The organism is Arthrobacter psychrolactophilus, assembly GCF_003219795.1.
GTDB classification, from domain to species: domain Bacteria; phylum Actinomycetota; class Actinomycetes; order Actinomycetales; family Micrococcaceae; genus Specibacter; species Specibacter psychrolactophilus.
Genome location: NZ_QJVC01000012.1, coordinates 1 through 56,545, shown reverse-complemented (window position 1 = coordinate 56,545; position 56,545 = coordinate 1). Strand labels below are relative to the sequence as shown.

General features: G+C 61.9%; 54 protein-coding genes, 1 tRNA gene, 1 other RNA gene and 1 pseudogene (1 of these 57 cut by a window edge). 34 read left to right on the top strand and 23 right to left on the bottom strand.

From position 1 onward, the window contains the following. On the bottom strand, positions 1-736 hold the 5' portion of the coding sequence (locus CVS30_RS12080; RefSeq protein ID WP_110485578.1) for a YaaA family protein. It extends 29 nt beyond the left edge of the window; 736 of the gene's 765 nt are visible here — the first part of the coding sequence; its start codon is at positions 734-736; its stop codon lies off the left edge, out of view. A 243-nt stretch (positions 737-979) separates the two neighbouring features. Here CVS30_RS12080 and CVS30_RS12075 point away from each other — a divergent pair, with 243 nt between their 5' ends. From CVS30_RS12075 to CVS30_RS12065, 3 genes are all read left to right on the top strand, one after another. Then, positions 980-2,464 (top strand): glyceraldehyde-3-phosphate dehydrogenase, encoded by a 1,485-nt coding sequence (locus tag CVS30_RS12075; protein WP_370800967.1) that lies wholly within the window; start codon positions 980-982, stop codon positions 2,462-2,464. A gap of 269 nt (positions 2,465-2,733) precedes the next feature. After that, an RNA gene (rnpB, locus tag CVS30_RS12070) (RNase P RNA component class A) lies at positions 2,734-3,114 on the top strand. 139 nt (positions 3,115-3,253) lie between these two features. Continuing rightward, positions 3,254-4,099: an HNH endonuclease family protein gene (locus CVS30_RS12065; RefSeq protein WP_245934577.1), complete on the top strand. Its 846-nt coding sequence runs from the start codon at positions 3,254-3,256 to the stop codon at positions 4,097-4,099. Positions 4,100-4,127: 28 nt separating this feature from the next. Here CVS30_RS12065 and CVS30_RS12060 read toward each other — a convergent pair whose 3' ends face one another. The 6 genes from CVS30_RS12060 to orn all read right to left on the bottom strand — a co-directional run bounded on the left by CVS30_RS12060 (position 4,128) and on the right by orn (position 9,970). Next, complete coding sequence (locus CVS30_RS12060; protein WP_110485577.1) at positions 4,128-5,732, bottom strand: peptide chain release factor 3; 1,605 nt, start codon at positions 5,730-5,732, stop codon at positions 4,128-4,130. 79 nt (positions 5,733-5,811) lie between these two features. Next, a complete protein-coding gene (locus tag CVS30_RS12055; RefSeq protein WP_110485576.1) occupies positions 5,812-6,672 on the bottom strand; it encodes an acyltransferase domain-containing protein in 861 nt (286 codons plus the stop codon). A gap of 150 nt (positions 6,673-6,822) precedes the next feature. Beyond that, positions 6,823-8,268 carry a sugar porter family MFS transporter gene (locus tag CVS30_RS12050; protein ID WP_110485575.1) on the bottom strand — a complete coding sequence of 482 codons (1,446 nt, stop codon included), beginning with the start codon at positions 8,266-8,268 and terminating at the stop codon, positions 6,823-6,825. 172 nt (positions 8,269-8,440) lie between these two features. After that, positions 8,441-9,013: a peptide deformylase gene (gene def / locus CVS30_RS12045; protein WP_110485574.1), complete on the bottom strand. Its 573-nt coding sequence runs from the start codon at positions 9,011-9,013 to the stop codon at positions 8,441-8,443. Between the two features lie 117 nt (positions 9,014-9,130). Then, a tRNA-His gene (locus CVS30_RS12040) sits at positions 9,131-9,206 on the bottom strand. Between the two features lie 167 nt (positions 9,207-9,373). Beyond that, a complete protein-coding gene (gene orn, locus CVS30_RS12035) occupies positions 9,374-9,970 on the bottom strand; it encodes an oligoribonuclease (RefSeq protein ID WP_110485573.1) in 597 nt (198 codons plus the stop codon). A gap of 117 nt (positions 9,971-10,087) precedes the next feature. Here orn and mptB (CVS30_RS12030) point away from each other — a divergent pair, with 117 nt between their 5' ends. Further along, positions 10,088-11,611, top strand: coding sequence for a polyprenol phosphomannose-dependent alpha 1,6 mannosyltransferase MptB (gene mptB, locus CVS30_RS12030; RefSeq protein WP_110485572.1), 1,524 nt, complete (start codon positions 10,088-10,090; stop codon positions 11,609-11,611). Here the strand turns inward: mptB (CVS30_RS12030) and CVS30_RS12025 are convergent. Together CVS30_RS12025 and CVS30_RS12020 are read right to left on the bottom strand one after the other, a co-directional pair. After that, on the bottom strand, positions 11,601-12,824 hold the full coding sequence (locus CVS30_RS12025; RefSeq protein ID WP_110485571.1) for a glycosyltransferase family protein: 1,224 nt from the start codon (positions 12,822-12,824) through the stop codon (positions 11,601-11,603). The two genes, mptB (CVS30_RS12030) and CVS30_RS12025, sit on opposite strands and share 11 nt — an antisense overlap. A gap of 76 nt (positions 12,825-12,900) precedes the next feature. Continuing rightward, entirely contained in the window at positions 12,901-14,253 is a 1,353-nt protein-coding gene (locus CVS30_RS12020; protein WP_245934580.1) for a glycosyltransferase 87 family protein, read from the bottom strand. 232 nt (positions 14,254-14,485) lie between these two features. Between CVS30_RS12020 and mptB (CVS30_RS12015) the strand changes: the two genes are divergently transcribed. Continuing rightward, positions 14,486-16,081 (top strand): polyprenol phosphomannose-dependent alpha 1,6 mannosyltransferase MptB, encoded by a 1,596-nt coding sequence (gene mptB, locus CVS30_RS12015; RefSeq protein ID WP_110485570.1) that lies wholly within the window; start codon positions 14,486-14,488, stop codon positions 16,079-16,081. 1 nt (position 16,082) lies between these two features. On the opposite strand, the gene CVS30_RS12010 is transcribed toward mptB (CVS30_RS12015), so the two are convergent. Continuing rightward, positions 16,083-16,799, bottom strand: coding sequence for a DNA alkylation repair protein (locus tag CVS30_RS12010; protein WP_110485611.1), 717 nt, complete (start codon positions 16,797-16,799; stop codon positions 16,083-16,085). Positions 16,800-16,936: 137 nt separating this feature from the next. Between CVS30_RS12010 and CVS30_RS12005 the strand changes: the two genes are divergently transcribed. Beyond that, a complete protein-coding gene (locus CVS30_RS12005) occupies positions 16,937-17,437 on the top strand; it encodes a universal stress protein (protein WP_110485569.1) in 501 nt (166 codons plus the stop codon). A 9-nt stretch (positions 17,438-17,446) separates the two neighbouring features. On the opposite strand, the gene CVS30_RS12000 is transcribed toward CVS30_RS12005, so the two are convergent. Both CVS30_RS12000 and CVS30_RS18005 read right to left on the bottom strand, forming a co-directional pair. Beyond that, on the bottom strand, positions 17,447-17,911 hold the full coding sequence (locus CVS30_RS12000) for an SRPBCC family protein (RefSeq protein WP_110485610.1): 465 nt from the start codon (positions 17,909-17,911) through the stop codon (positions 17,447-17,449). A 56-nt stretch (positions 17,912-17,967) separates the two neighbouring features. Then, positions 17,968-18,135, bottom strand: coding sequence for a hypothetical protein (locus tag CVS30_RS18005; protein WP_181419790.1), 168 nt, complete (start codon positions 18,133-18,135; stop codon positions 17,968-17,970). Between the two features lie 149 nt (positions 18,136-18,284). Here CVS30_RS18005 and CVS30_RS11995 point away from each other — a divergent pair, with 149 nt between their 5' ends. Continuing rightward, on the top strand, positions 18,285-19,208 hold the full coding sequence (locus tag CVS30_RS11995) for an oxygenase MpaB family protein (RefSeq protein WP_110485568.1): 924 nt from the start codon (positions 18,285-18,287) through the stop codon (positions 19,206-19,208). 63 nt (positions 19,209-19,271) lie between these two features. After that, complete coding sequence (locus CVS30_RS11990; protein WP_110485567.1) at positions 19,272-19,733, top strand: DUF3817 domain-containing protein; 462 nt, start codon at positions 19,272-19,274, stop codon at positions 19,731-19,733. Positions 19,734-19,766: 33 nt separating this feature from the next. Here the strand turns inward: CVS30_RS11990 and CVS30_RS11985 are convergent, their stop codons facing one another. Together CVS30_RS11985 and CVS30_RS11980 are read right to left on the bottom strand one after the other, a co-directional pair. Beyond that, on the bottom strand, positions 19,767-20,687 hold the full coding sequence (locus CVS30_RS11985; protein ID WP_110485566.1) for a hypothetical protein: 921 nt from the start codon (positions 20,685-20,687) through the stop codon (positions 19,767-19,769). Positions 20,688-20,697: 10 nt separating this feature from the next. After that, a complete protein-coding gene (locus CVS30_RS11980) occupies positions 20,698-21,285 on the bottom strand; it encodes a TetR/AcrR family transcriptional regulator C-terminal domain-containing protein (RefSeq protein WP_181419788.1) in 588 nt (195 codons plus the stop codon). Positions 21,286-21,451: 166 nt separating this feature from the next. Here CVS30_RS11980 and bioB point away from each other — a divergent pair, with 166 nt between their 5' ends. The 8 genes from bioB (at position 21,452) to CVS30_RS11945 (ending at position 29,545) form a co-directional block, all read left to right on the top strand. Further along, positions 21,452-22,558 carry a biotin synthase BioB gene (bioB, locus tag CVS30_RS11975; protein ID WP_110485564.1) on the top strand — a complete coding sequence of 369 codons (1,107 nt, stop codon included), beginning with the start codon at positions 21,452-21,454 and terminating at the stop codon, positions 22,556-22,558. Next, entirely contained in the window at positions 22,551-23,885 is a 1,335-nt protein-coding gene (locus CVS30_RS11970) for an adenosylmethionine--8-amino-7-oxononanoate transaminase (protein WP_110485563.1), read from the top strand. The genes bioB and CVS30_RS11970 overlap by 8 nt, the downstream gene beginning before the upstream one ends. Further along, a complete protein-coding gene (locus tag CVS30_RS11965) occupies positions 23,885-25,102 on the top strand; it encodes an 8-amino-7-oxononanoate synthase (protein WP_245934576.1) in 1,218 nt (405 codons plus the stop codon). Before CVS30_RS11970 ends, CVS30_RS11965 begins: the two co-directional genes overlap by 1 nt. Beyond that, the gene (locus CVS30_RS11960) at positions 25,099-26,166 is read left to right on the top strand and encodes a cytochrome P450 (protein ID WP_110485562.1); all 1,068 of its coding nucleotides are present in this window, start codon (positions 25,099-25,101) and stop codon (positions 26,164-26,166) included. Before CVS30_RS11965 ends, CVS30_RS11960 begins: the two co-directional genes overlap by 4 nt. Continuing rightward, positions 26,166-26,933, top strand: a complete 768-nt coding sequence (gene bioD / locus CVS30_RS11955) for a dethiobiotin synthase (RefSeq protein WP_306418777.1) — start codon at positions 26,166-26,168, stop codon at positions 26,931-26,933. Before CVS30_RS11960 ends, bioD begins: the two co-directional genes overlap by 1 nt. Positions 26,934-27,452: 519 nt before the next feature. Continuing rightward, positions 27,453-27,584, top strand: coding sequence for a hypothetical protein (locus tag CVS30_RS18430; RefSeq protein ID WP_281268085.1), 132 nt, complete (start codon positions 27,453-27,455; stop codon positions 27,582-27,584). Between the two features lie 276 nt (positions 27,585-27,860). Next, complete coding sequence (locus tag CVS30_RS11950; protein WP_181419787.1) at positions 27,861-28,511, top strand: alpha/beta hydrolase; 651 nt, start codon at positions 27,861-27,863, stop codon at positions 28,509-28,511. Continuing rightward, entirely contained in the window at positions 28,508-29,545 is a 1,038-nt protein-coding gene (locus tag CVS30_RS11945) for an LLM class flavin-dependent oxidoreductase (protein ID WP_110485560.1), read from the top strand. The genes CVS30_RS11950 and CVS30_RS11945 overlap by 4 nt, the downstream gene beginning before the upstream one ends. Here CVS30_RS11945 and CVS30_RS11940 read toward each other — a convergent pair. Further along, complete coding sequence (locus tag CVS30_RS11940) at positions 29,542-30,765, bottom strand: MFS transporter (protein WP_110485559.1); 1,224 nt, start codon at positions 30,763-30,765, stop codon at positions 29,542-29,544. The genes CVS30_RS11945 and CVS30_RS11940 overlap by 4 nt on opposite strands. 52 nt (positions 30,766-30,817) lie before the next feature. Here CVS30_RS11940 and CVS30_RS11935 point away from each other — a divergent pair, with 52 nt between their 5' ends. Beyond that, positions 30,818-31,801, top strand: a complete 984-nt coding sequence (locus CVS30_RS11935) for a GlxA family transcriptional regulator (RefSeq protein WP_110485558.1) — start codon at positions 30,818-30,820, stop codon at positions 31,799-31,801. Between the two features lie 25 nt (positions 31,802-31,826). Next, entirely contained in the window at positions 31,827-32,342 is a 516-nt protein-coding gene (locus CVS30_RS11930) for a GNAT family N-acetyltransferase (protein WP_110485557.1), read from the top strand. Between the two features lie 24 nt (positions 32,343-32,366). On the opposite strand, the gene CVS30_RS11925 is transcribed toward CVS30_RS11930, so the two are convergent. Then, positions 32,367-33,332: an acyl-CoA thioesterase gene (locus CVS30_RS11925; RefSeq protein WP_110485556.1), complete on the bottom strand. Its 966-nt coding sequence runs from the start codon at positions 33,330-33,332 to the stop codon at positions 32,367-32,369. A gap of 150 nt (positions 33,333-33,482) precedes the next feature. Between CVS30_RS11925 and CVS30_RS11920 the strand changes: the two genes are divergently transcribed. Next, positions 33,483-35,069 carry an alkaline phosphatase D family protein gene (locus CVS30_RS11920; RefSeq protein ID WP_110485555.1) on the top strand — a complete coding sequence of 529 codons (1,587 nt, stop codon included), beginning with the start codon at positions 33,483-33,485 and terminating at the stop codon, positions 35,067-35,069. Between the two features lie 66 nt (positions 35,070-35,135). Here the strand turns inward: CVS30_RS11920 and CVS30_RS11915 are convergent, their stop codons facing one another. Next, positions 35,136-36,557: a LamG domain-containing protein gene (locus CVS30_RS11915; protein WP_110485554.1), complete on the bottom strand. Its 1,422-nt coding sequence runs from the start codon at positions 36,555-36,557 to the stop codon at positions 35,136-35,138. A 258-nt stretch (positions 36,558-36,815) separates the two neighbouring features. Between CVS30_RS11915 and CVS30_RS11910 the strand changes: the two genes are divergently transcribed. The 5 genes from CVS30_RS11910 (at position 36,816) to CVS30_RS11890 (ending at position 40,602) form a co-directional block, all read left to right on the top strand. Beyond that, on the top strand, positions 36,816-37,613 hold the full coding sequence (locus CVS30_RS11910) for a dioxygenase family protein (RefSeq protein ID WP_110485553.1): 798 nt from the start codon (positions 36,816-36,818) through the stop codon (positions 37,611-37,613). A gap of 482 nt (positions 37,614-38,095) precedes the next feature. Continuing rightward, a complete protein-coding gene (locus CVS30_RS11905; RefSeq protein ID WP_110485552.1) occupies positions 38,096-38,524 on the top strand; it encodes a hypothetical protein in 429 nt (142 codons plus the stop codon). 37 nt (positions 38,525-38,561) lie between these two features. Beyond that, positions 38,562-39,002, top strand: coding sequence for a VOC family protein (locus CVS30_RS11900; RefSeq protein WP_110485551.1), 441 nt, complete (start codon positions 38,562-38,564; stop codon positions 39,000-39,002). Continuing rightward, positions 39,003-39,548, top strand: a complete 546-nt coding sequence (locus CVS30_RS11895) for a YdeI/OmpD-associated family protein (RefSeq protein ID WP_110485550.1) — start codon at positions 39,003-39,005, stop codon at positions 39,546-39,548. A 145-nt stretch (positions 39,549-39,693) separates the two neighbouring features. Continuing rightward, on the top strand, positions 39,694-40,602 hold the full coding sequence (locus CVS30_RS11890; protein WP_110485549.1) for an MSMEG_6728 family protein: 909 nt from the start codon (positions 39,694-39,696) through the stop codon (positions 40,600-40,602). A gap of 32 nt (positions 40,603-40,634) precedes the next feature. On the opposite strand, the gene CVS30_RS11885 is transcribed toward CVS30_RS11890, so the two are convergent. Then, on the bottom strand, positions 40,635-40,967 hold the full coding sequence (locus CVS30_RS11885; RefSeq protein WP_110485548.1) for a YciI family protein: 333 nt from the start codon (positions 40,965-40,967) through the stop codon (positions 40,635-40,637). Positions 40,968-41,181: 214 nt separating this feature from the next. On the opposite strand from CVS30_RS11885, the gene CVS30_RS11880 reads away from it, so the two are divergent. After that, positions 41,182-41,751, top strand: coding sequence for a dihydrofolate reductase family protein (locus tag CVS30_RS11880; RefSeq protein WP_110485547.1), 570 nt, complete (start codon positions 41,182-41,184; stop codon positions 41,749-41,751). Between the two features lie 118 nt (positions 41,752-41,869). Here CVS30_RS11880 and CVS30_RS11875 read toward each other — a convergent pair whose 3' ends face one another. After that, positions 41,870-43,384, bottom strand: a complete 1,515-nt coding sequence (locus tag CVS30_RS11875) for a mycothione reductase (protein WP_306418776.1) — start codon at positions 43,382-43,384, stop codon at positions 41,870-41,872. A gap of 186 nt (positions 43,385-43,570) precedes the next feature. On the opposite strand from CVS30_RS11875, the gene betT reads away from it, so the two are divergent. Together betT and CVS30_RS11860 are read left to right on the top strand one after the other, a co-directional pair. Continuing rightward, complete coding sequence (gene betT, locus CVS30_RS11870) at positions 43,571-45,778, top strand: choline BCCT transporter BetT (protein WP_110485607.1); 2,208 nt, start codon at positions 43,571-43,573, stop codon at positions 45,776-45,778. A 695-nt stretch (positions 45,779-46,473) separates the two neighbouring features. Then, a complete protein-coding gene (locus CVS30_RS11860; protein WP_110485544.1) occupies positions 46,474-47,076 on the top strand; it encodes an NADPH-dependent FMN reductase in 603 nt (200 codons plus the stop codon). Positions 47,077-47,700: 624 nt separating this feature from the next. On the opposite strand, the pseudogene CVS30_RS11855 reads toward CVS30_RS11860, so the two are convergent. Both CVS30_RS11855 and CVS30_RS11850 read right to left on the bottom strand, forming a co-directional pair. Beyond that, positions 47,701-48,337, bottom strand: a pseudogene (locus CVS30_RS11855) (LysE family translocator). A 134-nt stretch (positions 48,338-48,471) separates the two neighbouring features. After that, positions 48,472-49,023 carry a helix-turn-helix domain-containing protein gene (locus CVS30_RS11850; RefSeq protein WP_110485543.1) on the bottom strand — a complete coding sequence of 184 codons (552 nt, stop codon included), beginning with the start codon at positions 49,021-49,023 and terminating at the stop codon, positions 48,472-48,474. A 128-nt stretch (positions 49,024-49,151) separates the two neighbouring features. Here CVS30_RS11850 and CVS30_RS11845 point away from each other — a divergent pair, with 128 nt between their 5' ends. Genes CVS30_RS11845 through CVS30_RS11835 form a run of 3 tightly spaced genes read left to right on the top strand, consistent with a single transcriptional unit; the run spans position 49,152 to position 51,022 of the window. Further along, positions 49,152-49,775, top strand: a complete 624-nt coding sequence (locus CVS30_RS11845; protein WP_181419786.1) for an AzlC family ABC transporter permease — start codon at positions 49,152-49,154, stop codon at positions 49,773-49,775. After that, on the top strand, positions 49,772-50,092 hold the full coding sequence (locus tag CVS30_RS11840) for an AzlD domain-containing protein (protein ID WP_110485541.1): 321 nt from the start codon (positions 49,772-49,774) through the stop codon (positions 50,090-50,092). The genes CVS30_RS11845 and CVS30_RS11840 overlap by 4 nt, the downstream gene beginning before the upstream one ends. A gap of 39 nt (positions 50,093-50,131) precedes the next feature. Continuing rightward, positions 50,132-51,022 (top strand): ketopantoate reductase family protein, encoded by an 891-nt coding sequence (locus CVS30_RS11835; protein ID WP_110485540.1) that lies wholly within the window; start codon positions 50,132-50,134, stop codon positions 51,020-51,022. A 184-nt stretch (positions 51,023-51,206) separates the two neighbouring features. On the opposite strand, the gene CVS30_RS18155 is transcribed toward CVS30_RS11835, so the two are convergent. Beyond that, a complete protein-coding gene (locus CVS30_RS18155) occupies positions 51,207-51,710 on the bottom strand; it encodes a beta C-S lyase family protein (RefSeq protein ID WP_220033916.1) in 504 nt (167 codons plus the stop codon). Then, a complete protein-coding gene (locus CVS30_RS18150; protein ID WP_220033915.1) occupies positions 51,647-52,396 on the bottom strand; it encodes an aminotransferase class I/II-fold pyridoxal phosphate-dependent enzyme in 750 nt (249 codons plus the stop codon). The genes CVS30_RS18155 and CVS30_RS18150 overlap by 64 nt, the downstream gene beginning before the upstream one ends. Before the next feature lie 165 nt (positions 52,397-52,561). Between CVS30_RS18150 and CVS30_RS11825 the strand changes: the two genes are divergently transcribed. From CVS30_RS11825 to CVS30_RS11810, 4 genes are all read left to right on the top strand, one after another. Next, on the top strand, positions 52,562-52,939 hold the full coding sequence (locus tag CVS30_RS11825; RefSeq protein WP_110485539.1) for a Rid family detoxifying hydrolase: 378 nt from the start codon (positions 52,562-52,564) through the stop codon (positions 52,937-52,939). Between the two features lie 928 nt (positions 52,940-53,867). Next, complete coding sequence (locus CVS30_RS11820) at positions 53,868-54,920, top strand: GlxA family transcriptional regulator (protein WP_220033914.1); 1,053 nt, start codon at positions 53,868-53,870, stop codon at positions 54,918-54,920. A 92-nt stretch (positions 54,921-55,012) separates the two neighbouring features. Further along, on the top strand, positions 55,013-55,651 hold the full coding sequence (locus CVS30_RS11815; protein WP_110485538.1) for an HD domain-containing protein: 639 nt from the start codon (positions 55,013-55,015) through the stop codon (positions 55,649-55,651). Positions 55,652-55,793: 142 nt separating this feature from the next. Continuing rightward, positions 55,794-56,545 (top strand): asparagine synthetase B family protein (locus CVS30_RS11810; RefSeq protein WP_370800940.1); only part of this gene is annotated, 752 nt, incomplete at its 3' end.

Genomic DNA, 56,545 nt, shown 5'->3' with positions numbered 1-56,545 from the left:
GCGCCTTGCGGGCCGTGCCGGCCACGAGCTCCACGGTCCACTTCTCCCCGGCAGCCTTGGCCAGCTGTGCGGGAGTCTCGGGCGCCTTGCCGCGACGGGTCAGCAAATGCCGGGCCAGCTCGCCGCGGGTGTGTTTGGCGAAATGCGAGACAACCTTGCGCGTGCCATCCCGCTCCGTGAAAACATTCACGGCCACGGTACGCTCCGGCGCGGGCACCCAGGCCGCGGCGTAGGTGCTGGAGCGGCAATCGACCAGCAGCTGGCCCTGTGCCGCGTCCTCCATGGCCGAGGCCAACTTCGGCTTCCAGAAGCTCGCGAGCTTGCCCAGGCCCGGCAGACCCACCGACATCGACAAGCGGTAGGCCGGAATGCGATCGGCAAAACGTACGGCCCCCCAGAGTCCCGAGACAACCACAACGGCTGCATCAGCCTTGATCTTCTGGGGTGTAGTCAGGCTCTGGTAACCCAGGGCGTCAAAGAGCACGCCGCTGTAAATACTGTGTGCCGGAGCGGCAGGCTCGTGGGCGAGGCGGGTATTGCGGCTGACCTCGTGCACCAGGGAAGCGCCGACGCCGAGCTGACTGAGAGCATCATCCTGCGCCGAGATGGCAGCCAAGGCCACGGCAACGTCCTGCCTGGCAGTGGTCAGCTCGGGAAAGCTGAGCTCGGCAAGGTCAACGGGGGAGCCGTCAGCGGCGGGAGTCTTACCCTCAGAGGGTGGCAGCAAAATTAGCACCGTTCGAGCTTATCGGTTCGCGAGCTAGCCCAGAGTCACCAGGGGAAAGGGCTCAGCTGTCCCAGCGTTTCTCAAAAAGGCCTCGCTGACGGCGAGGGCGTTACGACGCAGTGGGCCTTTAGAACCATCAGTCTAGACCGGTATAGTGAGTCGGCTCACGGAAATTGCTGCCGACTCGTGCCCACTGCCACACTAAAGATGGCTTGAACCAAGGGTGTTTCAAGCTGGAAAAGGGTAACTACTGTGGTGCAACAACTTGTGGCAAATAACTCCGACGCCGTCCTAGACTCCTGGATCGGCCGCGAGACCATGGCGGAGGCAATGATCCCGCTCATCGGCAAGCTTTACCGTGAGAACAACGTACTGACGAATATTCACGGCCGCTCACTCATCAACCAGTCGGTCATCAGTCTTTTGAAGGCTCACCGCTTTGCCCGTCAGATCGACGAGGTTGAGCTCCCCGTGGAAGAAACCCTGCCGCTCTTGCAGGCCCTGGTAACCCTGCAGCTCGGCGCCGCCTCACTGGACTTGGCCCGCCTCAATGCCAGCTTCAAGGCCTCAGGAAGCGAGGACCTCGAAGCCTTCCTGCGCGCCGAACTGGCCGAGGTCGTCGATCAATTTGGTGCCGACGAGCGCAGCAGCACCGACGTGGTCCTGTACGGATTTGGCCGCATCGGCCGCCTGCTGGCCCGCATCTTGATCGAACACTCCGGCGGTGGCCACGGCCTGCGCCTGCGTGCCATCGTGGTGCGCAAGGGTGGCGACATGGACCTGACCAAGCGTGCCAGCCTGCTGCGTCGCGACTCCGTCCATGGCCCCTTCAATGGCACCATCACGGTCGATCACGAGCGCAACATCCTCCTCGCCAACGGCACCGCCATCCAGGTCATCTACTCCGATAGCCCCGCCACGATCGATTACACCAGCTACGGCATCAGCAACGCCCTCGTCGTGGACAACACGGGCCGCTGGCGCGACGAGGAAGGTCTCTCGCAGCACCTGCAGAGCACCGGCGTTGCGAGGGTGCTGCTGACCGCTCCGGGCAAGGGCCCGTTGAAGAACGTCGTTCACGGCATCAACCACGGAACCATCACGCCCGAGGATAAGATCGTCACGGCCGCATCCTGCACCACGAACGCCATCACCCCCGTGCTGAAGGTGCTCAACGACAAGTTCGGCATCATCCACGGCCACGTCGAGACCGTCCACTCCTTCACGAATGACCAAAACCTGACGGACAACTTCCATAAGGGTGACCGCCGTGGACGTTCCGCCGCGCTGAACATGGTCTTGACCGAAACCGGTGCCGCCAGGGCCGTTGCGAAGGCCCTGCCCGAGCTCGAGGGCAAGCTGACCGGCAACTCGATCCGCGTCCCAACCCCCAACGTCTCCATGGCCATCCTGAACCTGACGTTGGAAAACGGCACCACCAAGGACGAGGTCAACAGCTACCTCCGAGAGGTCTCCCTCCACTCGGGCCTGCGCAAGCAGATCGACTTCATCGATTCCCCCGAAGTGGTCTCGAGCGACTTCGTCGGATCGCGCCGCGCCGGCATTGTGGACGGCCTCGCCACGATCAGCACCGACAAGAACCTCGTCCTCTACGTCTGGTACGACAACGAATTTGGCTACAGCTGCCAGGTCGTGCGTGTCATGGAGGAGATGGCCGGGGTGCACCCGCGCCAGTTCCCGAACATCGACGCCTCCGCTGTCCCGGCCACAGCGTAAGGGACGTTCTCGCACCTAAGGGGCGGATCCGCCGTCGGACTTTTTAAAGTTCGACGCCGGGCCCGCCCCTTCTGCTTTCTCGTCACCACCTTCACCCCCACACGTTGACTCGGCAGATGACGCCCTTTAGATCGGGGCGATTCGGGCATTACATGACAGGTCAACATGGGGTCCGCCCAGTACGACGACGGACACGCGCCTTGTGCGGCCCAGCTCACCCTCGCGGCGTCATCAGTGAGGTGTCAAAGCGACTAGACTTAGTAGCTGGATAGGGCAGCTAGGCAACCGCGCGTCACGCAAGTGGCTCGAGGAACGTCCGGGCTCCACAGAACAGGGTGGTGGGTAACGCCCACTCGGGGTAACCCGCAGGACAGTGCCACAGAGAATAGACCGCCCGCACGGTTTCGTACCGGAGCGGGTAAGGGTGAAACGGTGGTGTAAGAGACCACCAGTTCCCTAGGTGACTAGGGAAGCTAGGTAAACCCCACCCGGAGCAAGGCCAGACAGGGCATGATTGAGGGCTGTTCGCCCGAGTGCCTGGGTAGGCTGCTAGAGGGCGTCGGCAACGGCGTTCGTAGATGGATGGTTGCCTCTCCGCCGCGGGTAACTTCGGCGGATGACAAAACCCGGCGTATCGGCTGCCCTATCCAATTAACTCGTGAATTCCTGCGCAAATCCGCGGATTCTGGCCCCTGTGGATAACCCGGGGCAAGGATCACACATTCTCCTTAGACTTAACTCACCACGATGAGCGTGCGGCCGCAACGGCACAGTAGTCAGGGGTTTCTCATGGCACGGCATGCGCAGGAGATCCAGCGCAGCATGCCCACGCCCACCTCACGCCCGCCACCTCGCGACGCAGACTTTGCACGCCCCGCGCCCCTGCGCTCCGCGGTGGTGCTTGCCGTCATCGTTCTGGTGTTGCTGGCCGGCTGGCTGCACAGCTCCGGGCGCTGGCCCTTTGTTGTGAACCCCGGGCCGCCGCCCACGCTGACCGCCCTGCCGCCAGCTTTGGGTCAACCCTTGGTCGCCGTGGGCTCGGGCAGCGCCCTGGCCCTGTTGGAAACCCTCGAGGTCAAGGGAAAGGCGCCCGGGAATGACTACCAGCGCAGTGCCTTTGGTGATGCCTGGCAGGACGTGGACGGCAATGGCTGTGACACCCGCAACGATGTCCTGCGCAGGGATCTAAGCGAGGTCACGCTCGCGGCTGATTCGCTCTGCCTCGTGGCGTCGGGGATGTTCGCCGAGCCTTACACGGGGCGCGAGTTTGCCTTCAAACGTGGCAAGGACAGTAGCGGAGCCGTGCAGATCGACCACGTCGTGGCGCTGGGCAATGCCTGGCGGACCGGTGCGGCGGCGTTGAGTCCGGAGCAACGCCTGAGCTTGGCCAATGATCCGCTCAATCTCTTAGCGGCGGATGGTCCTGCTAATGAGGACAAGTCCGACGGCGACGCGGCCACCTGGTTGCCTCCCTCCAAGAAATTCCGGTGTCACTATGTGGCCCGGCAGATCTCGGTCAAGGCCGCTTATCGGCTCTGGGTCACTCCCGCGGAGAAAGTCGCCATGCAACGCGTCCTGGGGTTGTGCCCACAACAACAAAGCCTGCCCTCCGGATATCTTCCTCGGGGAGGATAAACGGGGAACAGGCTCTGAGTTGTGGCAATTACATCTTGGTGCCGATTTCGGTCAGCTGAAGATTAGGGTGGTTCTTTTCCACGCGGCGCATGGCCCACACATCGTTGAACAAGGCCAGGAACTCGCCGTCGCTGCGCTCAAGTACCTCAGCGCCATGGAGGTTGGCCAGGACTTCTGTTGCGTCCGGCGTCGTCAACCTGGCGAGTGAGTAGGGGAGGCGTTCGAGTCGCATGGGGGCGTTGAAGTCGTGGTGCATGCGGTCCTCGACAACCTCGAACTGCATGGGTCCGACGGCGGCCAGCACGGGTGCCTGATCACCGCGCAGATCGGAGCGCAGGACCTGGATGACGCCCTCGTGCTCGAGTTGTTCGATGCCGCGACGGAACTGCTTGTACTTGCTGGGGTCCTTGGACCGGGCCACCTGGAAATGTTCGGGGGCGAAGAGCGGGATGGCCGGGTACTCCACGGCTTCCTCGACGAACAAGCTATCACCCACGCGCAGGGCGGAGGCATTGACGAGGCCGACGACGTCGCCCGGGAAGGCAGTATCGATGACCTCGCGGTCGCGGCCAAAGACCTGCTGGGCGTACTTGGTGGCGAAGGACTTGCCCGTGCGCGTCTGCGTGACCACCATGCCGCGCTCGAACATGCCGGAGCAGATGCGGATGAAGGCGACGTGGTCGCGGTGGGCCTGGTTCATGCCGGCCTGGACCTTGAAGACGAAGCCGGAGAACGGGGCGTCGACGGGGCGGGTCTCGCCAGCCACATCGGTGCGTGCGGAGGCCGGAGGGGCGAAGTCCACCAAGGTGTCCAAGATCTGCTTGACACCAAAGTTCAAGGCCGCCGAGGAGAACAGCAGGGGAGTGGCCTTGCCAGCGTAGAACGCCTCAAGATCCAGGGGGTTTTCCTCGTCGATGACCAGGCTGGCCTCGTCCGTGGAATCGGACCAGGCATCACCTTCGGAGGCGGCGGCCTGCTCCGGGGTGAGGTACTCGGTCAAGGCGATCTGGGCGCCGGAGCTATTGCGGGCAAACTTGGCGAACTCGTCGCGACGCACATCCCACACACCACGGAAGTCGCCGGCGATGCCAATGGCCCACGTCAGAGGCATAGGCTTCAGACCGGTGCGCTCGGTGATCTCATCCATGAGTTCCAGCGGGTCAAGTCCGGGACGGTCCCACTTGTTAATAACGGTGATGATGGGCAGATTGCGTTGACGGCACACCTCGAACAGCTTCATGGTCTGAGTTTCCAGACCCTTGGCCGCATCCACGAGCATGACGGCACAGTCAACCGCGGCGAGAACACGGTAGGTGTCCTCGGAGAAGTCGGCGTGGCCGGGGGTGTCGAGGAGATTGATGACGGTGTCGCGGTAGGAGAACTGCAGCGCCGCGGAGCTGATGGAGATACCGCGGTCCTTTTCCATCTGCTGCCAGTCAGAGACCGTGTCCCGCCGGTTCGACTTGCCGTTCGTGGCACCGGCCGTTCCGATGACCTTGGCGTGCAAGGCCAGGGCTTCTGTCAGCGTGGACTTACCAGCATCCGGGTGTGAGATGACGGCGAACGTTCTGCGACGCTCCGCCTGGCCGGAAATTTCGGTGGCGCGGGCGGGGGACTGGGCCGGAGAGGACACAAGACTACTTTCTAGCGGTGACGAACTTTTGGGGCGAGGGCAGGGCGCAACTATTAAGTTTACCGCAGGCTGGCCCCACTTACTGTGGCAGCCTCAGCGCTCCAAAGCCCAGCTGCCAAGCACCTCCGGCGGCGATGCGGTCAAGAACAATCTTTTGTAACGCCGTCGTGCGGGGGAGTGTGGCCAAGTTCTCCATGCTCCGGGTCCGGAAGGTGAAGTACACGGCATCCGTGGGCTGGTGCAGAGGTTCACCATAAGGCACGAAGCGGGCGGCAAACGCGGCGATATTGGAGGCCGGATCCAGGTGTTCGCTCAGGTAGGGATCCAGCAGCCACGATTCGCAATTGGCGGTCCGGACCGGTGTCTCTGGGAAATGCGTGGCAAAGAAGGGCGCCGCGAGGGCAAGGCTGGCACCGACGACCGCTGGGGAGAGCCCGCCGTCTTCGGGGATGTGAATGCCGAGGATCCATTCGCCCGGGGCAACGCCGGCAATGGTGGCCTTGGGCTGGTGGATCAGGAACTGCAGGCGGCCCAGTTGAAAGAGGCGCCCGGCGAAGGTGTGGGTCAACCACTTGTAGGTGTCCATGCCAAAACGTCCATGAACGCGACGATTGATGGCCATATTGCGGCCGAAGTCCGCCAGAGTTGCCCGGGAGATCGCTTCGGGAATGTTGCGGTCCCCATGCCATCGGATAATCGTGGGCACGTAGTGCATCATGGCGGTGAGCCAGTCGGCCTCCGTGACGGGCACATCGGGCGTGCTCAAATCCGGAACGGAGTCATCCGCGCTGCCGAGTCGTGAGTCCAGATATGCCACAACCCGGGTCACCGCCGGGGTGGGTGCGGCGGTCAGCACCGTCAAGGCGTTGGCGCGGTCCTCCGCAGCAATGTTGAGGTAGTCCACCGTTTGTTCCGGGCTCATGGCTGTGCGCAAGGTCATAGCACCAGCCTAGCTAATCCACCGGCCGGCAATGTTCGGTTCCGCGTTGAGTTGGACCCGAACTTGCCGCACAACAGTGTTGTGCGGCAAGTTCACGGTGAACTTTACGCAGAACCGAACATTCCGCGCGGCCCCGGAGGGGTGTGGTGCTTACTTGGCGGTCTGCGGCTTCTTATCGAAGAGCGTTTCGGCTTCCTCGAGCGACATGCCGTTGGTCTCCGGGATCTTGAACATCACGAAGAAGAACGATGCCACGGCGAAGAGCGCGTACATGCCGTAGGTCAGCGGCAAGGACGCTGCTGCCATGGACGGGAACGTCAAGGTGATGGCGAAGTTGGCAATCCACTGAGCGGCAGCGGCCAGGCCCAAGGCCCGGGCGCGGATGCGTGAGGGGAAGATCTCGCCGAGCAGGACCCAGACGAGCGGACCCCATGAGGCACCGAAGCTGATGACGAAGACGTTGGCGGCAACGAGAGCAATCGGACCCCATGCGCCCTGCAGCGAGATATCAGCACCCGAACCGCTGGCTGAGGCGAAGGCCAGCGCCATGGTGCCCAAGGAGGCGGCCATACCGATGGAACCGGTGAGCAGGATGGGGCGGCGACCAATCTTGTCCACGAGGGCAATCGCGACCAAGGTGACCAAGATGTTCACGATGGCGGTGACCACGGAGATTGTGAGCGAGTCCTTTTCCTGGAAGCCCACAGCCTTCCACAGGGTGGTGGAGTAGTAGAAGATCACGTTGATGCCAACGAACTGCTGCAGTACGGAGAGGATGATGCCGATCCAGACCACGGGCATCAGGCCGAAGCGGTGACCTCGCAGTGTGCTCTCGCGGGCAGCCTGCTTGTCGGCGTGAACGGCGTCAAGGATTTCGCGAATGCTGATCTGTGCATCTTCGTTCGGAGCAATGGTCTTGAAGACCTTGGCGGCCTCGTCTTCCTTGCCATGCAGAACCAGGTAGCGCGGAGACTCCGGCAACTTGAGTGCGATCAAGAAGTACACGATGGCCGGAACGGCTGCGGCCAGGAACATCCAACGCCAAGCCGGCAGACCCAGCCACAGAACATTGGCGGCACCATCGGCAGCGTTAGCGAACAGGGCGTCGGAGAGTAGAGCGGCAAAAATACCGATCGTAATGGCCAGCTGCTGCAGGGAGGCCAAGCGGCCGCGGTGCTTCCTGGGCGAAATTTCCGAAATGTAGGCCGGCGCGATGACCGATGCCAGACCGATGCCCAAGCCACCCACGAGGCGCCAGAAGACCAGGTCGTAAACGCTAAATGCCAAACCGGTTCCCAGAGCGCTGACGAGGAACAACACGCCACCGATCTTCATGGCCGGGATGCGGCCCCGTGCATCGGCAATGCGGCCGGCCGCGAAGGCGCCAATGGCGCAACCCAAAAGTGCGACGGCGACGGCGAACCCTGTGAGCGCATCGCCCAGGACGAAGGTGTCCTGCATAGCATCGACGGCGCCGTTAACAACGGAGGAGTCAAAGCCGAAGAGGAAGCCTCCCACGGCGCCTGCCACAGCAAGCCCGACGACTTTACGGGGTATTCCCGTCGACGATGATTGAGAAGTGGATGTTCCGGACATGGTTCCCCTTTGAAGCCGCCACAGATTAACTCGTGGTCCATTGCGAAAAAAATGCTGAGTAATTCCAACAGGTAAAACTACTCCACGCAGATGGGGGAATCGGCCTGGTCCGTGTAATCCCTACTATGAGATATGACTCATGGGACGTGTGTCACGGTGGCGCGTGTTGCGCTTAGTGGCCGAAGGGATCCGGATCGACGCCGGGCATCCAGGTCAGGTTCGGCACACCCCAGCCAAGGTTCTTGGCAACCCGCTTAGCCTTCTTGGAGTAACGGGGGTTGAGGCGATCCACGTAGAGCTTGCCGTCCAAGTGGTCGTATTCATGCTGCATACAGCGCGCAAACCAGCCGGTGGCCTCAAAGTCCAAGGGGCTACCCTCGGCATCAAATCCACGAACCCGCACCCATTCGGCGCGCTTGAGCGGGAAGTCCACACCAGGAACGGACAGGCAGCCTTCGACCTCGTCGTCCGTGCTGGGCGGATTGCCGGAAATCTTGCCGACGGTGATCATGGGGTTCACGACGACGCCTCGCTCGGGGACGTCGTCGTCGTTCTCCATCTTGTAGGTGAAGATCCGCAGGCCAATGCCAATCTGGGGAGCTGCCAGCCCCACGCCATTGGCGGCGTCCATGGTCTCGTACATGTCCGCGATGATGGCCTGGAGCTCCGCATCAAAGGCAGTGACCTCGTCAGCGCGGCGGTGAAGTACGGGTTCACCCAGGATGGTCACGGGGCGGATGGTCATGAGGATTTCCTTTTCGCGCTGGCAATAATGAAAAAAAGTTTATAAGACTTTGGGGACATAAAAAACGCCCCGATCAAGTGACCGGGGCGTTTCGTGATTCTCAAGCGAATCACACTTTGGGGTGAGATACGGGGGTTGAACCCGCGACCTCCTGGACCACAACCAGGCGCTCTGCCAACTGAGCTAATCCCACCATGTCCGCCGTTTGCTAGGAAGTTTTACCCTCCGTGCTTGTGGCAACGACGATTACTCTACATGAATTGGCGGGGGGTGCAAAATCAAAAGACCCTTTTTTGCCACTTTGTGAGCTAGATCGCGTTGCGGCGGAATAAATTTCGCGAGATTCCGCGGAACTTGGCGTTAGAACTTTACCGAAATTTTCTTGGCGGTCTTTGAATCCGGACCGGGAGCGGGCACAAAGACGGCCTCGCGGTAGTACTTGAGCTCGTTGATGCTGTCCTTGATGTCTCCCAAGGCACGGTGATTGCCGGTCTTGGCGGGGGACTGGAAGTAGGCACGCGGGTACCAGCGGCGTGAGAGCTCCTTGATCGTTGACACATCGATGACCCGGTAGTGCAGGTGCTCGACAAGTTCGGGCATATCGCGGGCCAAGAACACCTTGTCGGTGCCGATGGAGTTACCCGCCAAGGGGGCCTTGTTCGCCACGGGAACGTGCTCGCGGATGTACGCGAGAACCTGTGCCTGCGCATCCTCCATGGTGGTTCCGGCCGACAGCTCATCGAGTAATTTCGAGTTGGTGTGCATGGTGCGCACAAAATCGCCCATCTGGGCCAGGGCCTCATCGCTGGGCTTGATAACAACGTCAACACCTTCGCCCAAGATGTTCAGCTCGGAGTCGGTTACCAGCGCCGCAACCTCGATCAAGGCGTCGTTGACGGCATCCAGGCCGGTCATTTCACAGTCAATCCACACAATGCGTTCATTAGTAATAGCCACGAGTCCAATGTACCGCTAACCTTGCCTCCGCCGCCGCGCTGGTAAAATTGCTGCAGGCTGAAGCTGCATGCCCTTACCAAATTGCAGCACCACTACGACGACGGTCGGAGACTTTCGATGACAGCCCTGCCTTCCGCTCGGCAGGAGCGGGCAGCCGCCGAGCCACGGGCCTGGATTGCGGTCCTTGAAGGCTTTCTCGGATCTGTGCTGATCTTGGTGGGCTCAGTCGGTGTCGGCTGGATCGCCAACGGTTCGCCCATGATCCGCAACTCCCTCGTCATCGCCATGCGCACCGAAGGCTTCGGCGTCATGAGCTCCACGGTGCTGCTGGTCCTAGGCGCCATGGTGCTGTTGCGATCCTGGCTCCGATTAGGACAACGGCTGGCGAGTTGGGGACCAGGAGCGCTCAAGGCCGTGGTCTGGGCTGTTGTGGCCTGGAGTGCCCCGCTCCTAATCGCCGTGCCGATTTTTTCGCGGGATGTGTACGCCTATACGGGCCAAGGCCGGCTCATGGCCGAGGGGCTCGATCCCTACTCCGACGGCATCTCCTCCCTGAGCAATTGGTTCATGCTGGGAACCGACCCGTCCTGGGCAGAAAACCGCACACCCTACGGCCCGGTGTTTTTGTGGCTCAGCCGTGGCGTCGTGGCCATCACCGGCGCACAACCGGATATCTCGGTATTACTGTTCCGGGTCATCGCCGGCCTTGGCGTGCTCCTCTGCGTCATGTATGTGCCCAAGCTGGCCGCACTGCATGGGGTCAACGGTGCCCGTGCCCTGTGGATCGCGGTTGCCAACCCGTTATTCCTGATCTCCTTCGTCGCCAGCTCGCATAACGATGCCTTGATGGTGGGATTGGCGGTGGCCGGCATCTACTTCGCGGCAACACACCGCGGGCTGCTGGGCGTGGTGTTAGTGACGGCGTCCATCGCGGTCAAACCCATCACGATTGTTTTGCTGCCCTTTGTCGGCTTGCTGTGGGCCGGGCAGGCCGCGGGGTGGGGCAGACGCTTCCTCTTTTGGGCTGCGACCGGCTTGCTGAGTCTGGCGTTGCTCGTGCTGATGGGGCTGCCGGGGAATCTGGGATTGGGCTGGACCTGGGCGCTGACAGACACTACCCCGGGGTACACAGGTTATTCGCCCTCAGGTTTTGGCGGTCAAATGCTCGAGGCACTCGGGAACGCCGTGGGGCTGAACGGTACGAGTATCGGTAACGGTTTCCGCAGCCTCCTGACGATCACCAGCATGTGCCTCGCGGCGTGGCTTGTGCTCTTTGGTGACCCCAAGCAGGTGGTGCGCCGCGCAGGGTTGGCCTTTGCCGCCGTCGTACTATTGGCGCCGATCATCCAGCCCTGGTACATCCTCTGGTTCCTGCCACTGCTGGCCGCGACAGGGATCCGCAACAACTGGCAGATCAAGGTTTGTTATGTCGTGGTGGCGTTTTTCGTGGTGTTCGGGGCGCAAGATCAGCTGTTTGTGTGGAACTTCGTGTCGCTACGCGTGGGATCGGACACCCTGGCCAGCGCGGTGGCGTGGGGTGCGGTCATCTACCTCTTGGTGCTGGACATCCACACCCGCAAGCTGTTGTTTAGCCGCGAAGCCACCCTCGACGCCCGAGCCGCCGCGCACGCTACGCGGTAGCGGACAACGGTGCGGCCACGGCATTGCGGCCCAGCTCTACCGTCCGGCGCACCGCCCACACCAGCAAGGTCACGAGCAGCACGTTGCGGCTCGTCAGGACCGCGGCCATGATCGGATTGGCGTGGATCAGGGGCGTGTAGAACAACGGGTAGATGATGAAGGTGGTGAACGCGATACCCATGAGCAACGTGGCCGGAATCTTCCACCGCTCCCAGTCGTGCACCAGGCCCGCGACCACCACGGGCAGCAGCCAGATGATGAACTGCGGCGAGCCCACCTTGTTGAAAACGATGAACGCCGTGACCATCAGCAGGGAACCTTCGAGGATGAGCTCCTCACGCTGAGCACCGCGGCGCAGCGCCCAGATCATGAGCAGGGCGCCACCCAGGGCCGCGACGATGAGCAGTGGCTGCATCAAAAACGCCGCCACGTCAGCGCCCGGGCCGTACACCTCGGTGGAGTTGATGGCCACGTTGTCGGCGATCTTGGAACCGCCAAGATTGAACACGCTCAGCCACACCCAGGGCGTGGAGAAGGTCGCCTCGAGCTGCATGCCACGATCGCCCTGATTGATGGCGAAATCCAGCAGATGCGATCCGGCGCCGGTCGCCACGGCAAAGATCGCCACGGCCGCGCTCACACCCACACCGATCAGGAAAATCTTCACCCGCTGAGCGCTAGCAATCAGCAAAGGTGCGATGACGGCAGCCGGCCAGACCTTGACCCACGTAGCGATCGCGAGCAGCAGCGCCGCGACAGCAGGCCGTTCCACCGCGTACAGCAGGGCGATGAGCACGAGCGAGGTCGTGATGCCCTCCACGCGAGCAAAGCTGAGAAAGCCCATAAACATGGTGAAAAACAGCCAGAACCAGGCCGGCGCAATGCCGGTCTGAGCGCGTTTACCTCGCGTCAGGAACACCAGACCCACGGCATTGAGCGCGATGACAATGAGCGTCCAGCCCAGCAGATACAGGGAGGGCCCAAAAACATTCGCGGCAAAAATGGGAATCTGCGCCAGCAAGGGATACACCCACGGGCTGATCGTGTCGCCTAGCTCGGCCGGGTTGTAGCCCAGCAGCGCCCATTGCCGGTATTGCTCGGTGTCGCTAAAGGTGTTGCCATGGACGATGAAGCTCATCATCCAGGCCAGGAAAAAGACATGGACGACGGCGAATCCCCACCACACGCTGGTAGGCGTGCGGAACCAACCCATCACCTTGGGCGACAGGAAACGGCCGCGGATGTCAACGGCCTGGGCCAGAAAACGGTCAAACAGCGGAGCAGAAATCTTAGTGCTCCTTGTTCGTCGACCGCGCTGCCACAGGGGCGCTCACGGCGTCGGGCGCGAGATCATGGCGAGGAATCAGGCCAGGGTTGCGGCCCATGAGGAAGAGCTGACGGACGCTCCAGACAAACAACACGATGAGCAGCAGGTTGCGCAGGGTCAGCACGCCGGCCATGAGCGGGTTGTTGTGTGAGAGCGCGTCATAGAAGAGCGGGTACACCAGGAAGGTCAGGACGGCCACGCCAATGAGCATCGTTGCCGGGACGCGCCATGCCTTCCACTGGTACGACAATCCCACGGCAACGGCGGGCGCCAGCCACACCATGAACTGCGGGGAACCCACCTTGTTGAAGACCACGAACGCGGTAACGAGTGCCAGGGAACCAAAGAGCAGCAGGGCGGTGCGATCGGCGCCACCATTGCGCTTACCGGTGTGCAGGGCCCAGAACACGAGACCGGCAACGAGCAGCGCGGCCGCGATGAGCAGGGGCTGCATCAAAACGCTCATGGTCGCAGAACCGGGGCCGTCAACCTGCATGGAGTTGATGTCCTGGTTCATGTACATGTGCGCATCGCCTAAGCCCAAAACGCTCATCCACAGCCAGGGGGTGGTGAACGTGGCCTCGAGCTGCATGCCGCGATCGCCTTGTTCCAGCAGGAAGTTCAGCAGCTTCGGCAGCGCGTTCATGCTCAGCGCCATGCCGACCACCAGGGCCGTCACGAGAACACCGGCCAGCACTACCTGCACGCGCTTCTTCACCACCGTAAAGAGTGCAAGAACGACGGCGGCCGGCCAGACTTTGGTCCAGGTGGCGATGCTGAGGATGAACGAGGTCAGGAACGGGTTCGCCACGCCGATGGTCAACGCGATCAAGACCACCGGGGCGGTTAACCCGTCGACGCGGGCAAAGCCAAGCCACGCCATGAGTGCGGTGAACACGGTCCACCACAGAGCCGCCGGGATCGCCTCGGTGTTCTTACCCCACCGCGTGAGCTTGCCCACGGCCAAGGTATTGAGCGCGGCGATCATCAAAACCCAGATGAACAGGAAGGGACCGCTGCCAAAAATATAGGCGATGGCCATGGGAATCAGGGCAAGAATCGGGTAAACCCAGGGGCTCGGGCCCGTCACAAGGCTTTCGTTGAAGTCCACTGAGGCCCAGATGCGGTAGATAAACGTGTCGCTAAACGCTTCTCCACGCAGCGATAGCAGCCCTGCGAGCACGAGGAAGAGCACATGAATGGCGCCAAAGACGGTCCATAAACCACGCGATGTTTTCAGCCAGTTCTGGGTTCGAGAGGGCAGGAGCCGGTCTCGGAATCGGGCAAGAGCGGCAAAAAACGTATCTGTGGAGATGATCCAGTCCTTCGTAGAAGCGTGTGCCGGGCGCGAGAAGGTCAAACGCGTCACATGGCCTGCGGTCGATTCCAAGGAATTGACCGGCTGAAGTGGGTAGAATGCCAAGAACGGAGTCCGTGGCTGCTTACATATTAGCGCAGCGCCCTGTAGCTCCCCTGGGGCCGATTTGGCCCACCACACGCAAACCCGTCCTGACATCAAGGACAGCACTAGTTCAGGAGTAAAGCAGTTGACCAGCGCGCGTGTTGTCCTGCCAGAGGTGGAGTTGAAGGTGTTGAAGAAGTTCCCCCGCGGTACCGGAACCGCTGCCTCAGCGGTGTGGCAGGGCTTTGCCGGCTCCATCATGTTGCTGCTGGGCTCCTTTGGCGTTGGCTGGCTCGCCAGCAGCTCCGTGCTGATCCGCAATCCACTCTTTATCGTGGCCAGGACCACTCCGGCCGCGGTGATCATTGCCACGGTCTTGTTGTGCGTTGGGGCGGCCCTCATGCTGCGAGGCTGGTTGCGGCTACGCCAACATCTGGCGCCCTGGGATGAGACTTCTGCGCCGATCCTGAAGAAGGCGTTGATGCTCTGGGTGGCCCCCCTGATGTTGACGTTGCCGTTGTTTAGCCGAGATTCCTACGCCTACATTGGGCAGGGCCGTCTCATGCAACAGGGACTGGATCCGTACACCGATGGCATTTCTGCCCTCAATAACTACTTTTCACTTGGCCCGGATACCTTGTGGACCGAGGCTCCCACACCCTATGGACCGCTGTGGCTGTGGTTAGAGCACTTCGCCGTGCTCCTGCCAGCGGGCAGCCCCGAGATCGCACTGATTCCCTTCCGCATCGCGTGCCTGATCGGCGTCGTGCTCCTTGCCATCTACATCCCGAAGCTGGCGGCGCGTCACGGCCTCAACCCACACCGCGCCCTGTGGCTCGTGGTGTTGAACCCCGTGGTGCTCATTAACTTTGTGGCCAGCGTGCATAACGATTCGCTCATGCTCGGCCTGGTGGTGGCCGGCCTGTACTACGCGTCGGCGAAGCGCCCCATTTTGGGCATCTTGTTGGTGACCGCCTCGATCGCCATCAAACCCATCACCTTGATCGCGCTGCCGTTTGTCGGATTGCTCTGGGCAGGCTCGCGAGCCGGCTGGGTCCGCAAGTTTGCGATCTGGGCAGCGACGCTGGCCATCTCCATGGGAATCATGGCCGTCATGGGTGTCATGAACGGTCTGGGCTTTGGCTGGTTGGCGGCACTGCAAACCCCCGGAACCGTGTGGATTTGGTATGCCCCCGTGGGCCTGTTCTCCCACACCGTCGGATTCGTCATCACGCTCCTCGGCGGCGCCGGCGGCTCCGTCACCGATGTCATACAAACCATTGCACAGGGCATCTCGATCCTGCTCGTCATGGTCCTGGCATTCTGGAAGATCCCGATTCCGGCCGCCAACGGCGTGGCTCACCAGAACCCGGACGCCCTTGATGAAACACGCCGCCACAGCCAGGCGGTGCTGCGCCGGATGGCGTGGGCCTTTGCCGTCGTGGTGCTCATGGCCTCCATGATCCAGCCCTGGTACATGCTGTGGCTGCTGGCCTTCTTTGCCATCACGGGCCTTGAGGAAGGGTGGCAGATGCGCACCGTGCTGTACCTGACGGCCTTCTTTACCTTGATCGCCTTGACGGATCAGCTCAGCGTGTTCCCGTGGATTCCCGTCGTCATGGTTCGCACCGTGGCCATCGTGGTCGGGTTCGCCTGCGTCTTGTTCATCATGTTCAAGGACAAGGCCACCCGTGGACTCTTCCTTACCACGAAGCCAGAGAAGGCCGCCGAGCCTGCCTGACTCAGAGGTGCTTGAGCGCCTCACGGTACGACAACGGGCTCAGCCGCTGTTCGTTGTGCCGCACATAGTCGCGTACCCAGGCCGGATCGGTCCGGGCATATTGTCGTAGGGCCCAGCCGATCGCCTTGCGGATAAAGAATTCCTTGTCACCAAGATTGGGCTCGATGAGCTCCTGCAGCAGCGCAACATTTGTCGCCGCCTTGGCCGGAAGCTGGGCAATGATCGCCGAGCGCCGAAACCAGAAATTCTCCGCCACACTCCACTGCCGCAGTAGCGCCTCCATGGACTCCGGCTCCTTGAGGAACAATTCACAGACCCGCGGCGCCACCGCGTCGACGTAATCCCACCACTGGCCACTGCCAATGACGACGGCGTAAAACGGTAAGAGCCCAATCTCACCTCGGCCGAGGCGAGAGTCGGTGAGCATGATGGCCGCGTAGCGTTCCTCCCGGAACTGGGCCGTCGTCCACAGCTCGGTCACGGTGGCGTGCAGTTCCGCGACACTGGAGAAGGGATGCACCTTGGCCAGCGACCGCACCGTCGCGCGGACGGAAGGGGAGGGGACGCCCATGAAGGGCATGGATGACTTCATATACTGGGCCATCCCGACGGCCTTGTCAGGTATGGCCACGGCCTCCAACTCGGAGGGGAGCGCATGAAGAAAAGCGGTGTTGAGGATACCGTGTGGAACGGCACTGAGTAACTCGGAAGACAACATGCCTTCAGCGTAGCGGCCGCGGGAGTTGCCCGGGACTTTCGCCTCAGGCCGCGTCGAGCCCTTTCGCATCGCAGGCGAATGCGCGAAGATGGGTCCATAGCCTGTGTAGCAGGGGGTCCCAAGGGAACGAGCCGGTCATGAATCCTCGTTTTGGTCAAGGCGCAGTAGTCGTGGGATTGCTGCCGGAACAAGATCCCGCGGTGTTGGCGTTCGCCGTCGAATTGGCCGCGGCAACAGGTGCCGAGCTGGTCGGCGCTTATGTCGATCCCGGCAGTTATCTCATCGAATGGGACCCCGACGGCAATGTTTTGGGCAAGTCCCTGAACCGGGCCCTGGATCCCGAGGACGAGGCGGCGTCGGCAGTCTTGGAACTGGAACCCTTGCTGACCGCGGCCGCGGAGGCGCACCAGGTGTCGGCAAGCATTCGCGTTTTGGGCGGCGAAACAGCGCTTGCCCTAGGACGCTTGGCCCAGGCCGTGAATGCCTCGGTCATTGTGGTCGGTGCCCGCCGCCCGGGCCTGCTGGCGGGTGTCAATGAAGTCCTTGCCGGCTCGGTGGTCCGAAAGTTGCTGGCCAACCAGCACATTCCGGTGCTTGCCATTCCGCGCGTGGATGCCCACGAGCCGCTGCACGGCTGAGCCGAGTGGTCAGCTCTTCTGAGCCACGCAATCTGCCAGCTGAGCTAGACCCTTCTCGAAATCGCCGCCCACCAATTTGTCCATGTTCATGAACAGCATAAAGACCCGGCTCAGGCCCTTGTTTTCCCCCGTCATGGTCCAGGTGACGCGGGTCCCCTCGGCCACGGGTTCAAAGGTGAAGGTCGTGGGATTGACGGCCTTCATGGGTTTCGTGAACTCAAGGCGGAGATGGATCTTGGACGGTTCGACGGCCTCGAGAATTTCCATGGTTCCCGCTCCGGCCTTGCCGTTTCCCGTCCACGAGTAGCTGGCGCCCACACCCGCCACAGGACCCGAGTAGCTGCGCTGCATGGAGGGATCGATCCCTTCCCAGGGCGACCATTTCAGCCACTCACGGAAGCTGACAACCAAGGCGTAAATCTCTGCTGCGGGGGCTGGGATGACGGAGCTGCGCGAGACGCTGAATGTTGACATGATCACAGCATAGGCTCCCGCACCGACAATCGTCAGTGCCCGCAGAAAAGGGCGAGTCAGTCGACGTCGTCGGGGCCTTCGGCAGGGTCTTGGGTGTGCATGCGGATTTCCGGCAGTTCCCTGCCATCGCCTCCTTCTGCCGCCGTCTCAGCATATTCCCGTGACGTCGGATCGTGGGTGGGTGCGATTGCGTCACTGGGGTTTGTGGCTGGTGAATTGCTCATGGCTGTGCTTTCTCTTGTTGCCGCCGGGCCCCTGATGGCCGCGGCCTCTCTTTCATTGTGATCCTTTGCCGCGGCTTTGTCAGGAGAACGTGAGGCCTTGTTTTGCGCAGCGGTACCGCATTTCCGCTGCGGGGGTTCAGACTGGAATCATGATCAATCCCGTGGCCCGTTGGCGACGACAGTTGCGCGGCACCTTCAGTAACAATTCGCCCACCGTCCCGCAATGGGAACGCGATCTGGAAAAGGGCGACGACGCAGGCTACTTTGGGCCTGATTCGGCGGCGTGGTCTGTCCACGGGTCCATGACGACGCTTGTGGCCGGCATTCAGGCCTTGTTGATTCAGGCGCTGCACCCAGGCGCCCTCGCCGGGGTCCACGACCACTCCAACTTCCGCACGGATCCGCTGGGCCGTTTGGCCAGCACGATTCAATGGATCTTTACCGTGAGCTATGGGGACACGAGGACTGCCCAGCAGGCCACCACCAAGGTGCAACGCATCCATGGCTACATTCGGGGGAGCTACACAACAAATGCCGGTGAGGAACGCCCTTATGCGGCCAACGATCCCGAGCTGCTCCGGTGGGTGCATCTGGCCTTCACGCAAGCATTCTTGTCCGCACATGGCGCCTACGGCGGCCCCATTCCCGGCGGCCCTGATGCTTACGTCGCCGACTGGGCCGTGGCCGGCGCCCTCATGCGGGTACCGGATCCGCCCACCTCCGTCAGTGAACTCACCGCTCAGCTTGCAGCGTTTACGTGCGAGCTTCGCTGCGATGCGCGTACCCGTGAGGCCGTCGCCTTCATTCGTCACCCGCCCCTGCCGCGCTCACAACAGGCCGGATATGCGGTGTTGTTTGCAGCCGCGGTGGCGGCACTGCCCCCGGTCTATCGCGAACTTCTGCACCTGCACCCGCCGTCACTTGGCCCCGTACCGCTTCCGGTACGGATTCCCACCCGACTCGTGCTCGCCGTCGTACAGTGGGGTTTGGGATCACCGGGCCCTAGCGAAACCGCGGCGAGGGCGCGGCGGCTGCGTTTGGGTATGCAGGACGCTCCCAGTAAGCGCGGCTAGGGTAGATGATGGTGTTTTCTGCCAACGGACTTCCGCCCACCACTCAAGGACTGTATCCAGATCATGTCGCCACGCACTTTTTACCGCACTATAGCCACGGCCGAGGCTGTCACCTGGACGCTCCTGATCCTAGGTATGATCCTGAAATATGGGGTGAAACTCGGTGATTGGCCGGTCTCCATCGGCGGATTTGTGCATGGTCTGGTGTTCATCGCCTATGTCGTGACGGCGACCCTGATCGGACTGAACCAGCGCTGGCCCAAGGGCTTGATTGTGGTTGCCGCGGCCACCTCTGTGATCCCGTACCTGACCATCCCCTTCGATCGGTGGCTGGAAAAGCATGGAAAGCTCGACGGCGCATGGCGCACCACCGCCAGTGACCATCCCGGCGACCGGGCCTGGACTGATGTGGCCCTGCGGGCCATGGTCGCCCGGCCGGTGCTGTTGGGTGTGAGTTTTGTCGTGGTGGTTGGCGGCATCATGGCCACCTTGCTGATCGTTGGCCCGCCCGGCGGCCGCGCTTAATCGCGGCGGCCGCAGGGAGCCTTCGGGCACCGGTTATTCGTTGGCCGCATAGGGGTTCAACGTCTGGTTTAGATAGGGCGTGAACCAGTCCGAGATATCTGAGGCGCCGTCATGGCTGAGGTAGAGCAGTTCATGATCCAGGCTCGTGAAGAGGTTCTCGCTAGCGAGGACACGCCAGTCCTGAGGCATGTCCAGGTCCGGCAGCATGAATTCGAGGCTTTCAACGCTGTCTAGAAGCAGCTTCAGGGCTAGCTCCTGGGCAAGGCATGATGGCGAGCTGAAACCGCTGACCAGGCAGTGGCCCACATCAAGGGCGACGACCAGGAAGCGCTGAGCAAACAAGGCATCAAAGGCGGGGCGGTAGGCCGGCGGGAGAGCGCAGAGCTGGAGCGTCTCCCCGACGCTGTCGGCAGAGGTGCGCAGCGTCTGGACATCATCAAAGAGCTGATCGATGACATATTCGTAAGCCCAGTGCAGGGCACCCCGGAGATTTGTGGCCTGCCGCAGCGCCTGGGCTCGGGTGTCAGGGTTGAGTTCGGCCGTGGCATATCCCAAGACAGTGAGGTCCAGGCCGGGTAATTTGTCGGCGGCCAAGAAAATCTTCTGGAGCCAGTCCTCGTCACTTTCCTCCGCCTCGTCGTCGAACTCCTCCTCGTCGTCCAGCTCAGCCTCATCGGGCCAGGACGTATCTGCCTCGGAGCCGCCGTCGATCCACATGCTCGCGCCCAGCGCCATGACCCCGGGCACCTCACCGAGAAGATCGTCGGGTTCCAGCACCATCATGAGAGCCGATTCGGGACTTTCGGCGGCCTGGGCGAGTTTTGCTTCCAACGATGCTGCATCGTCGCCGGCCTGTTCGTGTGCCCAATGGCGAGCGTAGCCCTGGACGGCATCGCTGCCGTCGAATTCCACGTCAAGTTCAAGGTGCAGCTTTGCTGTGCGGGGGATATCCATGTCCGGAATCTTACCGTGGGGTGTTGGGTGTCGCGGCAGCGCCTGCAAGCAGCAGTTCGAGCCCGAAGTCAAAGGCGTCCTCAGCGTCGCCGCGCTCAGCCGGGGCTGAAAGAACGCCGGCCTGGATCAACCCGCTGCGGGTTTGTTCCTCGGTGACGCTGCCGAGGATGTAATGCACCAGGGCCTTGGCGGCCCATCCGGCCTTGTGCCCGCGCAAGCCTGCGGCCTCAAATCCCAGAGCAAGCCGGCCCAGCACGTTGAGCGATTCCGGGTCCAGAGCGTGGGTCAGCGTCACCACCTCGGCGCCGTCGCGCACCGCCAGCAGGGCCCGCCGGATGGCACGGGATTGCAGGCGTAGGGCAGCAATCGCCCCGCTTTCCGCGCCCGCGTCTGAGCGTGTGGGTCCGGAATCGGCGGGCACCAGGATCATGACCGAGAGTACGCCGAGCAATTCTTGTTTGTTCTTCACATGCCAGTACAGGGCTCCGGGCTGCACGCCAAGGTCCCGTGCTAAACGACGCATGGACAGATCGGCCAACCCGTAGTCCCGCAGGATGTCAAAGGCGGTCTCGATGACCTGATCACGAGTGAGGGGCATGTGTTGCAATCTTTCGTTTTGTCTGTGCCGGGATGCCCAGAGGGCACCTTCCATTTTGCCCCATGGCGGCAGCATCTGGCCGCTGGCCCACCAATACGTCTCTGCCGAGCCGACGTTGGGGGACCAGCCATTTGACAGAATCGTCTCCGATTTTGATACTTGAACAGTGTTCAATAATTTTCAAGCCCTCGCCGACCGGCAGTTGTCCGGCGCCACTTTGACCCGCCAGGATGCCTTGGCGGTTCTGACGTCCTCCGATGACATGATGCTTGACCTGGTGGCCGCCGCGGCGCGCCTCCGCCGTGCGCACTTCGCCAATACGGTGAAGGTGAACTACCTAGTCAACCTCAAATCGGGCTTGTGCCCGGAGGACTGCACCTACTGTTCCCAGCGACTGGGCTCGGCCGCACAAATTCTCAAGTACACCTGGATTAAGCCGGAAGAAGCGCTGGCCCAGGCCACGACCGGTATCAAGGCTGGGGCCTCCCGGGTGTGCCTGGTGGCCAGCGGCAAGGGCCCCACCGACCGCGACGTGGACCGGGTCGCCGGCATGGTGGAAGGGCTCAAGGAGCAGCATCCGGGCGTGGAGGTGTGCGCCTGCCTGGGCATCCTCAAGGAGGGCCAGGCCGAAAAGCTCAAGGCCTGCGGCGTCGACGCCTACAACCACAACCTGAACACCAGCGAGGAAATGTACAAGGAAATCTGTTCCACGCATGAGTTTGCCGACCGCGTGCGCACCGTCGAACACGCCAAGGCCGCCGGCCTGTCCCCGTGCTCTGGCCTCATTGTCGGCATGGGCGAAAGCGACGAGGATCTCATCGATGCCATCTTCGCCCTGCGCGATCTTGGCAGCGACTCCATCCCCGTCAACTTCCTCATGCCCTTCGAGGGCACCCCACTGGAGGGAACCTGGCTGCTGACCCCGGCCCGCTGCCTGCGCATCCTGGCCACCGTGCGATTCGCCTGCCCCGACGTAGAGATCCGCATGGCCGGCGGCCGCGAAATGCACCTGCGCACCCTCCAGCCACTGGCTCTCAACATCGCCAACTCGCTCTTCCTAGGGGACTACCTCACGAGCGAGGGCCAGCCCGGCCAGGACGATCTCGCCATGATTGCCGACGCCGGCTTCACGGTCCTTGGCAGCCAGCCTGATAATGACTCCAGCGCCCCTGCCGCAACGTCTCATGACATGCCCGACGCCGAGACCCGGCCAGGTGCCCCACTCACCATCCGGCGTCGGGGCGCGGGAACGGAATTTGCCGCCAATGCTTAGCGGCGTCGCCCTAGCACCGTCCCTGATCGAGCGGGACCGCGGACTCCTGTGGCACCCTTATGCTCCCTTGGATGGTCCGGCACCCTATGCGGTCCTTGGAGCCGCCGGGACCAGGCTTCACTTGCAGGCTGCCGATGGGCGGAACTTCGAGGTGGTCGATGCCATGAGTTCCTGGTGGTCGGCCATCCACGGTTACCGCCATGCGGCACTCGATGCGGCCCTACAGGCCCAAGCGGGCGCTTTTTCCCATGTCATGTTTGGCGGCCTGACGCACGCCCCGGCCGTGGAACTGGCCGAAATGTTAGTCGAGATGGCTCCGGCTGGAGTGGAGCACGTGTTTTTTGCCGATTCCGGCTCGGTGTCTGTTGAGGTGGCCTTGAAGGTGGCCGTGCAATACCAACGGGCCGCGGGACATCGGCGACGCACGCGTTTCCTGGCCCTCGCCGGCGGTTATCACGGTGATACCTTCGCGGCCATGAGCGTGTGCGATCCCGTGGACGGGATGCACTCCGAGTTTCCCGGGCTGGTGGCGCCGCAGCTGTTCTTGCCCCGGCCGCCGCGGGCCCATCTGGTTGGTGGTGAATTGCGTTCTGACCCGCTGGAAGTTGCCGCCTGGGTGGCTATCTTGGAAGACACCGTGCGGACCCACCGGGATGAGCTCGCAGCAGTCGTCATGGAACCGGTGCTGCAGGGCGCCGGGGGAATGCACCTTTATGCGCCCGAGTGCGTTCATGCCGCCCGGCACGTGGCCAGCGAGTATGGGCTGCTGTTGCTCCTCGACGAGATCGCCACCGGATTTGGCCGGACCGGAAAGCTCTTTGCCTCCGAGTGGGCGGATGTTACTCCCGACATCATGTGCGTCGGCAAGGCCCTGACCGGGGGATACCTGACGCTGGCCGCCATGCTGTGTTCGCGCCGAGTGGCTGCCGTCATCACGGGCTCACCCTTGCGGGCGCTCCTGCACGGGCCAACATTTATGGCCAATCCGCTGGCATGTGCCGTAGCGGTGGCGTCCTTGAAACTTCTGCGGTCCGAGCCGTGGCAGGGGCAACTCGCTACCCTCCAAACAGGACTCACTGCCGCGTTGGCCCCTGCGGCGGCCCTGCCGCAGGTTCGTGATGTCAGGGTCCTTGGCGGGGTGGGCGTCATTCAACTCCACACACCCGTCGACGTCCCGGCGCTGACCCTAGTGGCCCTGGAACACGGCGTCTGGGCGCGCCCCTTCCGGGACCTCGTCTACACCATGCCTCCCTACATCAGCACCGCCGCGGACCTTGCCACCATCGGATCCGGGCTTTGTGCGGCCGTGGCTACGGTGCACGGCTGATGGGACCGGCAGACGTGATGGTTCCTTACGCCGGAGGTGGTGCCATGGAAACGTGGTTGGCTAGCCGGGACCACGTCCGCCAGCGCCGCGGCCTAGTGCGGGCGGCCACGCCAGGGGATCCTGTTGCGCCGGGCGCCATGCTGGATTTGGCCAGCAACGATTATCTTGGCTTGTCCAGGGATCCCCGGGTGACGGCGGCCGCCGTGGACGCCGTCCAGCGCTATGGTTCCGGCGCCCGTGCCTCCCGGGTCGTGAACGGCACCTTAGCTGTGCACGCCGCTCTCGAGGAACAGCTGTGCCAGCTCACGGGCGTTGAGTCCGCCTTGGCGTTTTCATCGGGCTATCTGGCGAACCTTGGCGTCCTAGGCGCGCTGGGTGGTCCCGGGACCCTGTTGATTCTTGACGCGCACGTCCACGCCTCACTGCTGGATGCCGCCAGACTCTCCCGCTCGCCAGTGGTCATGGTGCCGCACGGCGACGTGGGGCAGGTGGCAACCGCCCTGAACACCAGAAGCCAGCCGCGCGCCGTCGTGGTGGTGGAATCCCTGTATTCGGTGCTGGGTGACGGGGCGAACCTCACGGAGCTGGCGGCCCTATGCGCATACTATGACGCCTGGCTGCTGGTCGATGAGGCGCACGGGATCGGCGTGGCCGGAGCGGGGCGGGGTGCCGTCCATGCGGCCGGACTGGCCGGGGCCGGGCATGTGGTGCTTTCGGTGACCTTGTCCAAGGCCCTCGGTGCTCAGGGTGGCGCCGTTCTCGGGTCACGAGCCCTGCGCGAGCACCTGGTCAATACGGCGCGGCCCTTCATTTTTGGCACGGCCTTGGCGCCCGCAGCCGCCGCCGCAGCGGCCATGGCGGCGCAGATCATTGCGGATGAACCCGCTCTGGCGGGGCAGCTGCAGGAGAACGCCGCTACCCTGGCGCGGTTGTGTGGCATTGAGCGCTCGCCGGGGGCTGTGCAATCGATCCCCATGCCCTCGGCCGATCACGCTGTGAAGGCGGCGGCCACGTTGCGAGCCGCGGGGGTGCTGGTCGGGTGCTTTCGGCCACCGAGTGTGCCCGACGGCGTATCGCGCCTGCGCGTGACGGCACGCGCCGACCTCACACTGCAGGAGCTGGACTACGCCGCCGGGCTGCTCCGTCCCATGGCACGGGAGCACCGCGCGGACCCTTCAGAACACAACGGCTCCGGCCGGAACAGGATCACCATATGAGCTACCTCGTCATAGGGGAGCCGGCCACCGTCAAGGAGGTCATGCGGCGCACGGCTGATTTCGCCCCGAGCAATGCGCTCACCTCTGTGGTGCCGCTAGCTCCCGCCACCTTACGTATTCTCAGCAAAGCCAGATTTGCGCTGCCGCCGGTGCTGGCCTCGGCCACGGGGGAGGAGCATCGCAGGGTTCGTAAAGCCGTGGCGGGATTCTTCACCCCGGCCAAGGTTGAGGCCGTGACGCCCCAGGTGCGGGGGTTAACGCACCATCGCCTGGCCCTGACCGCCGCTGCCCTCGATGAGGGCCCGGTAGATCTGTCCTTGTCCCTGGCCCGCCACGTGCCACCGGTCATCATGGCCGAGCTCACGGGCCAGGACAACCCACCCTTGGCCGATCTTAAAGCCTGGAGCCAAGACTCGCTGGAATTATTTTGGGGCTGGCCGAGTCCGGAACGGCAGCTCGAGCTCGCTGGCAGTGCCGCCGAATTTTACGGTTGGCTACGCGCCGAGGTGCTAGCGAGCCGCGGCAAGGACTCCTTGTTTGGGGTGCTGCTGGCGACCGGGCTATCCACGGCCGAGGTGTGCTCCCTGGGCTATTTCCTCGTCATCGCCGGGCAGGAGACCACCTCACAACTGATCAATACCGCACTGTATCGGGGCATTGGCCTGGGCGCCGCGGGGTGGGCGGCACTTGCCTCCACCGAACGTGCCAGCGCGCATGTGCGCACCGTCCTGGCTACGGAATCGTCGGTTCACACCTGGCGCCGTGCGGCGATGCACGACACCGAACTCAATGGTGTGGCGCTCCCGGCCGGGGCCGAGATCCTTCTAGAACTATCAGGCCGTCATGCCCCCGATGCGCCGCCGACCGCCTACTCGCTCGCCTTTGGGCACGGGCTGCACCGCTGCCTCGGAGCCAAACTGGCCGAACTTGAAACCCGGATCGTGGTGGAAGAGGCCGCGGCCGCCCTGCCGGAGTTGGAACTGTTCGGCCCGGAATCTCAGTGGCTGCGACTGCTCTCCTTCCAAACCCCCACTTCCGTCATGGCGACACGGGGTCAGCAGTGATGCGCGCGGGAGTGGGCGGCACACGGGTGAGGCTTCCCGCCGTCGTGCTTGTGACCGGGACAGATACTGACGTGGGCAAGACACTCACGACGGCGGCACTCGCCGCAGCGCTGCAAGCCGACGGTGCCAGCGTGGCTGTCTACAAACCAGTTCAGACCGGGGTTGCCGCCGGGGACGGTGGCGATATGGGAGAGGTGCGGCGCTTGGCCGGAACGCGCGACTGTCTGGAAGGGGCACGGTTAGCGCTGCCCATGGCTCCGGTCGCCGCCGCCTTCCGTGAGTCCACGACGCTGCCAGCGCTCGCCGTCCATGTCGCCACCGTGCAATCCCTGGCCGCCGGGCACGACCACGTTTTAGTGGAGGGGGCTGGCGGACTCTTGGTGGAATTGGACCACGACGGGAACACCATCGCGGACCTGGCGTTGGCTTTGCCCGACTCGGCCGTCGTGGTCGTCTGCCGCAGCGGACTGGGCACCCTCAATCACACCCTGCTGACCCTCGAGGCGCTCGGTGCTCGAGGATTGAACGCGGCCGGCCTGGTGATTGGAGCCTGGCCACATGAGCCCGGTGCGGTGGAGCTGGATAACGAGGAGTTTCTCTCACGGCTCGCCGTGCCGCTGCTGGGCTGCCTGCCGGAGCAGGCCTCCTTATTGCCCGGTCAGCACTTCCTTGCCTCGGCCCCGGAATGGCTGGGTATCTGGGCCACGTTGCGAGGTAATGAAGAGCGGCCCGCGGGACTCGGTAGAACCACTAAAAGAAATATTTGAAATTATTTAGTGAATGAACTGGATTTATGTGTAGTTTGTGATGTAGTTTATTTATTAGTCCCCGACGAACTGTCCGGGATGTCCGCGTGCAATCGAAGGGAGGCCATGATGTTTACAACTATCAAGTCCGGAGTTATCGGAACTGGTCATGCCTTGCCCGGCACGCCTGTCAATCGCCATCACAGCTAACACTGTCATCGCGTAGGGCCGCCGCCGCAAGGCCGCCCAGACACGGTCGTACTTGCCGACCAGCCCCGAGCTATCACTCGTAATTATTGCCCCGCGTCATGCTGAGCACCATTAATTGATCCGCGCCCTGGCGCAACCATCACTAATGACCTCCAGCGCAGGGCCGTGATCACGGCGACTAGTCCGGACTAAACGCACAAAAGAAACCGCGCTTTTTTGTGCTCTCATAATGCCGTTTTATATTCATTTCGATTATGAAAAAAGAGGCTTTATTTGTCGCGCCATAAAATGTCCAGCTATTCATCACAATTCTCGAAAGGAGGTGTCACCATGAGCCCCAAGCCCCTCAGGTCGTCCATCAAGCGAGTCTTCTTCGCGCCGGCAGACCAGGAAAAGTTCAACCAGATGCGCGAACGCCAGTATCGCGAGATCGTCCGTGTTGATCTGTTCAACCTCCGGTAGTATCTCCGCCAAAAACCGTCGCGCCATTGATGGCGTGTGACCGAAAGGAGGGAGCGAGATGACCATTACCCATTTCGAGCTCTTCAACCCCACTGCCGCCGTGATGCCTCCCGCATCACCCGGCCACCGTGAGCAGCCCGTGCTGACCAGCACGGGCTGTTTCATTTAATGGGTGGTCACAAAATCTATAGTTGAAGCTACAAGTAAATGGTGTAGTCTTACCGTGGACCTACCGATGTGGCCGGCCTGATGACATCCATCTTTCAAGGAGCTCAAATGAACACCACCCTGCACGATGTGCGCTCTCCCGGCTGGACCAACACCGACGTGCCTGAGGCCGTGGTGCTTTTTCTGCACGGCTACGGTTCCAACGAGCAAGACCTGAGCTCTCTTGCCCCGGCCATGGGTCTCACGATTCCGTGGGCGTCGCTGCGCGCTCCGCTGGAACTGGGTCGCGGCGCGGCGGCCTGGTTTGCGATAACGACTCCCGGTGTCCCGGATGCGGAACCGGTTGAGGCCGCTAGCGCAGCTATTTGGGCCTGGGTTGATGAGAATCTCGACCCCAGCACCCGCATTGTGCCGATTGGTTTTTCTCAGGGCGGTCTCATGGCGAGCCAGCTTTTGCGCACTCGACCCGAACGAGTCCTGGCACCTGTGGTCTTGGGCGGCTTTGTCCTGGGCGCACCGCAGCCCGGAGATGCCGCCTTGGAAGCACAACTCCCGAGCCTCTTCTGGGGTCGTGGCGCAGAAGATGGTGTCATTGCCCAGGTGGCCATTGCGCGGAGCAGCGAATTCCTGCCCGGTCACACCTCCCTCATCGAGCGCATCTACCCGGGGCTGGCTCACGGCATCAACGCCGCAGAACTCAGTGATGTCCGTGACTTCTTGGCTCTCGAGCTAGGGGCTCATGTGGTGACTTCGGCATGAGTGCACCCGCTCCCTTTGAGATCGGCATCTTCACCTTTGGCGAGTTGACTCGCGACGCCCACGGGAACCCCCTGGACGCCGCGACCCGCACGCGTGACATTCTGGAATGGGCGCGCGTTGCCGATCAGGCCGGGCTTGATGTCTTTGGCGTCGGGGAGCACCACCGAGAAGACTTTGCCGTGTCCTCTCCCGCTGTTGTGCTGGCAGCTGCCGCCGCACAAACGAAGAATATTCGACTGACCAGCACCGTGACGGTCCTCTCCAGTGCCGATCCAGTCCGTGTCTTTGAGGACTTCTCCACCCTGGATCTGATCAGCGGCGGTCGGGCCGAGATCACCGCCGGCAGGGGCGCGTATGTGGAATCTTTCCCGTTGTTTGGTCAGCAGCTGGAGCGCTACGACGAATACTTCGACGATCGCCTCGAACTACTCCTGCGCATTCGTGACGAAAACCCGCTGACCTGGCAGGGGAGCACGCGAGCGCCGCTCAAGGACGCGGGCGTGTGGCCGCGCCCCGTGCAGCCGACTCTGCCGGTGTGGGCAGCTGTTGGTGGCACCCCGTCCTCGGCCGAGCGGGCCGGGCGTCTGGGCCTGCCACTGTACCTGGCGATCCTCGGGGCTCCGGAACGCTTCCGCTCCTTGGCGCAGCTATATCGCCGCGCGGCCGAAGCGGCATCTCGGGAACCGGGGCGCATTGGCGTCACCTCGCACTTCTATGTTGAGCAGACCTCGCAGGGGGCCAAGAACACCTTCTTCCCGCACTACTCCTCCTATATAGAGCAAAATATGCCGCGGGCTGGCCGGCTGGATCGTGCCAGTTTCGAGGCCTGGTCAGCACCCGATGGTGCCCTCTTTGCTGGAAGTCCTGCCGAGATCGTGGACAAGATCCTCTGGGAGCACGAGATTCTCGGACACACGCGCTTCCTCGCCCAGGTGGGATTGGGTGGTCTGTCCCAGTCAGCTACCTTGCGATCCATCGAGCTCCTGGCCACCGAGGTACTGCCCGCCGTCCGCGTCGCCCTGTCCTCGAGCTAACCGGCTACCTCGGCGTGAGGGGTGGGGGCCAGCGGGAGGTGCGGCTCGCGCCGTCTGGCGTTAAAAAGTGTCAGAAGGATAAGAACGACGGCGACCACGGCCACCGCGATGAGGTTGACTCCGCGCCACTGGGCTTGGTGAAGCAACCATGCGGCGCCAAAGGATCCGGCCGCGGACAAGCCCGCCGTGACACCGTCGCTGAAGCCCTGCAATTTGCTGCCTCGGCCCTGTGGATAGGCCTTCAAAAGCAGTGCCGAGCCAGACACGAAGAGGATATTCCAGCCAATACCCACCAGTGTCAGGGTCGCGATCATGGCCGCGCCGGAATCGGAGAACAGTGCCACGGCGCACCCCGCGAACATGACGAGGCCGCCCAGTAGATTCGTGACGAAGGTGCCGTACTTTTTCAGGAGCAAGGCGCTCAGGGCGGACGGGGCAAACATGCCGATGAGGTGCCACTGGATCATGGAGGCTCCCACGGTCGCGGAATGTCCGGCATGGTCGTTCGCGAGGGGTCCGCTGGCCATGACCAGCGTCATGACGAGTCCCGATCCGGCGAGCACCAGCACGGCCTGCTGAAAGTGTGGGTTGCCGCGTTGGGCGCGGATCTCGATGGCAGGCTGCCTCGACTCGGACGCGGTGTTGGTGGCCGGCGGCATGGTCAGCGCCAAGCACAGGGCCACGATGCCCAAGACTGCGATGAGAAGGCAGGAACCCACATAAGGTTGCAGTGCGGCGTGGGAGGCGGCGACCGCGGCAAAGGGGCCCAGCGCCGCCGCGGCGATTCCGCCATACATGACCAGTGCCAGGGAGCGTTCCCGCTGGGCTGGTGGGGCGTAGTCGGAGGCGATGAATCGCAGGAAACCACCCACGGCGCGGTACCCGCCGGTCAGGGCCGTGCCGAGGCAAAAGAGCGTGAACGAGTGGCTTGCCACGGCAATAGCCGAGATGAGACCGCCCGCAATGGCCGTGAGCGCGCCCGCCACCATGACGGGACGGTAGCCGAAGCGGGCTGCCGCATGCCCGGCGACAAAGGAACACAGGGTTCCCACCACAACGATCAAACTCAGTGGCAGCGTCACTAGGGCGGGGACGGGCGCGAGCAAGAGGCCGACGAGTCCTGTCAGCGTCAGATCGATGCTGACGATCATGTAATAGCAGGCCTGGGCGGCGATGAGGCGGATCAGGAGGGCCTTGAAGCGAGGTGGGGTGCGGATCATGGCTCCACGATGTCATTGAACTTTCACCCAGAATAGTGGCAAGATTGCCACTATGCACAAGATTCCCGCCAAAGATGCAGAAGCCGCAGCGCCCATCAAGGTTGCCGTGCTGGCGCTGCCGGAGGTCTTAGCCTTGGACTTTGGTATTCCGGTTCAGGTTCTGGGCCGCAACACCCAGGGTCGCTATGAGGTTCACAGCTGCTCCCTGGGCGGCCTGCCCGTTCCCGCGACGGGTGGCTTCTCCGTGCTGCCCGAGCGCGGCCTCGATCTCCTCGAGGAGGTGGACACCGTGATCGTCCCGGGCTTCTCGCAGTCCCGGGAACCCTTGCCGGATGAAGTCCTCAACGCACTGACGGCCGCCCATGGCAGGGGCGCGCGCATGGTCTCGATCTGCACGGGCGCCTTTGCCCTCGCCCAGGCGGGGATCCTTGATGGGCTCTCGGCCACGACGCATTGGGGGTCAACCTCGGATCTGGCCGCCCTGTTCCCGCGCATTGCCGTCGATGAAAACGTCCTCTTCGTTGACAATGGCCAGGTGCTCACCTCCGCGGGGGTCGCCGCCGGCATTGACCTGTGCCTGCATCTGGTCCGCAGCGATTGGGGTGCCGCGCAAGGAAATCGCACGGCCAAAGCCATCGTGTCCGCGCCGCGCCGCGAGGGAACGCAGTCGCAATTCATCAGCCACAAGCCGCTGCGAAGCTCCGCCGATCAACCCTCCGACGTGGGCGCGGCCATGGAGTGGGCGCTCAAGAACCTGCACGAGCCGCTCACGATCGCCCACATGAGCGCCGCCATTGCCCTGAGTGAGCGCACCCTGGCCCGGCGCTTCGAACGCCACGCCGGCATCGCCCCCATGAAGTGGCTGTCCCTGCAACGCGTCGAACGAGCCAAAGAACTGCTGGAAAGCTCCGACGTCCCGATCGAACGCATCGCGGCCGCGGTGGGTCTAGGCTCCGGCGCCAATTTCCGCACCATTTTCAAGCGCCACACCTCCCTGACACCCAGTCAGTACCGGCATGCCTTCACGGCCGCGTAGTGCCACCATTGCTAGATTTGAAGCCATGATTTCTCTTCGCATTGACGATCCAACCCTGCCCGATGTGCGCGCGCTGCTGCAAGATCATCTGCTCGACATGATGGCCACCTCGCCCGCAGAAAGTGTGCACACCCTCGATCTTGCGGCCCTCTGCGCCCCGGAGGTGACCTTCTGGACGGCGCGCGAGGATGGTGAACTGCTCGCGTGCGGCGCCCTCAAACGGCTCCGGGCCGGACAGGGGGAGATCAAGTCCATGCGCACGCATCCCGCGGCGAGGGGTCGGGGGATTGCCGCGCGCCTTCTGCAGCACATCACGGCCGAGGCCAGGGAACGCGGCTATCACTCGCTCGTCTTGGAGACCGGAAGCGTCGACTTCTTCGCCCCCGCCCGGCGCCTCTACCTCCGCCAGGGTTTCACGGAGCGTGGGCCCTTCGCCGACTATGTCCTGGATCCTTACAGTGTCTTCATGGAATTAAAGCTCGACGGCGGACCCCTCACCACGTCTCTCGGCGAGACGCCCGGTGGTGGCGGAGGCCGCTAAAGGTCAGTTACGCCGTCGTACTTTCTAGTGGGACAAGAGGTGGTTGGGGAGGCGATTGCCCGGCGCCCGGCCGCGGATCTCCAACAGCTCCCGGGCGTGGGCGTGCAGGCGCTGGTCCTCCTCGCTCACAGGGAGCCATGGGGGAACAGGCACCGAGTTGCCGGCCTCGTCCCGCGTCACCATGACCGTGAGGCAGTAGGTGGTCAGATTCAGCTCCCCGCTCGTGGGGGAGCCCGAGCGCACCTGGACGGCAATGTGCATGCCCTTGGTGCCGGTGTAGACGAGCCGGGCCTCGACCTCGACGACGTGGCCGATCAGCAGGGGGCGATAGAAGCGCACGCCACCGGAGAACACGGCCACGGTGGCGCTGCCGCAGTAGCGGGTGGCGCAGACGTAGGCCGCCTCATCGATCCATTTCATGACGATGCCGCCGTGGACCTTGCCGCCCCAGTTGACGTCGTTGGGGGAGGCGAGGAAACGCAGGATGACTTTTTCTGCGGTGCCGGCATCGGTGTACTCCTGCCCCTTCATGGCCTCGACGATTTCCTCGCGGACCTTGATCCTGGCAACGGCGTCGTCGCGTTGCAGGATCGCCTGGGGTGTGGCCGGTTCCAGGGTGGGGACGGCGATGGATTGTCCGTCCGCGCCCACCGCGACGAAGATGACGATGCACTGGCTGCGCATCGTGGGTCCGCCAGCCTTGGGATCGCCCGAGGAGACGACGGTGTGGATGTGCATGGAGGAACGTCCCGTGTAGACCACCGTGGCGGTGACCTCCACCAGGTCGCCGCTGTTGACGGGATCGGCAAAGTGGATGTTGCCAACGTAAGCGGTCACGCAATACGACTTGGCCCAGCCTACGGCGGCCGCATAGGCGGCCTTATCGACCCATTCCAGCACCGTGCCGGCATCGACGGAGCCGCTATGGCCAATGTCGGTGGGGGCGGCAAGGAAGCGAAGAGTTACCGAATTGCGGGGATTCTCAGTCATGAACCAAGTTTAGGGAGCGGGCTGCGAGCGCCTGTCTCATGACCTGCGTCGGGCGTCATAATTGCGTGCGTTGGAGTGTTGCGGAGCCGTTCACGAGCAATTCACATCATGTCGGGTGCTTGTTCAAGTGCCCTGCATAAGTTCGTGGCTATGGATAACATTTCACGCAGATCACTACTGTCCGTCGGCCTTGGTGCCGGCCTGATCGCTGCCGTTCCCGGCACGGCATTTGCCACGTCCGTCGCCGACGACGCCGGACTTCGCACCGATCCGTTCCGCCTGGGTATCGCCTCGGGAGAGCCGTGGCCTGATGGCTTTGTCATCTGGACGCGCCTGGCCGTGGATCCCTTCGCGGAGGATGGCTTCGGTGGCATGCCCACCCGCCAAGTGGCTGTTGCCTGGGAAGTTGCCGAGGATGCCGCCATGCGCACCGTGGTGGCCCGCGGCGTGGAACAGGCCCGGATCGAAACCGCCCATTCAATCCACGTGGAGTTGCGCGGGCTGCGTCCGGGGCGCGAGTACTTCTACCGTTTCCGCACGGGCCGTCACCTCAGCGAGGTTGGCCGCACACTCACGAGCCCGGCCCTGCATGAGACGCCCGCAGCTCTGGCCATGAGCTTTGCCAGCTGTGCCCAGTACGAGCACGGATACTTCACGGCCTACCAGCGCCTGGCGCAGGACCACCCGGATCTGATCTTGCACCTGGGCGACTACATGTACGAGTACAAGAAGGGCGGCTACGTGATTGGCGGAGGCAACCCGCGCGATCATGCCGGCCCAGAGACCAGCACCTTGGCCGGTTACCGTCAGCGTCACGCCCAGTACAAGTCCGACGTCGATTTGCAGGCTGCGCACGCCATCGCACCGTGGCTTGTGGTCTGGGATGACCATGAGGTGGACAACAACTGGGCCGATGAGGTGCCCGAGAACAGTGATCCGAATCAGCTCAACGACAGTGCCGAGCATTTCCGCTTGCGTCGCACAGCTGCCTTCCAGGCGTACTACGAGAACATGCCGCTGCGCTCGTCCTCCGTGCCCGCAGGATTTGATATGAAGATCTACCGCACCATCCAGTGGGGTCAGCTGGCGAACTTCCACATGATGGATACCCGGCAGTACCGTGATGACCAATTGGCAGGGGATGGCTGGCGGAAGAACGTCACCGAGCGGCTCGCCGAGGATCGCACCATTACGGGTGCGGAGCAGGAAAAATGGCTCCTGGATGGCTTCAAGAAATCCACCCAGAGCTGGGACATCTTGGGACAGCAGGTCTTCTTTGCCGAGCGTGACCGCGATCGCTCACCGGCCATCGACGATGTCTCCATGGATGGCTGGGACGGCTACGCCTCCTCCCGCCGTCGCATCACCCAAGGTTGGGTTGACGCAAACGTGCGTAACGCCGTCGTACTGACCGGTGACGTGCACCGGAACTGGGCTAATGACGTGAAGGTGGACTACAAGGACCCGTCGGCCCCCGTGGTGGGCTCGGAGCTTGTCTGCACCTCCATCACCTCGACCGGCAATGGTGGTGGCTCCACGAGCGATCCGGTCATGGCATGGAATCCGCACCTGAAGTTCTATAACGACAACCGCGGCTACGTGAACACGACCATCACGAAGGACTCACTGACGGCCGATTTCCGCACGCTGGAATATGTGACGACGCCGGGCGCTCCGGTCAGCACAAAGGCGTCCTTTGTCATTGAGGATGGGGTGCGCGGGCTCCAGGCGCGCTAGAAGCTAGAACCTAGACCGGAGGGCCGCGTCATGGCCCTCCGGTCTCTTGGGCTGCGGGAATCCCACTCAGGGTTCGAACGTGAAGGAGTTGACGACTGCGTCAGATCCGATGGTCGTGAGGTAGTCCTCCAGGCTGTGCTGCTCAAGAACGGACGTAATTTCTACGGCAAGGTTTCCTCCCTGCCAGTCGAGCAGGATGATGCGCATTTCAAGAGGTGCTCCCATGACGTGATGGAGATCAGAGACGCCGCCGCCGATGATGATCGGAATCGCATGAATGACGCCATCGAGCGGGCAGGGACTCTTCCACTGGGTACTCACCCGGAAGTCGAGCATAATCCCCGACAAGCCACCGACCATCGTGGGAGCGTCTGTGACGATCTCCAGTCCCGGCGCCGTGCGATACCACGCGGCAAGGTCCGCGGCGCTGGTCCCCACTCCAGGCTGTGCCTCTTCGGTGCACAGGGATGACGCCCGGACATTCTGGTACACGCCGATGTAGCTGCCGCCCCAGGTGCCCTCTTGCGAGTCGCTGGTACGGGTCAACAGGACGTTGCCCGGTAGATCCTCCCTGTTGCTCCAGCCCTCTGGGACGGTGTAGGAAAGTTTCGGCTCAAAGGACGTCGTTGAGTAATTTCCCTCTTCAAGGGCTCCCAGGCAGAGGCCGCCGTGTGGGTCTGGGCAGTTCGGCTCCGCCGGCAGCTCAGCTTTGGTGAGTGTTGCACCGTCAGGGGTGGCGATCAAGGACGCGGCAGTGACCTCCTCGGTACTGAGGGCACGAGACCAGGTGCGCACATCTGCAACTGTGCCCTTAAAGAAGTCCGAAAGTTGTCCGTTCGCCTGGCCACTGCCAAACAACAAGGGTCCTTTCGCGGCAAACAACGGCTCCGTGGCGACACCATTCGCGCTTGTCGGGTAGCCGTTGAGGTAGAACAAGGCCCTCCCTGCGGTGGAATCGTAGACCCCGGCCAGATGCACCCAAGCATCGGGCTCCACCTCGACTGTCGTCGCGAGATCGCGGTTGGTCACGAAGTCGCCCCCATTACCGTCAGCAGGCTTGACCGAGAATGCCCAAAATCCTTCGGCGACGCCCAGGAAGAAGGCACCTGCGACTTCCCCGGACTGGCTGAGAACTGAGGAGTACTGTCCTGGCTGCCCGGCCGGACGAACCCAAGCGCTCACGGTGAAACTTGAATCTGTGGCAAGGGGGCCAGGCTCGGCAGTGGTGCCAAAGTTCGTGCCGTCCAGTGCCAACCCTTCGCCCGTCCAGCGGGCTCCGTCTTCGAGGGACAGGGTTACCCCGCCCGCCGAGGCTTCGGCTTTCGTCAGTGACCACGCGTTGGTTGCCTTCAACGTGTCAGGGGAGCCGCAGGCACCGAGTGTTCCGATCAGAACACTGGCGATGACCGCAGCGATGGTTCGTGAGCGGTGGCGAGCAAAGGGGTGCGGGGTGGTTCTGTGCGGGGCCACGGCCTCAAGGACGTCCATAACGGTGCCTTAGCTTCTCGATGAAAGGGATCCGAGAGTCGGATCCTGACTGAGGCGTGCACGAGGAATCGGGCACTGAAGGGAGACCAATGCCGGTGCCAGCCCGCAGGGATGGCCGCAGATTCTCAGGATACTCTCGGGCCGGGGCCGATGAAAGGATAGGTTGTGGCGTCCCTGCTGGCACCGCCCCTTGCAACTAGGGCAATGAACTTTCATTATTTACTTGAAGCATCAACCTTTTGCGGTTATGCTGGTGTTATGACTATTTCTGCAGATGTTCCTCCGGTCCTGTTCCTCTCCCATGGCGCCCCGCCGCTGGCTGATGACGCCACGTGGACCGCGGAATTGGCTGCCTGGTCGGACACCATGGAAAAGCCCAAGGACATTCTGATGATTTCGGCCCACTGGGAGAATGCGCCCGTCACGCTCAGTGCCACCCGCACCAAGCAAGAGCTGGTCTACGACTTCTGGGGATTCCCGCAGCGCTACTACGACGTTCGCTACGATGCCCCGATGACACCCGAGTTGGCCGACGAGGTAGCTCGACTGGCAGGCACCCACGGTCACCATGTGGAGCGCGACGAATCCCGTGGCCTGGACCATGGCGCCTACGTCCCGCTCAAGGAAATGTTCCCCGAGGCGGATATCCCGGTAGTGCAGATGTCAATGCCCACGCTGGACCCGCAAGGTCTCTTCGCCCTCGGTCAGTCACTGGCTCCCTTGCGTGAGCGCGGCACCATGATCGTTGGCTCCGGCTTCACGACGCACAACCTGCAATGGTTCAACCCTGCAGCGGGACCGAACACGACTCCGCCGTCGGCCCCGAGCGAATTTGACCACTGGGCCGAAGAAGCCATGGCCCGTGGGGACGTTGACTCCATCCTCGACTTCCTCCACAAGGCGCCCGCCGCTCGGGAGGCCCACCCGCGCTCCGAACACTGGGCACCGCTCTATGTAGCGCTCGGCGCCGCATACGCCTCGAGTGGCATCGAAGCCAAGACCGCCATCGACGGTTTCTGGTTCGGGCTCTCCAAGCGATCCTGGTCTCTGACCTAAGGGCCGGAGAAGAGGGCGGGTTCTCTAGGTCTGCGAGCGTCACCGGTAGCTCATTCGCGGCCGGGGCCATCGCCAACACCACGAGGGCGGCGGCAACAATACCCAAGCCGCGCCACCCTACGGGGCTCAGGCGCTCGCCGACAACCACCACCGCCAGATCGCCGCAATGGCGGGCTCGCTGAGCGTGATGGTGTCAATGCTCGTCCCGACGACCCCCATGGGCATGGGACGGTTCGGCTGCGGCGATGAGAAGTCATGTGCGTGCCGAACGTCGCTAGGTGGAAGCTTCAGGCATGATGAATAACTTTCGGTAGCTAGCCTCGTCTACCTACCTGAAGGACACGTTGCCTGGAACCGGATATAACAGTATTCACTCACATCGGCCCTTAAATAATCGTTCGGGGTGGGGTAGCCTGACGGGTATTGTGTGGATCCGAGCTGTCCGCGGGGCGCTCAGGACGTCGTCGAACATGGGGGAGTAAATGAAGAAGTTGCCGCTGGTCATGGCCGTTGGAATCACCGCGCTGCTTCTGAGCGGCTGCTCCGGGCAGACAGGGCTGACTTCATTGGATCGCGCCGCGAACTCAGAGGATGTGCTGCCAGCCTTCATTACGCTTCAAGATTTCATCAAGAGGGATAGCTCGCGTCTACTCGTCACACACGACGACGTGCGGTACTTCGGGCTGCAGAGCGAGGACGCTAGGACCACCTGCGTGGCTGTCGTCCCGCCCGGCGAAGCCTCCTCATGGCATCTGGGCTGTGGTGATACCCGAAGCAGTGGCGAAATTGTCAGGGTGTCGGGACTTAGTGGAGCATTTTCAACGATCCTGCAGGGCGATGATTCCGACACCGGCGCCATCGAATCGGGCTGGACCCAGATCTCCGACAATATCCTCATCGGCGAGAAGTAAGGCTCCGGCCGTCGTAGCTGAAATCGAAGGAACCATCATGAGCCTGCGAGGACTAAGTACCCTCAACTTTTGGGCAGACGATGTCGCGGCCGCGGCTGCCTGGTACAGCGAATTTCTAGGCATTGAGCCGTATTTCGAGAGGTCGGGGCCGGACGGGAGCCCGACGTACGTTGAGTTCCGCATTGGTGATTACCTTCACGAATTAGGCATCATCGACAGCCGTTACCGGCCCGCCCCAGCTGCCGCGAATTCGGTGGCCGGTGAGCCGAGCGGGGCCATCATGTATTGGCATGTCGACGATCTCGCTGGCACCGTGGAACGTCTGCTCGCCAGGGGTGCCGCCGAGCACCAGCCCATCACCGCGCGCGGCGACTCAGGATTCGTCACGGCATCCGTCGTCGATCCGTTCGGCAACGTCCTCGGCGTCATGAGCAACCCGCACTATCTCGCGGTATTGGCTTCTTTGAAGGACGCCTAAATGGAGATCCTTGAATTCACGGATGCGGCGGGATGGGCCGACTGGCTGACTGATCACCATGACCAGCAGGCCGAGGCATGGGTGCGCATTGGCAAAAGTCATGCGGAGATGCACCTTCCGACGATCGCCGAAACCGGCGAGCTAGCGCTGTGCTTTGGCTGGATCGATGGTCAGCGCAAGAGCTACGACGCGGTGTCGTTCATTCAGCGATACTCCCGTCGCAGACCCAAAAGTTCTTGGTCCAAGGTCAACGTGGAGCGTGCCGAAGCCTTGATCGCGGCGGGACGCATGCGCCCGGCAGGATGGGCGGAGATCGAGGACGCCAAGGCGGACGGCCGCTGGGACGCCGCCTACGAACCACAGCGCACAGCGAGGGTGACTGAAGAACTGACAGCAGCGCTAGCAAATGATGCTCGTTCCCGAACAGCCTTCGAGGCGCTCGGCCGATCCGAGCAGTACCTTCTCATGCTGCCGTTACTCAAGGCCTACACCCCCAAGATGCGAGAAGCTGCGCTCCTCCGGCTCATGACTCGCCTGGAACCGTGACGCTGAACGGAAGGCCGCTTCCGCCAGTTTCGGCCCCGCCGCGAGCCGCCGCATTGGAATGATTCCGCGTGACTGTGGGGGATCTCTCCGCCGCTAAAGGGGCATTGCAATTGGTACGTGGCGCGTATGCCGTCAGACTGAAGGTATGCAGACTTTTCTCCCGTACCCCGATTTTCAGCAGAGTGCCGCCGCTCTGGACACCTCAAGACTTGGAAAGCAACGCGTTGAAGCGCTGCAAATTCTCCGTACGCTGGTGATTCCCGGATACGGTCGGCAGTCACATCCCGCTGTTCGTATGTGGATGGGACATGTTCCGGCGCTCACCAAATACGCCCTGGCCATGGCGGATGAGTGGATCTCCCGCGGCCACCCGGACAACCTCCGCGAGAGCATCAAGGAATTTGCCCCGCAGGCCGCTCACCCCGACTATGCAGGCAAGATTCCCATGCCTCCATGGCTGGGCGAGCCCGATTTTCATTCGAGCCACCGTTCCAAGCTGCTTCAAAAGGACTCGCGCTTCTATGACGCGGTGTTTGCCGACACCCCCACGGATCTGGAATTGATCTGGCCCGAGCCGCTGCGGGACATCCTGCCCGAGGATCCCTATGATGATTTCGTATGGGTCCTGCGTGCCCCGCTGGGTGACGTTGCCGCCGAAAAGATCGACAAGGTTGGCATGCCGGCCTGGGGTAAAGCTAAGCCCACTCACGACGAGCACGACGGCGACGACCTCACCTCGGGTGAGGAGAAGTCACGTCGAGTGGGGGAGAAGAACGCCAAGAAGGCACCCAAGCAGCTGACGAAGAAGCCGACGCGCAATCGCAAGCTTCAGGACGAGGCCTTCAGAACCGTCCCCGGTAACACCACCGTGCTGATCCCCTTGGAAGATGGGGCCAAGTTTGCCTTGGGCAAGCTCCAAGGCCGCCCGATCACACTCGAGGACGGCCGCTTTGGTCGCAACTTCGAGCTCCAGGAAATCATTGACCGCACGGACTTCGACTACCCGGCGCTCTTGCAGGATCCTCGGGTATTCTTCCCGATCCCCGGCCAGTAACGGTCTGGACTGATCCGGCGTCCGGCTGCCCCTCAGCCTAGGGGCCAGACCGGGCGTAGCTCGATCTGGCCGAATCGGGCCATGGGATGCTTCGAGGCGACCTCGATGGCCTCGTCGAGGTCGGCGCATTCGAGTACGTCGTAGCCGACGATCCGGTCCTTCGATTCCGTGAACGGGCCACCGGCGACCAGCGTCGAGCCGTTGCGTACGCGCACCGTTGTGGCCTCTTCAGCCGGGCGAAGGCGGTTGCCGTCTTTCCAGATGCCGCGCGATTCGACGTCGTTCCACCAATCCTCGATCTTGTCTTCCTCGGCTGAATAGGGCTCGCCTTCGGGATCGGTGGCAACAAACATCAGGTATTGCATCGGTTCTCCTAGCTATCGCGGGTGCAGAGGTAAGACGAGCTTGCGTGAATTCGACATTACGGGAGGACGCGTTCCCTCGCCAGACTTGATCTCGCCGCGGCTCGTCTCGCTGCCGGGAGCTGATGCGATATTTCTCTAGCGTCAGCAGGACTCCGACAGTAGTCTGGAGAGGATCCGGGGATATCGCTGCTGCGCATCTAGGGAGTGCAACCAGATGAGGGAACTTCGCTACTCGATCAACGTCACGCTTGACGGCTGCTGCCATCACGAGGCAGGGCTCCCGCCGGACGAGGAGTCGATGCGTTACTGGACCACGGAGATGGAGCGAGCCGATGCCATCCTCTTTGGTCGAGTGACTTACCAGATGATGGAATCGGCATGGCGGAAGCCCGCCACCGGGACCTGGCCAGACTGGATGGAAGAGTGGGAGATTCCCTTCGCTGAAGCCATCGACCGGGTCAAGAAGTACGTCGTATCGAGCACATTGAGTGACCTCGATTGGAATGCCGAGCTGATACGTGGCGACCTGGGAGAAGCAGTCCAGCGCCTCAAGCAGCAGCCCGGCAAAAGCCTGTGGGTCGGCGGCGTCACGCTTCCCCTCGCATTGGCCGAGCTGGGCTTGATCGATGTGTACGAGTTCCTCGTGCAGCCCGTCCTTGCCGGACACGGGCCAACATTGCTCGCGGGCCTCCGCGAACGAATCCAACTCGAGCTCGTGGAGCGGCGCGACTTCCGTTCTGGAGTCATCGCCATGCAATACCGGCCCAGAATAGCAACGGCGTGATGCCACAACCGGGCAGAACGTGCGAAATCGGCAAACAACTTCTTCATGGTGCGCGGAAGTATCGCGGGCAAGGTTCGGCTGGCCGGCATATCAGCGGCGCCCGGCCACCAGCAATCAGTCAGTGAGTTGGCTGCGGTGTCGGCAAACCAAGCAGCGCGTTCTCGACCAGTTCCGAGAGCGCCGGGTGGATCCAGTACTGCTTCGTGGCGACGTCGTGGGCCGTTTGGCCAAAGTGCATGGCCTGGATCAGCGGCTGGATAACGGTAGCCGCTTCCGGGCCAATCGCATGTGCCCCCAGTAATAGGCCCGTGGCAGGATCGGCCAGCACCTTCAGGAAATGGCCGCTGTCCTCGCGCGCCCAACCGGCGGCAATGTCGCCATAGTTTTGGATCTTTACCGCGTGAGGGATGCCGGCCTTGATGGCGTGGGCCTCCGTGATGCCAACGGAGGCGATCTGCGGATCGGTGAACACAGCGGCCGGCACAAAACGATGATCGGAGCTGATGGGCGAGTCCGGGTGTGCCAGATTGTGTTTGACCACCTTGGCCTCATGGTTCGCCACATGCTTGAGCTGGTAATGCGAGGAAATGTCTCCCAGCGCGTAAATTCCTGCAACGCCTGTCTGCTGAAACTCATCCACCACCACGCGGCCGTGATCGTCCAGGGCAACACCGGTCGCCTCGACGGCCAGATTAGCCCCATTGGGCTTGCGTCCCGTGGCGATCAACAGCACCTCGGCACGTAGTGTTTGCGTCCCGTCCTGGCCGTTGAGTTGAAGTTCGACGCCGTCCGCCGTGTTCGCCACGCCGCTCACCTGAGTCTCGAGCAACACTGTGTAACGCGCCGCGGCCTCCTTGGTGTATTGGGCGGAGACGTCTGCGTCCTGGGACTTGAGCAGCCGTTTGCCTCGGGCGATCTGGGTGACCTGCACACCAAAGGATGAGAATACATGCGCGAATTCCGCGGCGATGTAGCCGCCACCTAAAATGGCGATGCTGGCCGGCAGCTTATCCAACCGCATGATCGTGTCCGAGGTGTGGAAAGTGGCGGTGCCAGCCTCCGCCGTGCCAGCTGCGTCGGTACCGGCTGCGAGGCCGGGAATGTTGGGGACCACAACATGAGAACCTGCCGCCAATACAAAACGATCCGCGGTCACCTGGGAGGTGCCGCCGTCGTGCAGGTCAATGTGCAGGGTCTTGTGTTCGATGAACCGGCCGCGCCCGGCAAACACCGTGATGTTGGGGCACTCGGGGCCCTCACGGTATTGGCGCCCACCGGCTTCAATGGCGTCGATGCGGCCAAAGATTCGGTCGCGGATGCCGGGCCAGTCCACGGCGTTCAGTTGCGCGTCGATGCCCAAGGCCTTGCCGTGCCGGGCAGCGTCGGCCAGTTCCGCCGGGTGGACGAACATCTTCGTGGGGATGCAGCCGACGTTCAGGCAGGTGCCGCCGAACAGGCCGTCCTCCACGATGGCAATGGTGAGGTGCTCGAATTCCGGACCCGGGATGGAATTGCCGGAACCGGTGCCGATGATGACGAGGTCGAAGTGGGCCATGGTCTGCTTTCGTTCGCTGTGGAGCCGCGGGCTGGTACTCCCAGCAAGGCTACCGGCTAAGCAGGAAAGCGTCTTCACGCTGCGGTGGTTAGCAACCACGGGGCGTCCGAGTGACTACCATGGGGAATTGTAGGCTCCTCAGCGCCACGGGCACGTGACGTTGGAGTGTCCCATGGCCGGCGGCCATGGCCCGACAGCACAAAGGAGAAGTCAGTGGCCAATCCAGACGATGCTCAGCAGGCAAGGAACGAAATCCCTCCGGAGATGGTGGAGCGCAGCCGCTTCGGGGTCTCCGAGCCGCGCAAGAGCGGACCCAACGAGGACAAACGTCCGCCAATGACCAGTACCGAACTGCTCGTCAAAGGTCCGGTGGAACTCGACGTCCAGCCCGGGCCGAGAATCAACTGGCACGTCCTGATCATCTCTGCCGTCATCGTCCTGGCCTTCTCTGTCTGGGCCATGACCATGCCCGTTTACGCCGAGGACACCCTGCATAAGGTGGTCACCTGGATTGCCACCAACCTTGGCTGGTACTACGTCCTCACCATGACCCTCGTGATCGTCTTTGTCCTGTGGGTGGCCTTGTCCAAGGAGGGTAGTGTTCGGCTCGGACCGGACCATTCCCGGCCCCAATACAATCTCTTTACCTGGGTTGCCATGCTCTTCGCTGCGGGGGTAGGCATCGATATGCTGTTCTACTCCGTCACCGGTCCGATCACTCAATACATGGCGCCGCCGGCAGCCACGCCTGAATCCGCTGCCGCTGCTCAGGATGCTGTTGTTTGGACCATGTTCCACTACGGCATTGCCGGTTGGTCGGTTTATGCCCTCCTTGGCATGGCCATGGGCTACTTCTCCTACCGGTGGGGTATGCCCCTGTCCATCCGGGCCGCGCTCTACCCGCTCCTCGGCAAGCGGGTACGTGGTGCCCTTGGCGATGCGATTGACGTGGTCACCCTGGTCGGCACTGTCTTTGGTGTGGCCACCTCCATGGGCATCGGCGTGGTTCTGCTCAACGTGGGATTTGCCTGGATCTTCGGCTTGCAGGAAGGCCTCGCGCTCCAGATCGCACTGGTGGTGGTGGCCGTCGTCATGACCGTGGCGGCAACCACCTCGGGAGTGGACAAGGGCATCCGCATTATTTCCGAGCTGAACCTGTGGGCCGCCGGTGCCATGATGCTCTACATCCTGATCACCGGCGAAACGTCCTTCCTGCTCAATGCCCTCGTGGAAAATATTGGCCGCTTCATTGTCACCTTTCCGGAACGTACCCTGGCGACCTTCGCCTATGAAGCCGACGGCGCACAATGGATGGCGGGCTGGACCCTCTTCTTCTGGGCGTTTTGGCTGGCATGGGGACCCTTCGTTGGGCTCTTCCTAGCCCGGATCTCCCGCGGACGCACCCTGCGCGAGTTTGTCATTGCGGCCATCACGGCACCGGTGCTGTGCGACTTCTTCATCGTCTCAATCTTCGGCAACAGTGCCCTTCGCAAGGTCCTGGATGGGAACACCGAGTTCGGCCAATTGGCCGTCGACAACCCTGAACACGGTTGGTATGCGCTGCTGGAGATGTTCCCGGGAGCCCCCTTCCTGATCGGGCTCGCAACCCTGTCCGGCCTGCTGTTCTACCTCACCAGCGCCAACTCCGGCGCGATGGTGATGTCTAACTTCTCTTCCTCAATTCCCGATCCCTCTGTGGATGGTGCGAAGTGGTTGCGTATTTTCTGGGCGTTGCTCACGGCTCTGCTCACGGTGGCCATGCTGATGGCTGGCGGTGTGGTGACCATGGAATACGCAACACTGATCTTTGCGCTGCCGGTGACCGTTATCGTGTATCTGGTCATGGCTTCCTTCTCGAAGGTCTTGCGGATGGAGCGGTCCGAGCGTGAGGGACAGATCATGCATCGACGGTCTCTTGCGGCGACCGGAGGACATGTCCCCGAAAAGACGTGGCGGCAGCGCCTGGCCCAGGCGCGTTCTTACCCATCTAAGAAGTCAGTTGCGCAATTCGTGGACAAGGTCGTTGTCCCGGCGCTGACGGATGTGGCCAGCGAGTTTAAGCAGCTGGGCTACCCAGGAGGGCTCACGGCCACTGCCAACACCGAAACCAGCATCACCGAACACACCTTGGTGGTCAGCCTTGCCGGTCACCGGCAGTTTCACTACCGGGTGGCTGCTGTTGAGGCCCCGGTGCCCATGTTCGGCGGCCGCGGCGTCCAGCGCGAAATCGATGTCTACTACCGCCTGGAGGTATTCACGCAGACCGGCTCGGAGGGCTACGACCTGATGGGTCTAACGCAACAGCAAGTCATCAACGATGTACTGGATCGCTACGAGGCACACCTGTCCTTCCTGCAATACTCCGACGAAAATGACTACCCGTCGTTTCTGACGCCCCCACCACGAACGACTGGCACGATACCCACGCAACCAGAGGATCCCGAGGGCCCAGAGGGTTCACACAAGTCATAAGGACAGCGATCCCTCTCAGGCGTCGTGCAAGTCATTGACCGCTGTCACCATCGCTCAGCAAACGTCATGACTAGGTTTCGTTCGAAAAGAACATTGGGCCGTTGCAGACCTTTGCATCTCTGGTCCGCGGGTGGCGGGAGTGGGTGAAAGGGGTCTCGTACTTGGGAGTGCCACATGGTGTGGAATCCGGGGCCGAAGTGGGCTGTCACGACAACCATGGCTTGACAGTCGGTGGCCCCAGTAGTGTCCGGGGCCTGGTGTCAGGAAGAGCGATGCTTTTCCTGTGGTGCTTGTTCGGTGACCGTGAAGCTGATGAGGGCTTGGTATACGTGGCCCAGTGGTGCCGCGTATCGCGATTCGAGCTCGTCTCGGAGGGTCTCCAACGCGCTGACGATTAATGTTTCCACGTCTGCCCAGTAGTATGTCGCCGAGCCAAACTGCATGCTGGGTTGCCGGCGCTGCGTCGAATCGATAGGACGCTGCGGGCGCGCCTTGGCCCGGCGTTGGAAGGTCGTTTGCTTGGCCCTGTGGCAAGCCTTTGCCATCCGTGGTTGTTTTCAATGTCAGCTCAAATGCCCCTAGTCTGGCCAAGGTTCCGGGGTCTACACTGCGGAGAGGGGGACCCATTATCCATGTACAGGCAGGGATGACTCGATTGACGTCCTCCTTGTCTGGCTTCGAGAAGGACATCAACCATGACCGGAATTAAGATCGGTTACTTCGTCGGCAGCCTCGCCAGCAATTCCATCAACCGGACCCTGTCCAAGGCACTCATTAGGCTCGCCCCGGCAGACCTGGAGTTCACCGAAATCTCCATCGGAGACTTGCCGTTGTACAGCTCTGATTTTGACAGTGACTTCCCGCCCGCAGGGCAGAAGCTCAAGCAGGCTATCGAGGCTTCGGACGGCCTTCTCTTCATCACCCCCGAATACAACCGCTCGATTCCCGGCGCCTTGAAGAATGCCATCGACTGGGGATCCCGTCCCTGGGGGACCAACTCCTTTGCCCGCAAGCCCACCGGCATCATCGGAGCCTCGCCCGGAGGCATCGGCACCGCCGTCATGCAATCATCCATGCGCAGTGTCCTGAGCTTCCTCGATGCCCCTCAGCTGAACTCTCCCGAGGCTTACATCACTTTCAGCTCCGAGGTCTTCGGAGAGGGAGGCGAGGTCAACAACGAGGCCACGGAAACTTTCCTGCGGCACTACATGGACGAGTACTGTGCCTTCGTCCAGCGCGTGCTTGCCGTTACGGCGCCGGGGCACATCGGAGACGAGGATCCCAGCTCAAGGAAGTAGCCTTCAGGGACGATTGCCCTGCCGCTCAACTTCCATGCATAACGGCTCGCGGCCCAGACGGGGGCCGCGAGCCGTTATGCGTGGGTGAATTGCGGCCGGGGCTCGCGGAAGAATTGAGCTCGCTCATCTCACGCTGCGGTCCGGAACGCGCTCAGTCCGCAGGAGGACTGGAGCCTTCTCCCGTAATGGCGGGGCATGGTTTCACGCGGAGACAGAGAATGTCCCGCGTCGTGCACGCTCGAGAGATCTAAGGTTTCTGTGGCAATTGCCCACAAGGTTGCAGAGATCGGTCTGGGCTTTGACGCAGCCGGTGGGCAGCACAACAGCCCGTTCCATTCTTCTGCGCTTCTGGTGATCCGTTCACAGCGTACTCGGGATGACCATTGCCAATTTGCCGCTACTTCGTGTGAATCTCAGGGGTAAAAGTTTCAACTTTCTAAGGCTGAGCCGGACGACGCGTCTGCTTCCTAGGAGGAACTCGCAACGGGAGGTGCGCATCGAACGCAACGGGCCGCCACATCTCGTTACGTCAAGAGATTGCGGGATTGGGGCACTGGCCTAGGCGGAGTAGGTGGGCCGGAAGTAGCCTCTGTGCCCGATGGGGCCGCTTCACTTGATGCGAAACTAGCTCTTGTTACCGGTGAGTGCCAGCGCCCCGCCCAGGCCGATCATCACCACGCCGCCACCGGAGCCCATGTGCGAGAGGCGTTTCGGGTTACGGGCAAACCACGCCCGTGCCGTGCTGGCTGTGAGTGCCCAGATGCTGTCACTGGCTAGGGCAATTCCAAAGAAGATCATCCCGAGAGCTGCCATCTGCAGCGGGATGGCTCCGTTGTCATAGCTGACGAACTGGGGGAGTACGGCCACGAAGAACACGATGGTTTTGGGGTTGGATACCCCGACGAAGAATCCCTCCCGGATGAGACGGAACGACGACGGTCGCGCACGTTGCGAGGTTTCGGCGCTGGTGTGATCATTGCGGTGGCGGATCGCCTGCACACCCAGATACATCAAGTAGCCAGCTCCGAGGAACTTGATGATGATAAAGACAACCACGGATTCGGCGACGATGGAACCGACCCCAAGTGACACCAGAGCTATGGCTGGAAGGGCCCCGAGAGCGTTCCCCAGCACGCTGAGAAGGCCGCCCTTGCGACCTAGAGAGCGAGCGGCCGATGACAAAGAGCACGCTCGGGCCGGGAATGAGGATCAGTGCGAAGGCGGCGAGAGCGAATGCCCAAGCGTTGGCTGCAGGTAGCATGTCGAATCCAATCCATTGTGTGTTGATGCGTCGGATCCAGCCGAGGTCCGATCGCGATGGGCCACCCGAGATCGTCCTCAGGGAAACCTTGAACGGGCCACTATCGACGCATGTGGGCGGTGGGCGGCGCGTTGTTAGAGCAGGGTCTCCGAGACGAGTGTGGCGATGGTGCCTGGCTCGAGGGCGTCAAAGATGTGGGGTTGGTCGCCGCGGTAGCTGATGTAGTCGCCGGGGTGCAGTTCAAGTGGTTCGTTCAGTGGCCCGACGAGTGCTTTTCCGGCAATGAGGGTGACGTGCTCGATGGTTCCGGCTGTGTGTGGTGTGGAGCGTCTGGCTGGGCCAGGCTCGGCTTCCACACGGTAGATGTCCCGCCGGACGCCGCGGGTGCCAGCGCTGAGAAGCGTGCCGGCGTAGTGGGAATCTTCGGCTTGGATACGGTTGCCTTCGCCCAGACGGATCACGGTGACATCATCTAGTGATGGTTCCACAAGTCTCCAGAAGGGGATGCCCAACGCTGTCGCGAGCGCCCACAGTGTCTCCAAGCTGGGATTTCCGCTGCCGGTTTCCAGGAGAGACAGTGTTGATTTCCCAATTCCTGCCTGACGAGCCAGTTCGGTAATTGTCAGGCCTGCCTTGGTTCGTTCGCGGAGCAAAGCAGCGGCAATGAATTCCTGGGGCGTTGTCATCTCATCACGCTCCCATGCTGCAAGAAGTGGGCACAAGTTGACGGTCCACCAACGAACAGTCCATTATGTTAGTCATGCGTTCATTATATAGGACAGTAGGTTCTGGGGGAACTCGAAACATTGTCCTCGTGTGTCTCTCCGTGCTGATCATGGGGATTTCCTACGGACTCGCCGCAAATACTGCGGGAGTGCCCTTGTGGGGAAATATCCTTCTGGCCGTCTTGGTGCTGGCCGGCTCATCAGAGTTCCTTTTTGTGGCTGCGGTCGGTGCCGGCGTCCCGCCCATACTGGCGGCGGCGACCAGCGCTTTGGTGAATACCAGACACCTGGTGTTCGGCTTTACGCTCGCCAAAATCCTTGGAAAGGGAGGGCGGCGGTGGATTGCGGCTCATCTGATCAACGATGAAGCGGTTGCACTTGCCATTGCGGAACCGACGCCCGAACGCCGTCGTCTGCTGTATTGGGCCACGGGGCTGGGCATTCTCCTGGTCTGGCCTGTGGGAGCTTTGTTGGGTGGTCTTCTGGGCGGGATTGTTCCTGACCCCCGAGTGCTTGGCATTGATGCCGTTCTCCCGGCTGTCCTGATTGCGGTGGCCATCCCGGCCTTGAAGGAACGACCGGCGATCGCCATCGCGACGCTGGGGACAGGGCTCGCCATCATTCTCACACCCTTTGTTCCGGCAGGTATCGCCCCGATACTCGCACTCACCACCGTGCCGCTGGCTATGATCCGAAAGAGAGTCCAGGTATGACCTCGTTATCCCTTGTGTTGGGCGTCATGGTCTTGGCGACGGCTACATATACCTTCAGGATAAGCGGGGTCCTGTTGGGATCACGGGCAACATTAACCTCTCAGGCCACCACCACCCTGAACCTGGGAACCACCGTGCTGCTGCTCGCGGTCGCCGCCACTGCGGCACTCTACGATGGTTCGCAGTTAGATGGATTCGCCCGTCCTCTGGGGGTACTCGCGGCGGCCGCCTGCGCGCTCTGGAAACAACCCATCATCGTGACCGTACTCGTCGCCGCCATCGTGACAGCAGGGCTGCGCGCCCTTGGCCTCAATTAGTCGCAATCAAAATCGGAACACAGAGAAGGGATCTTGCCCATGAGAATTCTCATTGTAGGTGCAGGGGCAACCGGAGGAGCCTTCGGCACCTTGCTGCAAGAAGCAGGACGTGACATTACTTATCTGGTTCGGGGGCCACGGGCCGATGTTCTTCGACGGGATGGGCTCCGTTTCGTCTCACCCACTGGCGACCGCACCCTTACAGTCCAGACAATCGTTAGTGGTGAGCACAGTGCTCCCTTCGATGTGATCATCTTGACCGTTAAGGCCGGCGCGTTAGAATCTGCGATCGCGGATCTGCGCCTCTACGTTGGACCCGATAGCTTTATCCTGCCGATTCTCAACGGCATGGGACACATTCAGCAGCTGGAACAACGTTTTCCCGGCCAGGTCCTCGGAGGGTTGGCGAAGATCGTCGCCACCCTTGACGGGGGAGTCGTTCGACAGATGACAGACTTGACGACACTTACCATCGGTGATCCTACCGGCCCCGGCGTGCCTGTGGGGATCGTAAACGCGCTCACCGTGCCCGGCATCGCTCTCACCATCAGTCCTGACATCACCGGTGCCCTCTGGGAAAAATGGGTGTTCATCGCGGCCGCCGGCATTATCACTTGCCTATTCCGCGGACCAGTAGGGAAGATCATTGCTGCCGGAGGACTGCCGAAAATCCTCGCGGTCATCACCGAAACCGAAGCAGTCGCTGCCGCAGCAGGTCACCCTGTATCCCAACAAGCGCATACTCAGTCCCTCGCGCTGCTGACGGCACCCGGCTCCAAATTCACCTCCTCTCTGTATCGCGACCTGATCGCAGGACTGCCCACCGAGGCGGAGCACATCCTGGGTGACCTGGCCCGGCAAGCCCAACACCTTGGGGTTGAAACGCCGCTGCTCGATCTCACCTTGATTCAAATCAGAACGAACGCCTAACCAGCTAGCCACTCGATGAAGAAAGGAGTAGGGGAACAGGTCCGGGGAGTCATCCAGAAGGGCAGAAATCAGCACTCGCTTCGCTGTTCACGGTCCCGTACGGAAACTCCGCATTCACATCCGCCGTCGTCGATTCCACGGTGTGGTTCCGGCCGGTTTGATTCCCGGTCCATCGGCGTTGACGTCAAGCTTGCCCTGTTGCCGCTGCCTCGCCCCTCCGGGTCAGAGTAGTGGCGAAGACTACGCGGGAGGTGGCGAAGTTGAGACGGACATGGCCCTCGCCTCCGGTGCCGAAGATATGGCCGGAGTTGGGCGCAACTCGTGCCCGGTCGTGGAACAGCTTCGCCGGGCCGTCGATATCGGCGGCGACGGCGTAGGCCGTTGTCTTGGTGCTGCGATCGACACCGAGCCAGCTGCAGTCGAGCCAAGCTAGATAGGTGCCTTCGGGCGGGGTCCAAGAAACTTGCGGAAGGTGGGCCCGGAGAAGTTCGCCGAGCAGGATCCGGTTGGCAGCGAGGCCAGCGATGAGGTCATCGAGCCATTCTGTTGAGTCCCGGAAGGCGGCGATGTGGGAGAGAACCCCGAGGTGGCTCGGGGCATAGTCGATTTCTGCGGGAACGCTTCTCAGATCGGTGGCGGCTTCCGGCCCGGCGATGGCAAGCGCGGCTTCAGCCTTGCGAAGTTCCAACCCTTCGAGGCCGAGGTGAAGGCGATCGCGTTGTCGGAATCAGGAACTGTGAGGTACGGGGTGAACGTCGCTCCTGGAAGCACGAGTGGTCCTTGAATTTCATCGGATAGCACCCGAATTCCAGTGTCGTGAGCAACGAGAGCAAGCGCTTCGAGCTCGGCACCGGCATGAACAGTGCCCGTGGGGTTGTGTGGGTTGCCGCGCAGGACGACGCATCGGCCACCCGAATTCTGCACTCGCGCGATCGTTTCTGTGATGAGGTCAATATCGAGACGGCCCGTCGAGGTGAGCGGGGCTTCCACAATTTTGCGGTCAGCGTGGGAGACGTAGGAGAAGAATGGGGCGTAGACCGGTGAGGTAACGATCACGGCGTCACCGGGGTCAGTGCTAGCTCGGAGTGCCTCGACGATACCGGTCATCACGTCGGGCAGCACGCGGCTATCGGCGACCGGGAGATCATGCCAGTCCCGCCATGCGGAGAGAAAACCTGCGACGGCGTCGGCATACCCGTGTCTGGACGCGTAACTTCTGTCTCCGATATCGATGGCCTGCCTCAGCGCTTTCGCGACAGGTGGATCCAAGGGTACGTCCATCTCAGCAACCCACAGTGGGAGCAGATCGGATCCGTGGGCCTGCCACTTCTGGCTCGTGCAGCGACGCAACTCCTTGAGGGAAAGCTGCTCCAACGGGTTAGGGTGCCGAGTTCGACTCCTTCATCTCATCTCAACTCAGCTGAGTCCATGCTAGCGATGGCCAATCAGTGAGGGCCAAAAGGAGGCGCCATTGCAATCGCGCTGCGTAATGTGCCGACGGAAGTCATCACGACGGGGCCCTGAGGCTATGCTTTTGGTGTGACTCGAACAACCATTTCCGCCCCCCACGCGCCTGCGCCTGTTGGCCCGTATTCGCACGCCGCACTTGGTCCCGACGGAACCTTGTTCCTCTCCGGCCAGACACCGATCGATCCCGCAACCGGAAGGCTTCTCGACGGCGACGTGGCGGTGCAAACACGCCAGGTGTTCGCCAATCTCACATCCGTCCTGGCAGCTGCCGGCCGAACGCTCGAAGACGTGATTAAGGTGAATGTCTATCTGGTCGACATGGAGGACTTCACCGCGATGAACAGCGTCTACGCGGGAACCTTCAGTGCGCCGTATCCCGCCCGTACGACAGTTGCGGTGGCGGGTCTCCCGCTAGGCGCGCGCGTGGAGATCGAACTCGTCGCCTAGGGCTATGAACATCCGCCCGCAGTACCCCGGTGTCAAGGGTCATGAGTTTCTGCCCACCAGCGGTCAGGATATCTGCCCACCAGCTTGAATTCTAGGGATCGTTGCAAAACCCCCTGAAAAACGGGAGTTGCAGGACCCATGGAATCAGCATCAATAAATAGCTGTTCCCTAAAGGAAAAATTGCCTTTGAGGAAAAATCGGGTTTCCCTGTTGAAGCGCGCCCTAAACGGTTTCGGCAACCCCAGACGGGGTCCAGCGGGCAGAAGAAAATTTTGCTGAATTGGGGGAGTTGGGCCCTTGGCCTTAAACGGCTCTGAGCTGCAGCATGAAACCGCAGATCAGAGGCCCTTGTGTGCCCCGGGCGGGAATTGAACCCACGTCCAAGAGAATCTAACCGCCTGGATTCTGATGAGTGTGGATACTTGCCAAAATCCGTGTGCTTCCGGGATACTTCGGTGTTTTCGAAGACGGTGGCAGGTCGTGCATTGCTGTGATTGCGTGTGGACCACGGATTGCGACTCAAAACTGAGAGTAGCCGAGTCTGCACTTCGACGCGGCCTGGAGCCTGCAGGGTGCCGTGCGGCTCTCCCGGTGTAGAACTGTCCGCTATGGTCTATGAGCCCCTGCACAATTTGAGATCGTCTTGCGGAACACCCCGGAAGAGTAACTCTGCGTTTGGAACGCCGGTCAGGTTGATACGACCAAGGGCGAGCCTCATTTCAGCGGTTGGCTCTTGGGTCCCTCTATCCTGCTGAAGCGCATCGTTGGCCGGGACCTAAACAATGAAACCGCATGTCAGAACAATATTTGCTGCCTTGGGCAGGGCTCGAACTGGCGGTCATGCGACTGCCACGTCGGGATCTGTGGTGCATGGAGGGTGAAATCCCCTCCGTCCACCTGATCCGGCGGATGTTCGCCAAATGAGATCATGGATCTCATGCAATCGAATATGCGCCGCACTGATCTGACGCCTGCTAAGGCGGTCGTCGGCAAACGTCGAGTGGGATTTCTGGTGTTTGACGGGTTTAAACTCCTGGATGTCTCTGGTCCGGCTGAGGCATTTAATGATGCCAATCAATTTGGTGCGAACTATGAACTGGAATTCTTTTCACCGGACGGCTCCGGCGCAGTCTCTTCGCTCGGCTTGCCAGTATCCGTGAAGGGAAACGCATGCGATGCTGCGCCATTGGATACGGTTATTGTTTCTGGCGGAGACCTTCTCCCGCATGGATTCATAGGCCAGAACATAGTCGATGCCGCGGCGGATCTGGCTGGACGGTCGAGAAGGGTGGCTTCCGTGTGCACTGGAGCGTTCATTTTGGCTGACGCAGGGCTGCTGGATGGTCGACGGGCTACGACTCACTGGCAGCATGCCGCGCAACTGCGTCTGCGGTATCGGAAGATTACTGTTGAGTCTGATGCAATCTTCGTCAAGGACGGGGCAGTCTTCACGTCGGCAGGTGTCACGGCAGGAATCGACTTGGCCCTTGCTCTGATCGAGGAAGATCATGGCGCAGAACTTGCCCGAAAGGTGGCGAAATCCTTAGTCATGTACTTGCAGCGCTCGGGAGGCCAGTCGCAGTTTTCCATTCCGCTTCAAGGTCCGGCTCCGGTCAGCGCACCCCTGCGGAGGGTCGTGGAGGTTATGCGCCGAGATCCTGCATCGCCTCACACAGTGGTGGAGATGGCGAAATATGCGCATCTGAGTACTCGACAGCTGAGCCGCCTATTCCGTGACGAGATGAACACGACACCCCGCAAGTTCTTGGACTCGGTAAGGTTTGAAACCGCCTGCTCGCTTTTGGATGCCGGCCACACCATTTCCGATGTCGCCGAACGATCCGGCTTTGGCAGTCTGGAATCACTGAGGCGATCTTTCATCACAAATATCGGCGTACCTCCGTCAAAATACCAACACAATTTTCTCACCTCCAGCATCGGGCATGTGCCTGCGGGAGCCATGTCCGAAAGTGAGGGATAGACGTCCCTCCAGGCCATGTATGAAAGTTCTGGTTCACGAAAGAATGGAAAATAGGCACGATCGGCGTGCCGTCCAGCTTTCAGGAGAACCTAATGTCAGAGACCATTGCAGGCATAACCATCCCGGCGACACAGCTGGTCGCGGACGCGACAGAACTGGTCCGTGCATCCACGGATGAACTCCTCTTCAACCATTCCCGGCGCGTATTCCTCTTTGGATCGTTGCAGGGAAGGCGCCTTGGACTAAACGTGGATGCGGAATTGCTCTACATCGGCGCAATGTTCCACGACCTTGGTTTGACGGACGAATACGGCAGCCAGGACTTGCGGTTCGAAATTGATGGTGCCAACGTTGCCAAGAAATTCCTGACAGAACACGGCTTCCCACATGATGAGGCCATGAAAGTCTGGACAGCCATAGCGCTTCACACCACACCCGGTGTCCCCGAATTTATGGTGCCAGAAATCGCTTTGGTGACTGCTGGGGTTGAAACCGATGTGTTAGGCATAGGCTACAACGATCTGCCGGCCGCGGATATCGCAGCTGTTACAGCTGCTCATCCCCGCCCCAATTTCAAACAAGGAATACTGCAGGCATTTAACAACGGAAACAAGCACCGCCCCGAGACCACCTTCGGGAATGTGAATGCTGATGTGCTTGCGCACTTCTCTCCCACGTTTGAACGGACTGACTTTGTCGACATCATCAATAACTCACCTTGGGTCAACTGATCGAACCGGTACATCCACCGCTTGAAACCACCTGTCACCGCGCAGCTACGACGGGTGGTTTCCTCGTCCCGAAACGCGAAATCAACAACAGGCCAGACTGTTGTGCAACGACACTGAAGCACTAAAGAAAGAGGCGCGCAGTATGTGCGGAATTGCCGGTTACTGCGGTTACGGGGAAGACAAAACCCTGTTGCAGCAGATGAACGCGTGTATAGAACACAGAGGCCCCGATGGTGAGGGCATCTACACGCAGGGCAACGTGGGGCTGGCGCACCGCCGCCTTTCCATCATTGACGTAGCTCATGGCCAGGAGCCCATGTTCAGCGCCGATGGGCAGACCGTTTTGGTTTACAACGGTGAGGTTTACAACTATCTGGAGTTGCGTGCTGAGCTGGAGGCGCTGGGCCGCACTTTCTCCACGAAGTCCGATACCGAGGTGGTCCTGCAGTCTTACGAGGAGTGGGGCGATGCAGCTTTCGACCGCTTCAATGGCATGTTTGGCTTTGCCATTCACGACGCCAAGAACAACCGCCTAGTTCTGGCCCGCGACCACTTCGGCATCAAGCCGCTGTACTTCGCCACTGCCGGCACCGCGCAGGCGCCCACACTGATTTTCGGTTCGGAAATCAAGCCGTTGCTGGCTGCGAACAAGATTGAACGCGGCGTCGACGAGCGGATCTTGTACCGCTACCTGCAGTTCCGCATCCACGACGACGAAGCCAACACGTTCTTTGCCGGCGTGCAGAAGTTGATGCCCGGCGAGAAGCTCGTCGTGAACACGGTCGATTCCGAGGCCGGCCCGGCCGGAACCGTCACGATCAGCCCGTACACGCGTTTGAAGGAAGAACTCGCCGAGCTGGCTAAGGTCGAGACCCCGTATTCCCCGGCCGTCAT

Excerpts from the sequence above, each read along its gene's own strand:
- CVS30_RS11950 (WP_181419787.1), top strand. The coding sequence starts at position 27,861 with ATGAACACCACCCTGCACGATGTGCGCTCTCCCGGCTGGACCAACACC.
- CVS30_RS12050 (WP_110485575.1), bottom strand. The coding sequence starts at position 8,268 with ATGTCCGGAACATCCACTTCTCAATCATCGTCGACGGGAATACCCCGT.
- CVS30_RS11935 (WP_110485558.1), top strand. The coding sequence starts at position 30,818 with ATGCACAAGATTCCCGCCAAAGATGCAGAAGCCGCAGCGCCCATCAAG.
- CVS30_RS11940 (WP_110485559.1), bottom strand. The coding sequence starts at position 30,765 with ATGATCCGCACCCCACCTCGCTTCAAGGCCCTCCTGATCCGCCTCATC.
- CVS30_RS12055 (WP_110485576.1), bottom strand. The coding sequence starts at position 6,672 with ATGACCTTGCGCACAGCCATGAGCCCGGAACAAACGGTGGACTACCTC.
- CVS30_RS11965 (WP_245934576.1), top strand. The coding sequence starts at position 23,885 with ATGGGACCGGCAGACGTGATGGTTCCTTACGCCGGAGGTGGTGCCATG.
- CVS30_RS11970 (WP_110485563.1), top strand. The coding sequence starts at position 22,551 with ATGCTTAGCGGCGTCGCCCTAGCACCGTCCCTGATCGAGCGGGACCGC.
- CVS30_RS11840 (WP_110485541.1), top strand. The coding sequence starts at position 49,772 with ATGACCTCGTTATCCCTTGTGTTGGGCGTCATGGTCTTGGCGACGGCT.
- CVS30_RS11820 (WP_220033914.1), top strand. The coding sequence starts at position 53,868 with ATGGATCTCATGCAATCGAATATGCGCCGCACTGATCTGACGCCTGCT.
- CVS30_RS11860 (WP_110485544.1), top strand. The coding sequence starts at position 46,474 with ATGACCGGAATTAAGATCGGTTACTTCGTCGGCAGCCTCGCCAGCAAT.
- CVS30_RS11985 (WP_110485566.1), bottom strand. The coding sequence starts at position 20,687 with ATGGATATCCCCCGCACAGCAAAGCTGCACCTTGAACTTGACGTGGAA.
- CVS30_RS11895 (WP_110485550.1), top strand. The coding sequence starts at position 39,003 with ATGGAGATCCTTGAATTCACGGATGCGGCGGGATGGGCCGACTGGCTG.
- CVS30_RS11995 (WP_110485568.1), top strand. The coding sequence starts at position 18,285 with ATGATCAATCCCGTGGCCCGTTGGCGACGACAGTTGCGCGGCACCTTC.
- bioD (WP_306418777.1), top strand. The coding sequence starts at position 26,166 with ATGCGCGCGGGAGTGGGCGGCACACGGGTGAGGCTTCCCGCCGTCGTG.
- CVS30_RS11915 (WP_110485554.1), bottom strand. The coding sequence starts at position 36,557 with ATGGACGTCCTTGAGGCCGTGGCCCCGCACAGAACCACCCCGCACCCC.
- CVS30_RS12010 (WP_110485611.1), bottom strand. The coding sequence starts at position 16,799 with ATGTTGTCTTCCGAGTTACTCAGTGCCGTTCCACACGGTATCCTCAAC.
- CVS30_RS11880 (WP_110485547.1), top strand. The coding sequence starts at position 41,182 with ATGAGGGAACTTCGCTACTCGATCAACGTCACGCTTGACGGCTGCTGC.
- CVS30_RS11850 (WP_110485543.1), bottom strand. The coding sequence starts at position 49,023 with ATGACAACGCCCCAGGAATTCATTGCCGCTGCTTTGCTCCGCGAACGA.
- CVS30_RS11910 (WP_110485553.1), top strand. The coding sequence starts at position 36,816 with ATGACTATTTCTGCAGATGTTCCTCCGGTCCTGTTCCTCTCCCATGGC.
- mptB (WP_110485572.1), top strand. The coding sequence starts at position 10,088 with ATGACAGCCCTGCCTTCCGCTCGGCAGGAGCGGGCAGCCGCCGAGCCA.
- CVS30_RS11945 (WP_110485560.1), top strand. The coding sequence starts at position 28,508 with ATGAGTGCACCCGCTCCCTTTGAGATCGGCATCTTCACCTTTGGCGAG.
- CVS30_RS11930 (WP_110485557.1), top strand. The coding sequence starts at position 31,827 with ATGATTTCTCTTCGCATTGACGATCCAACCCTGCCCGATGTGCGCGCG.
- CVS30_RS18005 (WP_181419790.1), bottom strand. The coding sequence starts at position 18,135 with ATGAGCAATTCACCAGCCACAAACCCCAGTGACGCAATCGCACCCACC.
- CVS30_RS11815 (WP_110485538.1), top strand. The coding sequence starts at position 55,013 with ATGTCAGAGACCATTGCAGGCATAACCATCCCGGCGACACAGCTGGTC.
- CVS30_RS11890 (WP_110485549.1), top strand. The coding sequence starts at position 39,694 with ATGCAGACTTTTCTCCCGTACCCCGATTTTCAGCAGAGTGCCGCCGCT.
- CVS30_RS18430 (WP_281268085.1), top strand. The coding sequence starts at position 27,453 with ATGAGCCCCAAGCCCCTCAGGTCGTCCATCAAGCGAGTCTTCTTCGCG.
- def (WP_110485574.1), bottom strand. The coding sequence starts at position 9,013 with ATGACCATCCGCCCCGTGACCATCCTGGGTGAACCCGTACTTCACCGC.
- CVS30_RS11960 (WP_110485562.1), top strand. The coding sequence starts at position 25,099 with ATGAGCTACCTCGTCATAGGGGAGCCGGCCACCGTCAAGGAGGTCATG.
- betT (WP_110485607.1), top strand. The coding sequence starts at position 43,571 with ATGGTGGAGCGCAGCCGCTTCGGGGTCTCCGAGCCGCGCAAGAGCGGA.
- CVS30_RS12025 (WP_110485571.1), bottom strand. The coding sequence starts at position 12,824 with ATGGGTTGGTTCCGCACGCCTACCAGCGTGTGGTGGGGATTCGCCGTC.
- CVS30_RS11990 (WP_110485567.1), top strand. The coding sequence starts at position 19,272 with ATGTCGCCACGCACTTTTTACCGCACTATAGCCACGGCCGAGGCTGTC.
- CVS30_RS11980 (WP_181419788.1), bottom strand. The coding sequence starts at position 21,285 with ATGCCCCTCACTCGTGATCAGGTCATCGAGACCGCCTTTGACATCCTG.
- CVS30_RS11900 (WP_110485551.1), top strand. The coding sequence starts at position 38,562 with ATGAGCCTGCGAGGACTAAGTACCCTCAACTTTTGGGCAGACGATGTC.
- CVS30_RS11905 (WP_110485552.1), top strand. The coding sequence starts at position 38,096 with ATGAAGAAGTTGCCGCTGGTCATGGCCGTTGGAATCACCGCGCTGCTT.
- CVS30_RS12065 (WP_245934577.1), top strand. The coding sequence starts at position 3,254 with ATGGCACGGCATGCGCAGGAGATCCAGCGCAGCATGCCCACGCCCACC.
- CVS30_RS11885 (WP_110485548.1), bottom strand. The coding sequence starts at position 40,967 with ATGCAATACCTGATGTTTGTTGCCACCGATCCCGAAGGCGAGCCCTAT.
- CVS30_RS12000 (WP_110485610.1), bottom strand. The coding sequence starts at position 17,911 with ATGTCAACATTCAGCGTCTCGCGCAGCTCCGTCATCCCAGCCCCCGCA.
- CVS30_RS11835 (WP_110485540.1), top strand. The coding sequence starts at position 50,132 with ATGAGAATTCTCATTGTAGGTGCAGGGGCAACCGGAGGAGCCTTCGGC.
- CVS30_RS11920 (WP_110485555.1), top strand. The coding sequence starts at position 33,483 with ATGGATAACATTTCACGCAGATCACTACTGTCCGTCGGCCTTGGTGCC.
- CVS30_RS12005 (WP_110485569.1), top strand. The coding sequence starts at position 16,937 with ATGAATCCTCGTTTTGGTCAAGGCGCAGTAGTCGTGGGATTGCTGCCG.
- CVS30_RS11925 (WP_110485556.1), bottom strand. The coding sequence starts at position 33,332 with ATGACTGAGAATCCCCGCAATTCGGTAACTCTTCGCTTCCTTGCCGCC.